This window comes from Microvirga pakistanensis, from assembly GCF_004458765.1.
Lineage (GTDB): Bacteria > Pseudomonadota > Alphaproteobacteria > Rhizobiales > Beijerinckiaceae > Microvirga > Microvirga pakistanensis.
Genome location: NZ_SPJX01000156.1, coordinates 1 through 54,690, shown reverse-complemented (window position 1 = coordinate 54,690; position 54,690 = coordinate 1). Strand labels below are relative to the sequence as shown.

Here is a 54,690-nt window from a genome sequence, read left to right as displayed (position 1 = left end):
TCCCATGCGGGCGTGGCGGAACTGGTAGACGCACTGGATTTAGGTTCCAGCGATGCAAGTCGTGGGGGTTCGACTCCCTCCGCCCGCACCAATCGTCAGGATTGGGTCCGGAGGCTCCTGGCACCTGGTTGACGGCATGATGCCGCATCGGCCGGAGCCTAACATCAATTTTTCGAGCGAATGAAGGCGAATAGAACAATGCAGGTGACGGAAACACTGTCCCAAGGCTTGAAGCGAGAGTTCAAGGTCGTGCTCCCGGCCACCGAGTTGGAGCAGCGCCTGAACAGCGAGCTGGACAACATCAAGGATCGCGTGCGGATCAACGGCTTCCGTCCCGGCAAGGTGCCGGTCGCCCACCTGCGCAAGGTCTACGGCCGTTCCGTGATGTCGGACGTTCTCCAAAATGCCGTCAACGAGGCCAACCGCAAGATCGTCGAGGACAACGGCCTGAAGCTCGCCCACGAGCCGCAGATCCAGTTCCCCGAGGACAAGGACTCCATCGAGAAGGCCATGGACGCCAAAGGTGATCTGGCCTTCACGGTCGCCCTCGAGGTCCTGCCGGAATTCGAGCTCGCCGACCTGTCCGACGTGAGCGTGACGAAGCCGGTGGTCGAGGTTTCCGATACGGAAATCAACGAGTCGCTGGAGCGCATGGCCAAGCAGAACCGCTCCTTCGAGACGAAGGACGGCGCGGCCGCCGAGGGCGACCGGGTGGTCGTCGACTTCGTAGGCCGTATCGACGGCACGGAGTTCGAGGGCGGCAACGGCCAGGACATCCGCGTGGAGCTCGGCTCCAACACCTTCATTCCCGGCTTCGAGGACCAGCTCGTGGGCCTGAAGGCGGGCGACACCAAGCTCGTTAAGGTCAAGTTCCCGGAGAACTACCTCGCCGCTCACCTGGCCGGCAAGGACGCCGAGTTCGATGTGACCGTGAAGGAAGTCGAGGCTCCCGGCGAGCTGAAGATCGACGACGAGATGGCCAAGGGCTTCGGCATGGAGTCCCTGGACAAGCTCAAGGACGCCATCCGCGACGCCATCAAGCGCGACTTCGACACCCAGTCCCGCCGCAAGGTCAAGAAGGAGCTCCTGGACGCCCTCGACGCCAAGTACAGCTTCGAGCTGCCGCCGACCCTGGTCGAGCAGGAATTCGCTGCCGTATGGTCGCAGGTCGAGGCCGACATGAAGTCGAACGGCCGCACCTTCGCCGACGAGGACACCACGGAAGAGCAGGCCAAGGCCGATTACCGCAAGATCGCGGAGCGTCGCGTCCGCCTCGGGTTGGTCCTTGCGCAGATCGGTGAGAAGTCCGATATCAAGATCTCCGACGACGAGGTGACTCAGGCCCTCATCGAGCGGGTCCGTCAGTACCCCGGCCAGGAGCGGCAGGTTTGGGAGTTCTACCAGAAGAACCCGCAGGCTCTCGCTGAAATTCGGGCTCCTCTGTTCGAGGAGAAAGTTGTCGACCAGATCCTCTCGCAGGTGAAGGTGACCGAGGAGGCCGTTTCCAAGGAAGCCCTCTTCAGCGACGATGACGCCGAAGGCGCCGGTTCCGAGCCGAAGGGCAACGGCGGTAAGAAAGCCAGCAAGGGCGAGTAACGCTCCATCTCGAGCGTCTCGCAGCTTGCGTCAATCAGACGGCCGCGCATACCGCGCGGCCGCTTTGGAGCAGTGAGACAATGAGAGATCCGGTAGCGCTCTACAACAATACGCTCGTTCCCATGGTGGTCGAGCAGTCGAACCGCGGTGAGCGCGCCTTCGACATCTATTCGCGCCTCCTCCGCGAGCGGATTATATTCCTCACGGGTCCGGTCGAAGACTATTCGGCGTCGCTCATCGTGGCGCAGCTGCTGTTCCTCGAGGCCGAGAACCCGAAGAAGGAAATCTCCTTCTATATCAACTCGCCGGGCGGCGTCGTGACCTCCGGCCTGTCGATCTACGACACCATGCAGTTCATCCGCTGCCCGGTTTCGACCCTATGCGTCGGCCAGGCCGCCTCGATGGGCTCGCTCCTGCTGACTGCGGGCGAGAAGGGCATGCGCTTCGCGCTCCCGAACGCCCGAATCATGGTTCACCAGCCCTCCGGCGGGTACCAGGGCCAGGTCACGGACATCATGATCCACGCCCGCGAAAGCGAGGCTCTCAAGCGCCGGCTCAATGAAATCTACGTGAGTCACACGGGCCGGAACTACGAGGAAATCGAGCGGGCGCTCGAGCGCGACAACTTCATGACGGCCGAGGCCGCCCGGGAGTTCGGCCTGATCGACCAGGTTATCGAGAAGCGTCCGGAGCCGGTGGCGCCCCCGGTCTAATCCTTAAAACCTGGGGAAAGATTCTCCCCAGGTGCGTCTTTTTAACTTGTTATCCCGTTTCTGTTGATCGCGGACCCGGCCCGTGATTGCATATGGATTCGGGAGGCGAGGCGATTTGACGTGAAAATTCTTAGCGCCGGAACCTTTCATTAGCTCCGGCGCTCATAACTTAAAGGGTGCGGGGCCGGCGCAGGGCCGTCCCGGCACGGATTGGAGATGTGATAATGACCAAGGCTGGCGGCAACGACTCCAAGAGCACGCTGTACTGCTCCTTCTGCGGCAAGAGCCAGCACGAGGTTCGCAAGCTGATCGCTGGCCCGACGGTTTTCATCTGTGATGAATGCGTCGAGCTCTGCATGGACATCATCCGCGAGGAGTCGAAATCGTCCCTCGTGAAGTCCCGGGATGGCGTGCCCACCCCGAAGGAAATCAGCCGCGTTCTGGACGACTACGTGATCGGCCAGGAGCACGCCAAGAAGGTGCTCTCGGTGGCGGTCCACAACCATTACAAGCGTCTGGCCCACGCGACCAAGCACAACGACGTGGAACTGGCGAAGTCCAACATCCTGCTGATCGGCCCGACCGGCTCGGGCAAGACCCTGCTCGCGCAGACTCTCGCCCGCATTCTGGACGTGCCCTTCACCATGGCCGACGCCACGACCCTGACGGAAGCAGGCTATGTGGGCGAGGACGTCGAGAACATCATTCTCAAGCTGCTCCAGGCCTCCGACTACAATGTTGAGCGGGCGCAGCGCGGCATCGTCTATATCGACGAGATCGACAAGATCTCCCGCAAGTCCGACAACCCGTCCATCACCCGCGACGTCTCGGGCGAGGGCGTGCAGCAGGCTCTGCTGAAGATCATGGAGGGCACCGTTGCCTCGGTGCCTCCGCAGGGCGGCCGCAAGCATCCGCAGCAGGAGTTCCTGCAGGTGGACACGACCAACATCCTGTTCATCTGCGGCGGCGCCTTCGCGGGCCTGGAGCGGATCATCGCCGGCCGCGGCAAGGGCACGTCCATCGGCTTCGGCGCGTCGGTGAGTGCGCCGGACGATCGCCGGACGGGCGAGATCTTCCGCGAGGTGGAGCCCGAGGACCTCTTGAAGTTCGGCCTCATCCCCGAGTTCGTCGGCCGTCTGCCGGTTCTGGCGACGCTCGAGGATCTCGATGTGGATGCTCTCAAGACCATTCTGCAGGAGCCGAAGAACGCACTGGTCAAGCAGTACCAGCGCCTCTTTGAGATGGAGAATGTGCAGCTGACCTTCCAGGACGAAGCGCTGACCCTCATCGCCAAGAAGGCGATCGAACGGAAGACCGGCGCCCGCGGCCTGCGCTCCATCATGGAGGGCATCCTGCTCGAAACCATGTACGACCTTCCGGGTCTCGATTCCGTCGAGCAGGTGGTCATCGGTCCCGAGGTCGTGGAGGGCAAGGCGAAACCGCTCTTCATTCACGGCGACCGCGCGGAGCAGACCGCAAGCGCCAGCGCCTGAGGTCCTGCAAGGTTTTTTATGATCGAGGGCGCTGCGGATACGGTTCTTGAAACACTGCATCCGCAACGCCACATACTTTCTTGCGAGGCGGCCGTCCGCTCATTCCCCGAGGGACGACGCCCCGTACCGGATGCAGCCATAAGAAAAGCCTGAGCATTCCGGTATCCCGTCCGAGAACCAGCTTACTCAAGGGGCCCTCCGGACGCAGACATAAGGATGTTGTCTCATGACACAGTCGAAGCCTCGTCAGCCTGTCATTCCGGGCTCGACCGGAACCTATGCGGTTCTGCCTCTGCGTGACATCGTCGTCTTCCCGCACATGATCGTGCCGCTCTTCGTCGGCCGTGAAAAGTCGATCCGCGCGCTCGAGGAGGTGGTCAAGAACGACCGTCACATCCTGCTCGCCACGCAGATCGATGCGACGGACGATGATCCGGCCGCGGATGCGATCTACAAGGTCGGCACCCTGGCCAACGTGCTCCAGCTTCTCAAGCTGCCCGACGGCACCGTGAAGGTGCTGGTCGAGGGGGCGAGCCGTGCCCAGGTGAAGGCCTATACCCGCACCGAAGAATTCTACGAGGCCGAAGCCGAAGTGCTTCCCGATTCCCTTGGAAACCAGATCGAGGCGGAGGCGCTTGCCCGCTCGGTGGTGGCCGAGTTCGAGAACTACGTGAAGCTCAACAAGAAGGTCTCGCCGGAGGTCGTCTCCGCGGTGACCCAGATCGACGAGCCCGCGAAGCTCGCCGACACCATCGCTTCGCACCTCGCGATCAAGATTGCCGACAAGCAGGCGATCCTGGAGACCCCGACCGTCGCGCAGCGCCTCGAGAAGGTGCTCGGCATGATGGAGAGCGAAATCTCCGTCCTGCAGGTCGAGAAGCGGATCCGCACCCGCGTGAAGCGTCAGATGGAGAAGACGCAGCGCGAGTACTATCTCAACGAGCAGATGAAGGCGATCCAGAAGGAGCTCGGCGACGACGAAGGTCGTGACGAGCTGGCCGAGCTCGAGGAGAAGATCGAAAAGACCAAGTTCACGAAGGAAGCCCGCGAGAAGGCGCTGGGCGAGCTGAAGAAGCTCCGCCAGATGTCGCCCATGTCCGCGGAAGCCACCGTCGTGCGCAACTATCTCGACTGGCTGCTCGGCATTCCGTGGGGCCGCCGCTCGAAGATGAAGAAGGACCTGAAGGCCGCCCAGGACATCCTGGATTCGGATCACTACGGTCTGGACAAGGTCAAGGAGCGCATCGTCGAGTACCTGGCCGTGCAGCAGCGCGCCAACAAGCTGACTGGTCCGATCCTCTGCCTCGTCGGCCCTCCCGGCGTCGGCAAGACCTCGCTCGGCAAGTCGATCGCCAAGGCCACGGGCCGCGAGTTCGTGCGCATGTCGCTCGGCGGCGTCCGTGACGAGTCGGAGATCCGGGGTCACCGCCGGACCTATATCGGCTCCATGCCCGGCAAGATCATCCAGTCGATGCGCAAGGCCAAGACGTCCAACCCGCTCATCCTGCTCGACGAGATCGACAAGATGGGCATGGATTTCCGCGGCGATCCGTCCGCGGCTCTCCTGGAGGTCTTGGATCCGGAGCAGAACAGCTCGTTCAACGACCATTACCTGGAGGTCGATTACGATCTCTCCAACGTGATGTTCGTGACGACGGCCAACACGCTCAACATTCCCGGCCCGCTTCTCGACCGTATGGAAGTGATCCGCATCGCGGGTTACACCGAGGAGGAGAAGGCCGAGATCGCCCGCACGCACCTGATCCCGTCGTCCATGCAGAAGCACGGCCTGCAGGAGAAGGAGTGGAAGGTCAGCGACGACGCTCTGCTCATGCTGATCCGCCGCTATACCCGCGAGGCCGGCGTGCGTAACCTCGAGCGCGAGATCAACAATCTCGTCCGCAAGGCCGTGAAGGAGATCCTGATTTCCAAGGTCACCTCCGTCGAGGTCACCGCGGAGAATCTGCCGGACTATCTCGGACCGCCGCGCTACCGCTACGGCGAGGCCGAGACGGAGGATTCGGTCGGCACCGTTACGGGTCTCGCCTGGACCGAGGTGGGGGGCGAGCTGCTCACCATTGAAGGCATCATGATGCCGGGCAAGGGCAAGATGACCGTCACGGGCAACCTGCGTGACGTGATGAAGGAATCGATCTCGGCGGCGGCGTCCTATGTCCGCTCCCGTGCGGTTGCCTTCGGGGTCGAGCCGCCGCTGTTCGACCGTCGCGACATCCACGTGCACGTGCCGGAAGGTGCGACGCCCAAGGATGGTCCCTCCGCCGGCATCGCCATGGCGACCGCGATCGTCTCGGTCGTCAGCGGTGTCCCGGTTCGCCGCGACATCGCCATGACGGGCGAGGTCACGCTGCGGGGCAGGGTGCTTCCCATCGGCGGGTTGAAGGAAAAGCTCCTCGCGGCCCTTCGCGGCGGCATCAAGAAGGTCTTGATCCCCGAGGAGAACGCCAAGGATCTGGTCGACATCCCGGCGAGCGTGAAGAACGGCCTCGAAATCGTGCCGGTCTCCACCATGGATCAGGTGCTCCAGCATGCCCTGGTGCGGATTCCCGAGCCGATCGAATGGGACGAGGCGTCGGTGCTCAAGGGCCCGAAACCAGCCGTCGAAGACGACGGCGCCGGGGTCGTTGCTCACTGAGTGGCTGACGTAGCGTCAGGAAAAAATGGAGCCCCCGGATCGCAAGTCCGGGGGCTTTTTTCGTGCGAAACAGCAGAAAATGGCCGATTTGCGGCTTTTTAGGGCTTGCTTAAGGATTAGCTTTGCGCCACACGAGTCCTCCCTGAGGCGGTGATACTACATAACTTGAGATCGCCGCGATCATTGGAGGATATGATATGAACAAAGGCGAGCTCGTTGCTGCCGTCGCCGACAAGGTCGGTCTTTCTCGTGGCCAGGCTGGTGAGGCGATCGACGCCGCCATCGAGGCGATCACCGGGGCTCTGAAGAAGGGCGACGAAGTGAAGATCGTCGGCTTCGGCACCTTCGTGGTCACGAACCGCGCTGCCGGTGAAGCCCGCAATCCCCGCACCGGCGAGAAGGTGAAGGTTCCGGCGTCCAAGACCCCGAAGTTCCGTGCCGGCGCAGGCCTGAAGGAGGCCGTCAACGGCAAGTAGGCGTTTTTACAGCAGCTTTTGCTTCCGATGAGGGCCAACACGCTTGCGTTGTTGGCCTTCTGTTTTTATGTGAGGCGGATCGGGGCTGGAAACATCCGCAGCTTCTGATATGACGCATGCTCCTTCGTGACGGATTCCCGAACGGAAGCGACAAGGGCGGTTAGCTCAGCTGGTAGAGCATCGGTTTTACACACCGCAGGTCGGGGGTTCGATCCCCTCACCGCCCACCATTCCCTTGGTTCTCGGCTTCGTCCTCCGCCAGCCTCTCGAGAACCTTCTCGGGCGCGACATGCTTTTCGAGTTCATCGAGGCTGGGGTCGTGCGCTTCGTCCACGCCGACGCGTGCGGCGATGGCCCGGGTGAGCGACAAAAGTCGTGTGATCTCGTGCTCAGACAGCAGATTGGTTTGAAGGTCGAGCTCCGCTCTGCGATCGGCTGCCGCAGCGGCGCGGTTCTGGCTGATGAGCACGAAGGTTGACAGGAAGATCGCCTCGACCGAGGCGATCGTCGCAAGGATCACGAAGGTCGGGTCGAAAGGGGAGATTCCCGGGATCAGCCCGGCATTGACGAGCGTCCAGCCGCCGACCAGCACCAGGTGGAGATAGACGAACAGCATGTTGCCGCTGAAGCGGGTGATGGCCTCGGCGATGCGGTCCTGGAGCCCGGCCCGGCTTTCTTCCTGCTGGCGCGTTTCCCGCAGAACATTGATGTTGCGGTCCAGGACAGAGGTGAAATCGCCAGGCCTGTTGGCATCGGTACTTGGGCTATCGCGTCTTCCGTCGACATTGGTCTCGCGCTTCCGCTGCGCCACGACAGGTTCCTTCTACTCACCTCGCCTGGACAAGAACGACTGGCGAGCGGAAGAGTTCAGGAGGGGCGCCGTCCGATCTTCTCGCCGCAATGGGATGAGGTGGAACGCCGCACCCGTGCAACAAGCACTGGAGGCGGTAGTTTAGGTCGCATTCCTCCCGAGACCGCTCCTGTGCCTCGCCCGCTCCACTCGTGTGGAGCGGGCCTTTTCTTGACCGGACCGCGTGTCAGCGCAGGGTCTGCTGGATGCGCTCCAGCAGCGCGATATGCTCGCGGATCTGCGTGCGCGCCATCCGGGCGACGTTCATATGCTCGCGGTTCTGCGGATTGGACTGCAGATATTCCTCCTGCGCCTGCAACAGATTGCGGTGGCCCTGCATCTGGCCGTCCAGATAGGCCTTGTCGAAAGCCGGGCCCGCCTGCTGGCTCTGCAGGGTCTGCAGCATGTCGCGGCCGCTGGCGTCCATCTGCATGTCGCCCTGCATGGCGCCGGAAGACCCCGTCGCGGCCGTGGCTGCGGGATCCATCATCGAGCGCAGGACCTCGGCCAGGGTGGTCTGTTCCTGCACTTCGAAATTCGCGAAGCGCTTGAGGTCCTCGTTGCGAGCCTTGTTCAGGGCGATGCGGCTCGTTTCCAGAGCCACCATGCCGAGCTGCATGGTCTGCTGCATGTGGTGCATCTCGGCTTGGCCCATGGGGCTGCCCGTGCGGGACATGCCCGAGGATCCGGCCGAGCCGCCGGTCTGCGCCAGGGCAGGGATGGTCACGAGGGTGGCGGCAAGGCCGCCGAGGAGGAGGGCACGTCGGTCCATCAGATTTCTCCGTCGAAGCTCACGGCCTGGCCGCGACGCGCCGGGAGAGGCGCTCGACTCTGGGCTGCCGCTGTTGTCGCGAACGCCGTCGATCTCGGTTGGTTTCACCTTGGCGGGAGGACGTGAGCGACCGGCTGGTCGGCCCATCCCTCCCTGAGATGTGCATTTCGGCCGCGATTCGCGGCGAAAGTGCATTTCAGGGGTTGCGAAGCGGTGCTTCCGAAGCTAATTGACACAGGCCGTTCAAGGCGTCGGAGCGTAGCGCAGCCCGGTTAGCGCACTAGTCTGGGGGACTAGGGGTCGTGGGTTCAAATCCCGCCGCTCCGACCATTGAATTCCTTGAACTCTTTCACATCCTTGCCGATCTCTCAGCCTTCGGTTTGCAGAATCCGATGCTCCGCTCTCAGGAGGGCGCATCGTCGGGCAGAGGTAGAGGGCCGCTTCGGCGACCCCTAGGGCCACGTGAGTGACAACCGGGTCCACTTTCTCGGATCGATCCGATGCTTTCGCCTTAGAAAAGAGCATCGTTCGGGCGGCCCTCTGGGTCCGCACGATGCGCTAGTGCAACCCTGCTCGAAAGTACAGCTATCTTTGGTGGAAGAATTGAGTTCCGCATCGGTCTCAAGGGGTATGCAACAACTCGCCCCTGGTCGCGTTGAACAGGCACTTCCAGCCTGCACTGATAGAAGACGACCTCGTGGCGGAGATGAATACGCACAGGATCGCAAGTCCTGGCACCCTGGTTCAAGTCCAGGCGAGGTCTCCACTTCTTTTTTCTTTGTTCGGCGGGCATATTTCCAGAGGATTTATCGCGACTGTAGCCGCTCCATGGTCGCTTCGGTGTGGTCGGCAGAGTTCAAGCCACGAATGCCGATCACGCTGCGGTCAATGGTCTTCCCGTCCACATCCTTCCGGCTGTTGAAGAAGGCATTCTTCTGCTCTCGAGGGGCTTCGGCTGTCTTGTGGCACGGTGTGAGAGGCTCGATCCACCAGGTTTACTGCGCGTTTGTTATCGCCTTGCGCGCGAGTTCCCGGTTCGCGAGGGAGCGCGGACTCTCCTCCAGCGCCAGTGCCCTGTCGAAGTCGGCAAGGGCCTCCTGGTGCCGACCGGTCTGTATGTAGACCTATCTGCGATTGTTGTACGCGTCCGCGAACTTTGGATTGAGGCTCATCATGCCGGGGGCTTCTCTCATGCCGCCGTGGAGGTTGCCGCCATGGACGTTGCCGCCGTGGAATCCCGCTCGATGAGACGGCAGGCGAGTTCCGTTCGGCGCACGAGCCTCTCACCTTGCGTGGAGAGTTCAATCACCATGTCCACGGCCGTCTCGCCCAACTCGCGGGCCGGAATGTGCATGGTGGTCAAGCGCGGCGTGAGAAGGTCCGAGATCGGCAGATTGTCGATGCCCATCACCGATATCTTCTCCGGACAGGCAATCTGGCGAGCCTTCAAGGCCGAGATCGCTCCCAAGGCGAGGCTGTCGGCAGCGCAGAGGAGCGCGCTCACATGGAGCGTTCCGTTGTCGAGGCGCTCGCCGATGGCCCGCTCGGCGCATTCGGGCGTCCAATCCTCGACGCTGATCACGTTCTCATCCGGGCAGGGCAATCCGTGCTCGGAAAGGGCGTCGCGCCAGCCTTCGAGGCGGCGTCGGATCGTCGGGCGACCGGGCCGCATGACGAAGCCGATGCGCTCGTGCCCCAGGTCGATCAGATAATCGCATGCCATGCGCGTCGCAGACCGGTTGCAGGGACTCACGCTCGAGATGCGCATGAGCGGATCGTCGCTGTTGATCAGGACCGAGGGTTTTCCGCTCTCCTGGATGCGGCGCATCACCTGCATGTCGTCGACCGTCAGCAGGAGAACGCCGAGAATGCCGGAATTGTCCAGAACGTCCGTCAGGGGAGACTGACTTTCGTCCGGGTCGGGAAGAGGCACCAGGGACACCTCGATCTCCCGTGACGCGGCGGCTGCCTTCAAGCCCTCCAGCACATGCCACGTGAATTGCGTGCGGCCGTAATCCGTCATGGCCGCCTTGCTGGCGAAAACCGCGATCCGCGCACCCTGCACCATGTTGGGCAGCGGATAATGCGCGCTCCTGGCCGCCGCGAAGATCCGCTGGCGCAGATCGTCCCGAACGCCCTTCTGGCCTGCCAGAGCACGGGACACCGTGCTGATCGAAACATCGCAGGCCAAGGCGATATCGCGCAGGCGGCTGCGCCCAAGGGACTTGGAGGAGACAGGCTTCTTGAGCGTCGTTGGCATGGGAGCATAGTGCAAAAAATTTTCATATTGCGCAATCTGGGCGCTTACTGAAAAATCCTCCCAACAAAAGCACCAATGCCCGGGAGGCAACGCATATGAGGGAGGGAGGGCGCCTCAGGCGCCAGCTCGATCGTCTCGTCGCAGGCATGGTGGCCTTGCGCCACGACGGTACGTTCGACGAGCCGAATCTTGACGGCACGCCCGGCGATTACATCAGCTTCGACGGCTGGGAATGGCCCCAGGGCGTCGGTCTGTATGGCTTGGTCCGGTACTGGGAGTTCACCGGAAACAGCGAGCATCGCCGCCTGATCGAGGCTTGGTACGAGCGTCAGCTCGGAAAGGGCCGGCCCGGTCTCAACGTCAATACGACGGCTCCCATGCTGGGTCTCTCCATGCTCTGGGACAGGACCCGGGAGGAGCGCTGGCACGCCCCGCTCGAGCACTGGGCGAAGTGCGTGATGACCGAGCTTCCCCGGACGGAGGAGGGCGGCTTCCAACACATCGTGTCCGACGGCCTCAATCCGGGAGAGCTGTGGGACGACACCCTCTTCATGGTGTGCCTCTTCCTGGCGAATTACGGTCGCGCCGCAGGCCGCGACGATCTCGTCCAGGAAGCCGTTCGCCAGTTCCTGCTGCACGCGCATTATCTCGCCGATACGGAAACCGGCCTGTGGTTCCACGGCTGGACCTTCGAAGGGCGGCACAACTTCGCGCGGGCCCGCTGGGCGCGGGGCAATGCCTGGATCACGGCAGGGCTGCTCGATTTCATCGAGCTCGGCGGCATCACGGGCGGCGTGAGGGACTACCTTCTCGGCTGCCTGCGCACGCAGGCGAAATCCTTGCTGCGGCATCAGGACCGCAGCGGCGCCTGGCATACGCTCATCGACGATCCCTCGTCCTATCTCGAGGCCTCCGCGACGGCGGGCTTCGGCTATGGGCTCCTGAAGGGCGCGCGTCTCGGCATCTTGGGAGAGGATGCGCGGCAGGCGGGACTTCGCGCCCTCGACTACGTGCTCGACAACATCGACGGGAACGGCACGCTGCAGAATGTTTCCTATGGCACCCGCATGGGGCGCGACCTGAAATTCTACCACGACATCCCCATCCAGCCGACGGCCTACGGCCAGGCCCTGGCCATCCTGCTCCTCGCGGAGGCCGTCCGTCACACGAGCGACGCTCGACAGGAGACCGCCGCATGATCGAGGTTCGCTACGGAGCGGGGCCTGAAGCCATCGGCGGCATGTCCACCGAAGACCTGCGCTCAGCCTTTCTGATCGACAGGCTGTTCCCGAAGGACGATGTCCGCCTGGTCTACACCCATACCGACCGCATGATCCTTGGCGGGGCCACGCCGCTGGACAGGAACGTCACCCTCGGCGAAGGAGCCCCCATCGGCACGCCGCACCTTCTGTCCTATCGCGAGATGGGCATCGCCAATCTCGGCGGGCGAGGCCGCATCGCGGTGGACGGCAAGAGTTTCGATCTCGACAACCGCGACATTCTCTATGTGGGACGCGGCGCGGAACGCCTGACCCTGTCGAGCGCGGATCCTGCCTACCCCGCGCGCTTCTACATGACCTCCGTGCCATCGCAGGTGGACTATCCGCACCGGCTGATCACGAGGTCCGAGGCGAAGCCGCTGGAACTCGGCGAGGAGAGGCGTTCGAACAAGCGTTCGCTGCGCATGTACATTCATCCGGAAGTCGCGCCCTCGGCGCTTCTTCTCATGGGGATCACCGACCTCGATCACGGCAGCGTCTGGAACACCATGCCGCCCCATCTGCATGAGCGCCGTATGGAGGCGTATGTCTATTTCGACATGGCGCCGGAGGATCGCGTCATTCACCTGATGGGCCGTCCCGATGAGACGCGCCACCTCGTGGTGGCGGACGGCGATGCGATCCTTTCGCCCGCATGGTCGATCCATATGGGCGCCGGCACGGGCCCTTACGCTTTCGTATGGAGCATGACCGGCGAGAACCAGGAATACACGGACGTGAATCCCGTTCCCGTGAGCACGTTGCGGTAAGAAAGCGATGGCGGACGCGATGGACCTGACGCATTCCCTTAAAGCCGGCCAGGCGGTCGGACACTGGCAGCTCGGCGACGTGTACGAGGAGCGCTACGACGTTCCCGACCGCACCATGGAAGGGAAGATGGATGCCTTCTTCTTCCTGACCAAGGATCGCAACTTCATCCCGCATCAATATGCCTGCCGCACGGACTTCATCGAGCAGTACCGCGGCAAGACTCCGAAGCCCGTGACGGGCTTCGAACCCACCCGCGTCTGGTTGCCCTTCGGCTCTCCGCGCGTGGACCTGTCGGGATTCTGGTTCCGGGCGACCCGCGTGGAGTGCTGGGCGCGCACGACCCTCGACAGCGAGCGCGACCAGGTGGCGCGCTTCGGCTTTGCCACCTGCGGCGGCGCTTTCCTGGAGGTCAACGGCCGTCGGGTCGCGGAGCTCACCCGCTATCAGCGCAACTTCGAGGAGCGCGCCGAGATCGAGGTGCCGCTGAAGGCGGGCAGGAACGAGCTTCGGGTCTGGTTCGCCGATCTCTGCGAGCGCGATGCCCGCTATTATTTCAGCCTCGAGCTGATCGAGGGCGTGGGATTGTCGGTTGCCATGCCGTGCTCCATCGAAGGCGCGCGGGCGGCGGCGGTGGAGAGCATGTTGGAGGGCATGCGCTTCGAGAAGCCGTCCTATGGCGGCGGCGAAGTGGCGATCGTGTTCGACAGTCCGGCGACCGGCTCGCTCGACGTGCATGTGGAGGTGCGCGGCGACTTCATGTCGACGGAGGACACGCTGGAGTTCCACAGGAAGCTCCCGGCCGGCGCGGCCCGCGTCGCCCTCGCCGATACGGGCGAGTTGCCCGCCGATTTCCGGCATTTCGCCATCACCCTGCGCGACGGCGACTTCGTCGCCACCCGGGTGCTTGGCGTCGAGATCTGCCATCTCGACAGGCAGCCTCCCGCTTCCGCCAACATCGCGGTGCGGGCGCAGGCCGTTCTCGACCATGTGGCCGAGCGCGGCGAGCGCGACATGGTGGCGGTTCTGGCGCGGCTTGCGCTCGACCGGGGCGGACCGGAAACGGATCGCATCATCGAATCCTGCCTGCCGATTATCGGCGATTGCCACGATTGCGCCGATTTCCTGCTCGTGCCGCTGCTCTGGTCGCGCATCTCGTGGCCCGAGCGGATTTCGCCGGAGACACGGGCGCGCATGGACGATGTGATCCTGCGCTTCCGCTACTGGATGGACGAACCCGGCAACGATGTGATGTGGTACTTCAGCGAGAACCACGCGCTCCTGTTCCACACGGCCTGCCATCTTGCCGGAACGCTCTTCCCGGACGCGACCTTCAGGCGCTCCGGCCGCAAGGGCCGCGAGCAGGCCGAGATCGGACGCGGGCGGCTGCTCGAATGGCTGACGCATTTCGAGGCCTGCGAGATGGCCGAGTGGAACTCGGCGCCGTACTTCCCCATCGACCTCAAAGGCCTGTGCGCCCTCTATGCGCTCTCGCCCGATGCGAGCATCCGCGAGCGCTCCGGCGCCGCCATCCGCCGCCTGCTCGAGATCATGGCCCTGTCGAGCCATCACGGCATGATGACGGCATCCCAAGGACGCAGCTACGAGCACACCCTTCGCCCCGGACGAACGCTCGAATTGTCGGGAATGTCCTATCTCGCCTACGGCACGGGATCGCTCGGCCGTCGCTTCCATGCGCTGCCCCAGCTCGCCCTGTGCGTCGCCGAACATGGGCTCGCCATCGACCCGAGCCTTGCGGCCATCGCCGACTACAGGGGCGCGGGCGCCTATGAGTGGCGCTACAAGCAGGGTGAGAACGGCATCGCCTCGCTCTATCACTACAAGTCGAAGGATCATGCCTTGGGCAGCATCGCCGCCTATCGCTGGGGCGAGTGGGGCTATCAGGAGACCGTCCTGCATCTGCGCCTCGGGGAACGGCCGGAATCGCAGATCTGGATCAACCACCCGGGCGAGGTGATCCACAGCGGCTATGGCCGCCCGTCCTATTGGGGCGGCTGCGGAACCGTGCCGCGCGTGCACCAGTACCGCTCCCTTGCGATCATGGACTTCAAGGCTCATGCCGCCCAGCCCGACTTCACCCATGCGTGGCTGCCGGAGGCGGAGATGGACGAGGTGATCCACGAGGGCAACCGCATTCTCGTGCGCGCCGGGAACGGTCTTTGCCTGCTTGTGGCGAGCGGATCGTTCGAAAAGGTCACGAAAGGGCCGACGGCCGGATGCGAGGTCCGCCTGCCGGGCCATAGCGGACGCTGGATCGTACGCCTGTCCGATATCGCCACCGAAGGCAGCCTGACGGCTTTCGGAAAACGCTTTGCGGGCCTCTCGGCCGAGGAGCGCCCGGACGGCACCATCGTGGTGCAGGATCCCGATTTCGGAACCGTCGCCTGCGGCTCCGATGCGGTGGTGCGCACGAGCACCGAAACCATCGATCCGAAGAACTGGACCTTGTCGGGAGAATTGACGGCCTACCCGGAAGGAGCGCGCGTGACGCTGCCTTCCCAACACGAAAGACAAGAGCAACTCAAGATTGCCTGAACCCAACATTCATCATGGGAGGAAAGTGATGAAGGGACTTAGAAGACTAGCTTGCGGGGCGTTGGGTCTCGCGCTCAGCGCATCCGTCGCTCATGCGGCGACCGAAGTGCGCATCATGTGGTACTCGGACGGCAACGAGGGCGAAGTCCTGCAGGATCTCATCAAGCGTTTCGAGAGCCAGAACCCGGACATCAAGGTCGTGGTCGACAACGTCGCCTTCGGCGTGGTCAAGGATCAGCTGCCGGTCCAGCTCGAGGCCGGTCGGGGCCCCGACATCGTGCGCGTGGTGGAGCTGAAGTCGCAGGCCAGGCACTGGCTCGACCTGCGCCCGCACCTCAAGGATCCCGCATCCCTCGAAAAGAATTTCAGCAACACGCTCGACTGGATGCGCGAGGACGGCAGCAACGCGCTGCCCGGCTTCATGACCCAGCTCACCATCACCGGCCCGCTCGTGAACACGACCCTGTTCGAGCAGGCGGGTGTGCCGGTTCCCGGCGCGAAGGCGACCTGGGACGAATGGGCGGCTGCTGCCAAGAAGGTGGCGGACAGCCAGAAGATTCCGATCGCACTCGCCTTCGACCGTTCCGGCCACCGCTTCATGGGGCCTGCGATCTCGATGGGCGCCAAGGTGATGGGCCCGGACGGCAAGCCCGCCGTGGTGGACGAGGGGTTCAAGGCCATGGCCCAGCGCATCGCCGACTGGCACAAGAACGGCATCATGCCGCGCGAGATCTGGGGCGGCGTTGCCGGAACTACCTACAAGGGCGCGAACGAGGAGTTCGTGAACGGCCAGGTCGCCGTGTACTTCTCGGGCTCCTGGCAGGTCGCGCAGTTCTCGCAGAAGATCAAGGACAACTTCGACTGGTCGGCCGGCCCCGAGCCTTGCGGTCCCGCCGCCTGCACCGGCATGCCGGGCGGCGCCGGCCTTGTGGCGGTCAAGTACACCAAGAGCCCGAAGGAAGTGGCCCGCGTGGTGGAGTATCTCGCGAGCGAGCCGGTGGTGCGCGAGTTCTCCGAGCGGACCCTGTTCCTGCCGGCGCATCAGGGCGTTGCGGCCAAGGGAGTCGACTTCAAGTCGAGCGATCCGAACGTGAAGAAGTCTCTCGATGTCTTCCTCAACGCGACCCGCACGGCCGATCCGCTCGCCTTGAAGATGCAGAGCTACAAGTGGTCCGGCACGATCTACGCCGCCGTCATCAGCCGCCTCGGACAGGTGGTGGCCGGCGAGGCGCAGCTTGCGGATGCCTATGCGCGGATCGAGGAGGACATCAAGCAGAAGGTCGCCGAGGCCTCCCGCTGAGCCAAGGGCACGTGCGATGAGCACCATCACCGAAGTGCCGGGAGGGCAGGCGTCCAGCCTCTCCTCCATGCTGGCCCTGCCGTTCCGCTTTCTCATGGGCGTGCTCAACGCGCCCATGGGCGCCGTGCAGCGCCGGTTCGGCATCGCCGGAATGGGAGCCGTGTTCCTGGCCCCGAACATGCTGATCTTCAGCGTGTTCGTGCTCATCCCCGTCGCCATCAACTTGGCCTATTCCCTCACGGGCGGCACGGCGATCTTCTTCGACGACCGTCATTTCGTCGGTCTCGAACAATACCAGACGCTGCTCATGTGCGGCGACTACGCCGCGCCGTCGACCTGCCTTCAGGATGCCTTCTGGCAGAGCGTGCACAACACGGCCTTCTTCGTGCTCGTCCAGGTGACGATGCTGGTGCTCGTCTCCCTGGGCACCGCGCTCGTCCTCAACCGCGAGATGCGCGCCCGGGGGTTCTGGCGCGGCGTGTTCTTCTTTCCCGTTCTGCTCTCGCCGGTCGTGGTCGGCCTGATCTGGAAATGGATCCTGCAACGCGACGGGTTGCTCAATGCGATCCTGCTCGATTTCGGGTTCGAACGGATTCTATGGCTCGCCGAGCGCAACTGGGCGATGTTCTGGGCGATCTTCGTCTCGGTCTGGGCACATCTCGGCTTCTATGCGCTCATCCTGCTCGCCGGCCTCCAGGCGATTCCACGCGATCTCTACGAGGCCGCAATGATGGATGGAACGGGCCGCATGCGCGTCTTCTGGCGCATCACCCTGCCGCTGCTGTGGCCCAATCTGCTCGTCGTCATCATCCTTGCCCTCATCAAGGCCGTGCAGATCTTCGACGAGGCCTTCGTGCTGACCGGCGGCGGCCCCGGGACCAGCACCATGTTCATCACCCAGTACATCTACGAGACGGGCTTCGCCCATGTCCTGCGCAATCTGGGACTCGCATCCGCGGCCTCGATCCTCATGGGGATCGTTCTCGTCGGCCTCACGGCCCTGCAGCTCGTGGTGTCGAACAGGCGCGCCAGAAAGGAGGCGGCATGAGCGCTCTCTCCACCTTTCTCCTGCGCCGACGCGGCGGCGCCAGCTGGCACTGGACGGATGTGCTGGCCTATATCTGGCTCGGCGTCGGCCTTGTTCTGATGTTCGGCCCGGTTCTGTGGCTGGTGGTGTCGTCCTTCAAGACGCCCGCCAATCTCGCAGAGTTTCCGCCTACCTTCATGCCGCTCGATGCTCAGGTGGCGCGGGTTCAGGGCTACGAGCAGCCGCTGCCGTTGTTCCGCGTGACGCTCGAGGACGGGAACGAGAGGGTGCTCGCCCAGGTGCGGCGGGTCGGGATCATGGCCCAGATGGTGGATCCGGAGAATCCGGGCGCCGTCATCCGCGTGCCCATCGACAAGCGCGTGCCTGTGCGCCAGGTGAAGTTCGCGACCGAGAACTATGCCGAGCCGCTGCAGCAATTCGACTTCCTGCGCTATTTCCAGAATTCCATCTTCGTCACCGTCATGGCAACCCTCATCACGCTCGTGGTGAACTCCATGGCGGCCTTTGCGCTCTCGAAATACGAGTTCAAGGGAAGAACGGCGGTTCTCGGCATCATCCTCGCAACCCTGATGGTGCCTTTGTCCGTCATCGTCGTGCCGCTTTACCTGGTGGTGAACTCGCTCAATCTCTTCGACACGCTTTGGGGCGTGATCCTGCCGACGGTCGCGACGCCGACGGGAGTGTTCCTGCTGCGGCAATACATGCTCACGATCCCGGACGAGCTCCTCGACGCCGCGCGGATGGACAAGGCCTCCGAATGGCAGATCTACTGGCGCATCATCCTACCGCTGGCGGCGCCCGCCCTGGCCGTGCTCGCCATCTTCTCCGTCATGTGGCGCTGGAACGATTTTCTCTGGCCCCTGATCGTCCTCTCGCGCAAGGAGCATTACACCCTGCAGGTGGGACTCAATGCCTTCTCGGGCGAGCTGAACGTGCAGTGGCACTACGTGCTTTCCATGACCGTGCTGTCCATCGTGCCGGTCGCCCTGATCTTCCTGTTCCTCCAGCGCTACATCACCGCCGGTATCGCGAACACCGGCCTGAAATGATGCGGATTCTACCCGGAAGGACCATGCCGTGAGTCATCTCGTTCTTCGTCAAGTCACCAAGGAATACGGATCCGTCCGCGTCCTGCACGGCATCGACCTCGAAGTCCGGGACGGCGAGTTCGTGGTCTTCGTCGGCCCGTCCGGGTGCGGAAAGTCGACATTGCTGCGCATCATCGCAGGCCTCGAACGCGCCAGTTCGGGCGAGATCCGGCTCGACGACCGCCTCGTCAACGATGTCTCCGCCGCCGACCGCGGCCTTGCGATGGTATTCCAGTCCTATGCGCTCTATCCGCATATGAGCGTGCGCCAGAACCTCGCGTTCGGCCTCGAGAACAGCCGCATGCCGCGGGCCGAGATCGATCAGCGCGTCATGGAGGCGGCCAGAATGCTGCTCATCGAGCCCCTTTTGAACCGCAAGCCGCGCCAGCTCTCGGGCGGCCAGCGCCAGCGCGTCGCCATCGGCCGCGCCATCGTGCGACGCCCCGGCATCTTCCTTCTCGACGAGCCCCTCTCCAATCTGGACGCGGAGCTGCGCGTGGTGATGCGCGCGGAGCTCGCCGCCCTGCACAAGCGGCTCAACGCCACGATGATCTATGTGACGCACGACCAGACGGAGGCCATGACCCTCGCGGGCCGGATCGTCGTCCTGCGGGACGGGCGAATCGAGCAGGTCGGCACGCCGCTGGAGCTTTACAACAATCCCGCCAACCGCTTCGTGGCCGGGTTCATCGGTTCGCCGCGCATGAACTTCATCGAGGCCGAAACGGTACCGGTCGAGGACGGCGTGGGCGTGCAGGTCAACGGAAAGCCGCAGAAGCTGCCGCATCTCGATCTCGCACCTGGTTCCAGGATCGTTCTCGGCATCCGGCCTCATGCCGCGACCGTCATGGACGCGGATCGGGCGACGATCCCGCTCGAGCTCACGCTCGTCGAGCAGCTTGGAGCGGAAACGATCCTGCACGGCAAGACGGATCGCGGCGAGATCTTCACGGTATCCGCGCCGGGACAGCGGCGCTTCGCCATGGGCGAGCGGATCGGCGTCTCGCTCCCTCCCGAAACCCTTCACGTCTTCGATGCTCAAGGACTGGCTCTGCCGCGTGGCTGACACCCGATCGGCCGAATGCTGGGGCTCCACACCCGGTCGATAGGCCGTGACATCACCACACGACGGGGCTAAAGAGACCCGAAAGCGGCCTCAAGCCGCCTTGTCCTGTGACGATGCGAAGCCGCGATGACCTCTCAAGCCCTCGATATCCTCTTCACCTGGATCCGCACCGAAAGCCCGACCCATGACGTGGCTGGCGTGAACCTGATGATGGATCTCGTCGTCGAGCAGATGAAGGGCGCGCCGGTCGCGATCGAGCGCATCAAGGGGGAGCAGGGCCTGGGCGATGCGCTGATCCTGCGCGCCGGCCCCCGGACCGACGAGCCCGCGATCCTGATCCTGTCGCACCTCGACACGGTGCACCCGGTCGGGACGATCCAGAAGGATCTGCCGCTGCGGATCGAGGGCGACCGGCTCTACGGGCCCGGCGTCTACGACATGAAGGCGAGCGCCTGGTACTGCCTGGAGGCCTTCAAGGAGGTCGCCCGCAAGGGAACGGCCGCCCGTCCGCTGGTCTATCTCGTCACCCCCGACGAGGAGATCGGCTCGCCGATGACGCGCCCGCTCATCGAGAGCCTCGCCCGCCGTTCGGCCTATGTCCTGGTGACGGAGCCGGGGCGCGACGGCGGCAAGGTGGTCACCTCGCGCAAGGGCGTCGGGCGGTTCGACGTGCATGTGGAGGGCCGTCCCGCCCATGCGGGTTCGCGCCATGCGGAAGGCCGCAACGCCATCTACGAGGCCGCGCGGCAGATCCTCGCCATCGAGGCCATGACCGATTACGCCCGCGGCGTCACCACCACGGTCGGGATGGTGTCCGGCGGCACGGCCGTGAATACGATTCCGCAGCATTGCAGCTTCCCGGTGGACCTGCGGGTCGAAACCGTGGCGGACGGGGAGGCGCTGACGCGGGCGATCCTCGGGCTCGAGCCCCACAACCCGGATTTCAAGGTCACGGTCACCGGCGGCATGAACCGTCCGCCCTACGAATGCACCGAGGGAACGGCGCGGCTGTTCGACCATGCGAAGTCGCTGGCGGCCGAGATCGGCTTCGACCTCGTCTCGGCCCCCCGCGTCGGCGGCGGGTCCGACGGCAACTTCACGGCGGCCCTGGGCGTGCCGACCCTCGACGGCATCGGCATCGACGGCGACGGGGCGCACACGCTGCATGAATACGGCGTGATCTCCTCCATCGCCCCGCGCCAGGAACTCGTGAAGCGCCTGCTGGAGACGCTGCGTTGATCGCGATCAGCGATCTGCGCGAGAGGCCCGGCTTTGCGGACGCGGTCGCGGACCGGGTCTGGCGAGCTTTCTGGAAGGACGATGGACATCCGCCGGAAGAACTGGCCGGTCCCGTGCGGCAGAATCTGGGAGCAGGTCCCATTCCCACCGCCTTCGTGGCTCATGACGGCGAGCGGTTCGTCGGTACGGTGTCGCTGATCGCCTGCGACGAGGAGCGAAGACCTCTCTACACGCCCTGGATCGCGGCCCTGTGGGTCGAGCCGGAGGACCGGCGGCGGGGCATCGGGGCCGCCCTGGTCGATCGTGCGGCGGACTTTGCCTTCGGCACCGGCGCGACCCGGCTCTATCTGCTCTCCCGCGAGCGGCGCCGGGCTTATTACGAAAGCCTGGGATGGTTGGTGCTCGAGAGGGATGTTCCAGAGCCGGGGCTTCATGTCCTGATCAGGGATGGGCAGCGGGAGACGTCCCGATGAGCGCGCCGTCCGTTCCGAACTACAGGCCCAATGTGGGCATCGCTCTCTTCAACGCCCGCGGGCAGGTGCTGGTCGCCCGGCGTCTCTGGAGCTCGGGGCCTGAAATCATCGTACCGGGGCACGAGTGGCAGATGCCGCAGGGCGGCATCGATGCGGGCGAGGACCCTCGGACGGCGGTTTTCCGGGAGCTGCGGGAGGAGACAAGCGTCACGAGCGCCGTTTATCTGGGCGAGACCCAGGACTGGCTCGCTTACGATTTTCCCCCCTATGACGGCCCGCCGCACCATCTCTCGCCTTTCAGGGGGCAGCGGCAGAAATGGTTCGCCCTGCGCTTCACGGGCGAGGAGCGCGAGATCGACGTGACGCTCACGCACGGCGGCGCCGTGCCGGAATTCTCCGAATGGCGCTGGCAGGCGCTGGCCGATGTGCCGGCCCTCGTCGTACCGTTCAAGCGGGCGGTCTACGAGCGCGTGGCCGAGGTCTTCGCACCGTTCGCCGTGCCGGCGGAGCCGGTGGCCCGAAGCGCCTGAGGCCAGCCGGAGCGCTTCAGTCGCCGGGCTCCTCGTTCGGAAGGGCGAGTTCCGGATGCTTCCTGATCAGCTCGTCCCGATCCTTGGCCAGGTTGTCCCAGGTACGTGCCATCTCCAGGAGCTGCTCGCGCTGCGGTCCCTCGGGAACCTGCTTGGCGAGGATGCGGCATTCTTCGGCGTGTTTGCGGTATTCGGATGCTTTCTTCATGGGGTCTTCTCGATATAGGGCCCAGGCTTACAACGCTCCAGGGCGCAGCAAGGCGACGATGCCGTCGATGATGAATTGCACGGCGAGTCCCGCGAGGATCACGCCGAGCAGGCGGGTCAGCACCACGTTCCCGGTCACGCCGAGCCAGCGGGAGACGCGCTCGGCCGCGGAGAACACGATGAGGCAGCTCACGATGCCTAAGGCGATCAGGAGGATCAGCGACGAGAGATAGACGAGGTTCCCGTCGGCCCGCCCAGCCAGGAGGATGACGGCCGTGATCGCGCCGGGCCCGGCCATGAGCGGGATGGCGAGGGGGAAGGCCGCGATGTTGCGGATATGGTCCTCCGTGATGGCGATGTCGGCGGTGTGCTGTTTGCGCTCGTTGCGGCGCTCGAACACCATCTCGAAGGCGATCCAGAACAGCAGCAGCCCGCCCGAGATGCGGAACGCCGGGATTCCGACGCCCAGAAGGCGCAGGAGCACTTCGCCGCCGAGGCCGAAGAAGGCAAGAATGCAGAAGGCGATCAGGCTCGCCCGCGTGGCGACGCGGCGGCGCTCCGCGGCCGTCATTCCCCGGGTCAGCGACATAAAGATCGGCGCCAGGGCGACGGGGTCGAGGGTGACCAGCAGGGTCACGAGGGCGGCGGAGATGTAGTCGAAGAGCATCGGCTGGACCTTCAGAACAGCTTTGCTTTATGGGGTTCCCCAGCGCTTTTGGCGAGGGGGGACGAACGATGTTCACGATTTTGGACCGGATCAGCTGGCCCGGGCACCCGGACAAGGCCAACGAGGATGTCTGCGGAGCCTGCGGGGATTGGGCCTGGGTGATCGATACCTCGATCTTTCCCGGCACCGCCCCGGTCATGCACCCGAAGAGCGATGCGGCCTGGCTCGCTGCCTTCGCGAACGAGCGCCTCTCGAACCTCGCGCCCCATGCCGAGTGCGGCGCCGCCCTGGTCCGGCACGTGATGGAGGAGGTCCGCACCACCTACCGGGCCGTCGCGCCCCAGGAGCGGCACGAGGATTTCGTGTCCTGGCCCCTCGGCGCGATGACCCTCGTGAGGCGAAAAGGGAGCGTTCTCGAAACCTGGACCTTCGGGGACACCACGGCTTTCGTGCGCCAGCCCGACGGGGCTGTCCTGACCCTGGGCGAGGCTCCCGGTCTCCGGGATTTCGAATCAGCCAAGGCGGCCGAACTGATGCGGGCTGCGGGCTCCCGGCCTGACGACATCCTCGCCGAGCCGATTTTCCTCGCCTGGCTCGGGGAGCGTCGCGAGCGGCAGCGCAGGAGCGGCGTTCCGGCGGCTCTCCTGAGCCTCAACCCGGATGCCGCCGGCCGCCTGCGGCACGAGAGCGTGGCCTGCGAGGACGGCACCACGATCCTGCTCGCCAGCGACGGCTTCTCGGCCCTGGTCGACCTCTATCGTGCGTTCGACGCCAAGGGCCTGATGGAGGCCGCCGTCGCGTCCGGGCTGGAGCCCCTGGCCGCCACGGCGAGGGAGATCGAGACGACGATCGACCCGGACGGGCGGCTTTATCCCCGGTTCAAGCTCAGCGACGACACGACGGCTCTTCTGCTGAGGGCTTGAGGCGGCCCGATCCTCCGGAAAGCCTGCAACCTTGCGCGAAGCCCGCTCGCCCCCATTCGAGGCTTGGCCGGGCCGCGTCCTCTTGCATCTGGAAAACCCCTCTTAAACCTTGAAAATGGTGCAGAAAACCGCCATCTAAGGATCTGAATTTCAATGGATTCGCGAGGCTGCCTAGCGCGTCGTGCGGAAATGTGGACCCGGTTTTCCGCAACAGGCGATGCGCTGCTCGGAAGAGGGCATCGGATGGGTCCCAGAAGTGGTTTCCACTTCTGGGTTCGATGCTCTGGCAGCTTGCCGAAGCGGCATGCCAGCCGCCTCTCGCGATGGGGCAGACCGTATTAAGAAAGACCAACCTTGACCGATCCGAACGATATCCGCTCCGGCGGCCCCGGCGGGGACCAGCCGGCCAGCGACATCAAGCTGATTTCCATCGTCGACGAGATGAAGCGGTCGTATCTCGATTACGCCATGAGCGTGATCGTGAGCCGCGCTCTTCCCGACGCGCGCGACGGCCTCAAGCCGGTGCACCGGCGCATCCTCTACTCGATGCACGAGAACGGCTACACGCCGGACAAGAAATACGTGAAGTCCGCCCGCATCGTCGGCGACGTGATGGGTCAGTACCACCCGCATGGCGACAGCGCGATCTACGACGCCTTGGTGCGCATGGCGCAGGACTTCTCGCTGCGCCTCATGCTCGTGGACGGGCAAGGCAATTTCGGCTCCGTGGACGGCGATCCGCCGGCGGCGATGCGCTACACCGAGTCCCGCCTCGCCAAGGCGGCGATGCCGCTGCTCGACGACATCGACAAGGACACGGTCGACTTCACCCCCAACTACGACGAGTCCAAGGACGAGCCGACCGTCCTGCCGGCCCGCTACCCGAACCTGCTCGTCAACGGCGCCGGCGGCATCGCGGTGGGCATGGCCACCAACATGCCCCCCCATAACCTGGGCGAGGTCATCGACGGCTGCCTGGCCTATATCGACAATCCCCATATCTCCGCCGAGGAGCTGATCGAGATCATCCCCGGTCCGGACTTCCCGACCGGCGCGTTGATCCTCGGCCGTTCGGGCGCGCGCTCGGCCTACACGACGGGCCGCGGCTCCATCATCATGCGGGCCAAGTCCGAGATCGAGGAGGTCCGCAAGGACCGCGAGGCGATCATCTTCACCGAGATCCCGTATCAGGTGAACAAGGCCTCGCTGATCGAGAAGATCGCCGAGCTCGTGCGCGAGAAGAAGATCGAGGGCATCGCCGACCTGCGCGACGAATCCGACCGCGACGGCATGCGCATCGTCGTCGAGATCAAGCGCGACGCCATGGCGGACGTGGTGCTCAACCAGCTCTACCGCTACACCCCGCTGCAGACGAGCTTCGGCGCCAACATGGTGGCGCTCAACGGCGGCCGTCCCGAGCAGATGACGCTCAAGGACCTGATCCGCGCCTTCGTCGACTTCCGCGAGGAAGTGGTGTCGCGCCGCACCAAGTTCCTGCTCAACAAGGCCCGCGAGCGCGCCCACGTGCTGTGCGGCCTGGCGATCGCGGTCGCGAACATCGACGAGGTGATCCGCCTCATCCGCACGGCGCCCGATCCGAACGCCGCCCGCGAGGCCCTCATGGGCCGCGACTGGCCGGCCCACGACATCGCGCCGCTCATCGCGCTCGTGGACGATCCGCGCCACACGATCAACGAGGACGGCACCTATCGCCTGTCCGAGACCCAGGCCCGCGCGATCCTCGACCTGCGCCTGCAGCGCCTCACCGCCCTGGGCCGTGACGAGATCGGCGACGAGCTCTCCAAGCTCGCGGCCGAGATCTCCGATTATCTCGAGATCCTGCGCTCGCGCGCCCGCATCATGGGCATCATCAAGGACGAGCTGACCGAGATCCGCAACGCCTATGCCACGCCGCGCAAGACGCAGATCGTGGACTGGGATTCCGATCTCGACGACGAGGATCTGATCGCCCGCGAGGACATGGTGGTGACGGTCTCCCACGCCGGCTACATCAAGCGCGTGCCGCTCTCCGCCTACCGGGCGCAGCGCCGCGGCGGCAAGGGCCGCTCCGGCATGGTGACGAGGGACGAGGATTTCGTCACCCGCCTCTTCGTCGCGAACACCCACACGCCGGTGATCTTCTTCTCGTCCGAGGGCCAAGCCTACAAAGAGAAGGTGTGGCGCCTGCCGCTCGCGGCTCCGAACGCCAAGGGCAAGGCGCTGGTGAACATGCTGCCGCTCAGCCAGGGCGAGCGCATCACCACCATCATGCCGCTGCCGGAGGACGAGGCGTCCTGGGACAAGCTGGACGTGATGTTCGCCACCTCGCGCGGCACGGTCCGTCGCAACAAGCTGTCGGACTTCGTGCAGGTCAATCGCGGCGGCAAGATCGCCATGAAGCTGGACGAGGGCGAGCACATCGTCGACGTCCAGATCTGCTCGGAGCACGACGACGTGCTGCTCACCACGGCCAAGGGCCAGTGCATCCGCTTCCCCGTGACGGATGTGCGCGTGTTCAAGGGCCGCGACTCCATGGGCGTGCGCGGCATCAACTTGGGCCAGGGCGACAGGATCATCTCCATGGCGATCCTGCGCCACGTGGACGCGACCGGCGAGGAGCGCGCCGCCTATCTCAAGATGCGCCGCGCCGTCATGGGCGAACAGGCGAACGGCGATGCCGACACCAATGGGGCGGAGGATGCGGAGGAGGCCGAGAACGGCAACTTCAGCCTCTCGCAGGAGCGCTACGCGGAGATGAGCGCGCGGGAGCAGTGCATCCTGACGGTCTCCGAGAAGGGCTACGGCAAGCGCACCCTGTCCTACGAGTACCGCATCACCGGTCGCGGCGGCAAAGGCATCACGGCCATGGCGGTCAACAGCCGCAACGGCCAGCTCGTGGCCTCGTTCCCGGTGGAGAACGCCGACCAGATCATGCTCGTCACCGATGGCGGCCAGCTGATCCGCGTGCCGGTGGACGGCATCCGCGTCGTCGGCCGCAATTCGCAGGGCGTCACGATCTTCTCCACGCGCGACAAGGAGAAGGTGGTCTCGGTGGAACACATCGAGGGTGAGGATGCCGAGGAAGGTGAGGGCGTCGACGACTCCGGAGCCGAGGGCGGCGAGGCTGCGGAGGGGTAAGTCGCCTCCCGTTTTAACGATCAAACCCGCCGGCCCCGGTCGGCGGGTTTTTTATTGTCGTTGACGCTGATGTTTCAGCCCAGGCTTGCAAGTGCCGGGCTGAGAACCACCACGGCCGCAATGGCGACGACGAGGAGGCGGACGATCATCGGGAGGCTCCTGAAATCTTGACCTTACGTTAACTGGACTATTTCACGCCCCCGTCCGGCCTGCCGTGTGCCAACGCACGCGCAGCTTGCCCGGCAGCTCCAATCCGGCTACGCCTAAGGCGCATGACACGCACCGCCCTCTATACCGGCAGCTTCGACCCGGTCACCAACGGCCATCTGGACGTTCTGCGCCAGGCCTGCCGCGTGGCCGACAGGATCGTCGTGGCCATCGGGGTTCACTCCTCGAAGGCACCCATCTTCGCCGCAGAGGAGAGGGCCGAGATGCTGCGGGCGGTCTGCGGGCCCGTGCTCCAGGCGAGCGGCGTGGAGCTGGAGGTCGCCACCTTCGGCGACCTCGCCGTGGATGCCGCCCGGCGCCATGGGGCGAGCCTCATCGTCCGTGGCCTGCGGGACGGCACGGATTTCGACTACGAAATCCAGATGGCGTCCATGAACGCCGCCATGGCACCCGACATTCAGACGATCTTCTTTGCGGCCTCGCCCCCCGTCCGCCCGATTACCGCCACGCTTGTCCGGCAGATCGCCGCCATGGGGGGCGATGTCGCGGCCTTCGTGCCTGGTCTTGTCGCGGAGCGCCTCAAGGCCAAATTCACGCGGCCATAAGAATTTTCGTTGCTCAAAGGAGAACCCAACCCATGAAGCGTTTGCTCGCAGCCGGTGCGCTCGTGCTGGCCGGCCTCGTCCCGGCCTCGGCCCAGCAGGCGGCCGACCCGCAGAACACCGTCTTCCTCGACACGAAGGATGGCCGCATCACGATCCGCCTGCGCCCGGACCTCGCTCCCAAGCATGTGGAGCAGATCAAGGCGCTCACCAAGCAGGGCTTCTACAACGGAATCGTGTTCCACCGGGTGATCGAAGGCTTCATGGCCCAGACCGGCGATCCCACCGGCACCGGCACGGGCAAGTCGAGCCTGCCCGACATCCCGGCGGAATTCACCAACACCCAGTACAAGCGCGGCTCCGTCGGCATGGCCCGGTCGCAGAACCCGAACTCCGCCAATTCGCAGTTCTTCATCTGCTATGAGGGCTGCGGTCCGCTGACGGGCCAGTACACGCTCTTCGGCGAGGTGGTGTCCGGAATGGACGTGGCCGACAAGATCAAGAAGGGGAATGCCGCCGCCAACGGCATGGTCTCGAACCCCGACAAGATCGTGAAGATGCAGCTCGCCGCCGACGCGAAGTAATGGGGCGGACTTGGGCAGCCGGAGCGCGAACGGCGACCGCCGCGCTCCTCCTTGCGACGGCTTCCGTGTCCGTGGCGGCCGCGCAGGAGGATGGCCCCCTCGGTTGGCGGGACGAGTGGTACGAACCCTATGAGCCGCCGCCCAGCCTGCCCGAGGGCATCCAGGGCGTCGTGAGGCCGGATCCGAACGCGGCCGCGCCGCAGCGCATCAATACGCTGCGGGAGGTGTTCCAAGCCCTTCAGGCCTGCTGGCGCCCCCCAGGCGGGAGCGGCTATTCCGGCCAGGAGATCACGTTGCGCCTCAGTTTCAAGCGTGACGGCGCGGTCTTGGGGAAGCCGCGGATCACCTACTACAAACCGGGAACTGAGGGAGAGCAGCGGGAGCCTTTCACGCGTTCCGTCCGTGAGGCTTTCGAGCGCTGCACGCCCTTTCCCTTCACCGAAAGCTTTGGAGCGGCCATCGCAGGCCGCATCTTTGCCTTCCGTTTTGTCGATGCCCGACCTATGTGAACGGGCAGGATTAGACCTTTGCCCAACAACCCGCTTCAGGAGAGACCGATGGCAGATCCGGAAAACACCCTCATCATGGAAACCACCAAGGGCCGCGTGGTCATCGAAATGCGCCCGGATCTCGCCCCCGGTCACGTGGAGCGCATCAAGACCCTGGCTCGCAAGGGCTTCTATGACGGCATCGCCTTTCATCGCGTGATCGAGGGCTTCATGGCCCAGACCGGCTGCCCGCACGGCACCGGCACCGGCGGCTCCGACCTGCCGGACCTGAAGGCCGAGTTCAACGCCGAGCCGCATGTGCGCGGCACCTGCTCCATGGCGCGCACCAACCAGCCGCATTCCGCCAACTCCCAGTTCTTCATCTGCTTCGACGACGCCCGCTTCCTCGACAAGCAGTACACCGTCTGGGGCAAGGTCACGGAGGGCATGGAGAACGTGGACAAGATCAAGCGCGGCGAACCCGTCCGCGATCCCGATCGAATCGTCTCCATGAAGGTTGCCGCCGACGCGGCTTAAAGCCCTTCGGCTTTTCAATCGTCATGCCCGGGCCCGTCCCGGGCATCCACGTCTTCAATTCCCGAAAGGCGTGGATGGCCGGACCGGGTTTGGCCATGACGTTCTGAGATATCTTCATGCGCGTCGACCTCTTCGATTTCGATCTCCCCGAGCAGAACATCGCCCTCCGTCCCATGGAGCCGCGGGATTCCGCGCGCATGCTGATCGTCAAACCGGAGAGCGGATTCGAAGACCGGATCGTTCGCGATCTGCCGGACCTACTGCAGCCTGGCGACGTGCTGGTGCTCAATAACACCAAGGTCATTCCCTCGCGGCTCTATGGCCTGCGCGTGCGCGAGGACACCGCCGCGCGGGTCGAGATCATGCTGCACAAGCGGGAAGGGGCCGATCGCTGGCGCGCCTTCGCGCGTCCGGCCAAGAAGCTGAACGTGGGCGACCGCATTCGCTTCGGCGAGGATTCTGAAAGCACGGCCTGCGAACTCGTGCGCCTCGATGCGGAGGTGGTCGAGAAAGGCGAGGGCGGCGACGTCGCTCTTCGATTCTCGTTTTCCGGCCCCTTCCTCGACGAGGCCATCGCCCGGCTCGGTGAGTTGCCGCTCCCGCCCTACATCGCGGGAAAGCGCGCCACCGACGAGAAGGACAGAACCGATTACCAGACCGTCTATGCCAAGGACGAGGGCGCGGTTGCGGCTCCGACGGCGGGCCTGCACTTCACCGAGGAGCTGTTCCGCCGCCTCGACGAGCGTGGCATCGCCCGCCATTTCGTGACGCTGCATGTGGGCGCGGGCACCTTCCTGCCCGTGAAGGCGGATGACACGGACGAGCACCGCATGCATGCGGAATGGGGCACGATCACCGAGGATACGGCCAGGGCGCTTAACGAAGCGCGGGCGCGGGGAGGGCGGATCGTGGCGGTGGGGACCACTTCGCTGCGGCTGCTCGAGAGCGCCGCCCGCGAGGACGGCACCATCGCGCCGTTCTCCGGAGATACGGCGATTTTCATCACCCCCGGCTACCGCTTCAAGGCGGTGGACGTGCTGATGACCAATTTTCACCTGCCGCGCTCGACCCTGTTCATGCTGGTGTCGGCCTTCTCCGGACTGGATTGCATGCGCGCGGCCTATGCCCACGCCATCGAGACGGGCTATCGTTTCTATTCCTACGGCGATGCGAGTTTGCTCTTCCGGCGTTGACGCTCCATTTCAGCTCTTCGTGCCCGCGCGGGCCTGGGCCGATCCCATGAGGACCGAATGACCACCGAAACCTTCACCTTCTCCGTCAACAAGACCGACGGCGCGGCACGCACCGGCGAGATCCGGATGCCGCGCGGTGTGATCCGCACGCCGGCCTTCATGCCCGTGGGCACGGCCGCCACCGTGAAGGCCATGTACCCCGATCAGGTGAAGGCCCTCGGCGCGGACGTGGTGCTCGGCAACACCTACCACCTCATGCTCCGCCCCGGCGCGGAGCGTGTGGCGCGTCTCGGCGGGCTGCACCAGTTCATGAACTGGCCCTATCCGATCCTCACCGATTCCGGGGGGTTCCAGGTCATGTCGCTGTCGGCGCTGCGCAAGGTTGACGAGACCGGCGTGACCTTCCAGTCCCATATCGACGGCTCGAAGCATTTCATGTCGCCCGAGCGCTCCATCGAGATTCAGGGGCTTCTCGGATCGGACATCCAGATGCAGCTCGACGAATGCGTGCGCCTGCCGTGCTCGGACGAGGAGGCGGAGCGCGCCATGCGCCTGTCCCTCCGCTGGGCCGAGCGCTGCCGCGTCGCCTTCGGCGAACAACCGGGGAGGGCCATGTTCGGCATCGTCCAGGGTGGCGCGGTGGAGCGGCTGCGCATCGAAAGCGCACGGGAACTTGCCGCCATGGACCTGAAAGGCTACGCCATCGGTGGCCTGGCCGTGGGCGAGCCGCAGGAAGTGATGCTCCGCATGATCGAGACGGTCGAGCCGCACATGCCCCGGGAGAAACCACGGTATCTCATGGGCGTGGGCACGCCCGACGACATTGTCGAGGCGGTCCGCCGCGGGGTCGACATGTTCGACTGCGTCATGCCGACCCGCGCCGGACGTCACGGCCAGGTCTTCACCAAGCATGGCCGCATGAACCTGCGCAACGCGCGCTTCGCCGAGGATACGCTTCCGCTCGACGAGAGCTCGAAATGCACGGCCTCGAACACCTATAGCCGAGCCTATCTCCACCATCTCGTCCGCTCGAACGAGATCCTCGGCATGATGCTGCTGACCTGGAACAATCTGGCCTATTACCAGGAGCTGATGGCCGGCCTGCGCAAGGCCATCGCGGAAGGCCGGCTCGAGGATCATATCGGCGAGATCAAGGAAGGCTGGGCCAAAGGCGAGCGGGACAGCAAGGCCGAAATCGGGCAGCACGCCGACAACATTGCGGTACCGGCGGAAGGCTGAGAGGAGCGCCGGTCGTCGATCTCGTGGAAAACCGGCCTTTTCGGGGGGCGACTTGAGGTTTTCGGCCTCAAACCGGGGCTTTTCGATTGACCCATCCCCAAAGAGCCCCTATTTCGGGCTCACCTCTGGGAGCGCGTAGCTCAGCCGGTAGAGCATCTGACTTTTAATCAGAGGGTCCTGGGTTCGAGTCCCAGCGCGCTCACCACTTCAAACCCTTAACCGGCAAGGGTTTTATAAATTTCAGGTAACTCCGGGCGTTGTCTGGAGTTTCTTTAGGGTAACGTAGAGGGTAACAGCAGACGAACTTCGCGCAGCTCGCGCCGGCCTGACTCAGTTTAGGTCAGGCAGCCGAACGTCCGCATTCCGGTAATAGGCTGACCTTTATACGGCCACGCTTTAAGGCTGAGTTTGACCGATGCTGTTGAAAAACTCCTAGGGCTACTTCGTCGGCCTATTGCTAGCGTCAGTGTGCCAGATCAGTCCCGTCATCTTGTATGCTGACCACGCACAAAGCGGCGGTTGCGGACTTTTTCAACAGCATCGACCCGGTGTAAAGCTTCATCATAGGTGCAAGGCGTTCCATAGCTGAGGTCGAATTTGACCAAGTTCCAGACAAGCAAGGTGGGGCGATACGCAGCCGCGCACCCGGCAACGCATCGCCCCGTCTATCAGGCCGCCTGTGACGTGTCGGTCCTCGTGACCAGATCTCTCAGCCCGCGTTCTTCATCATTCATCTCTGGCGAGCGGATCGCCCCAAAACAGGCGGCTGCAGCCGCCGTCAGTGCCGGCGCATCCTCAAGGCTGTCCGGTCCTTGCAGGCGAAAGGACACCGGCGAGAGGGGCCCAAACAGCAGCGTCCGCTCCAGATCCGGCCAGCGGCCGAGGTCCGGCTCCACGCCGGCATTGCGGGCAAAGAGCAGCGCCAGAACCTGCATCGGAATGCTCTGAGGGCCGCCGCATTGAGCGCGGCTCCGGGCCAGGCCGGCCGCCAGGGCTTCGCGGCTTGGTGCCGGGATGACACCTGCCCAGGTGTAGGCGATCCAGCGCCCCTGGAGTTCGAGCACCGGAAAGAGCGGCCCGACCTGATCGTACAGGCCTACAAAGGCAAGTCCTTCGAGGTCCGGATGGAAGGTATGGTCGCACAGCTCGATATGGGTGGGGTCGAGCCCGAGCGTTGCCGCCACCTCTGGCGCAAGGAAGGGCAACGACAGGCGGTAGCCGGTGCCGAACAGGATCGCGTCGAACTCGCCCTGGCTTCTATCAGCAAAGCCGACAGAGCGTTCATTGATCGCCTCAATCCAGGGACGGACCGCAATGCGGCCCTCAGCCACGAGCGGGAGGAAGTTCTGCGACTGCGTGATCCCGGCTGCGAAGATGTTCTCGTCGGGCGTCATCGCGCCGAACTGATCGGGCGACCCGGCCACACGCAGGACCGTCGCTTTCAGGCCGGCTGCAACATCGTCAGGCGGCAGAATTTCGCCTGCGAGCCCCGCCGCTCGTGTGAACATGACGTGGTCCGTCGGCACCCCGGCCAACAGCTTGGGCAGGACATAGCGCTGCCGCCGGTAGCAGACGGTCACGCTGCGGGCGCCGGACAGGGCTATGTCGGAGGCGATTTCCAGCGCACTAATCGAGCAGCCAGCGACCAGCACATCCTTGCAGCGGTAAGCTCGGCTACCATCGTACTGGCTGGTGTGGGTCACCCCAAGCGCCCCAGTAAAGCCGTTGAGCCCCGGCACCGTAGAAACCTCGGGCGCGACATAGCGGCCGGATGCCACCACCACACGGGCGAAGCGCTCGGTCCGGACCTCTGCGCCCCGGCGCCAATGGAGGAGCCATCCACCACCGTCGGCTTGTTCAAGCTGCTCGACCCGAGTCTGGCAGCGGATACGCGGTGCAAGCCCGAAGTGCTCGGCATAACGCTCCAGATAGGCGTGCATGTCTTCCCGGCTGGGGTAGACGGGTGTGCCCTCCGGATGGTCGAGATCCGAAAAGCGCGTCATGACGCGGCTGGTGTTCGTGCGCATGCCGCGCCAGGTGCCGCTCATGGGCGAGGCGGCGTTCCACTGGCCGCCGGGGCGGTCCGCTGCCTCGAATAGAACGGGCTCGAAGCCATGGCTCGCCAGCCAGCGCGCGGTTGCCAGACCGGCGGGTCCAGCGCCGATGATGGCAACAGCGTTGGGAGGCATTTTTTGGAAGGCGAGATCAGTCATCGTGAGCTCCTTTCATGAGAGCCCATGGAATAGGCCGATCTGCGATCCGCGTTTCCTAAATGCTTCCTAAGCGCCCGGTGCCGGTTTCCTAAAAGATCGCTAAGCCGCTATGCTCCACCAGTCGGAGACTTTGACGCGTGCTCATCAACCAAGACCTCGCAGCCTTCATGGCCAGCCCGGTGATGATCATTCTGGGCACCCGCGATGGTGCGCTCGTACCCGAGATCGCGCGCGCCGTTGGAGCCGTCGTCCACAGGGAGGAAGGCTGTGTCGATCTGGCGGTCTCGGAGTGGCAATGGTCAAAGACAGTGGCGAATGGGCGAGCCAATGGCCAGCTTGCCGTCACCTTTGCCCGGCCTTCGGACTATGTGTCCTACCAGGTGAAGGGGCACGCCACAGTGGCCTCGGCCACAGCCGAACACGTCGCTCTAGCACGGCGCTATATCGAAAGCATGGCGTCAACTCTGGGTGAGCTCGGTCTGGAGCGGCGGGTCGTGGCACCCTGGCTCGTTGAGCGGGACTTGGTCACCTTGTGCTTGTCGGTGCAGGAGATCTTCGTGCAGACACCAGGCGCCAAGGCAGGCCAACTTATCGAGCAGTTCCCATGACGATCCGGCTTCGCGACCTCGCCGCCTGCTTCGAGGGCGTAATTCCCTCCATCATCGCCACCGCAGCACCCGATGGCATGCCGAACATCTCCTACCTGTCGCATGTCGTGCTGGTTGATGACGAGCGGGTGGCCTTATCGAACCAGTTCCTCTCCAAGACGGCCACGAACGTGCGGGCCAATCCCGCCGCTGCCGTGCTGCTCGTCGATCCTCGGGATGGCGGGCAATACCGGCTGGACGTGATGTTCGAGCAGACCCTGGACAGCGGCGAACTCTTTGAGGAGATGGCCATCCAGCTCAGGGCGACCAGCACCCAGGTGGGCATGGGCGAGGTGATGCGGCTGCGTGGTGTCGACATCTATCGGGTGAGGGGGGGGCAGGCTGTCCCGTCGCCCACGCCAAGTCAGGAGGTTTCCTCTCGGGAAGCGGGGCTTCAGCTCATGGCGGCTGCTGCAGTCGCCCGCAGGGTTTCTGAGGCGAGTGATGTTGGCACCATTGTCGATGCTGTTCTGGATGGGCTCCGCGAGGCGTTCAGCTTCAGGCATGCCATGCTGTTGCTGAAGGAATCGGCTGGCGAGCGGCTCGTCACCGTTGGCAGTCGCGGGTACGAACGGAGCGGCATCGGCTCGGAGGTGCTGGTGGGCGAGGGCATCATCGGGACGGCTGCCTCGGAACGGCGTCCTGTGCGGGTCAGCGACATGAGCCGGATCCGGCGCTTCAGCTCTGCGGTTCATGCCTCGTCGGACGAAGAGAACCGCACGCGAACTATTGCCCTGCCAGGGATGCCGGATGCCATGAGCCAGGTCGCGCTGCCGATGATCGCGCATGGCGTCTTGCGTGGTGTGTTGTTCCTGGAGAGTTCCCAGCGGCTTGCCTTCACCAGGGAGGACGAAGCGGCACTCGCGGTCGTCGCGCTGCAAGCGGCGGCAGCCCTCGCGCTTGCCGAGGCCGAAATCCTGGAAGGACCGTCGAGTGTCCCAGTCGTCGCAGATCAGTCTGTCCTGACCGGGCGGGGCTTCCGCGTTGTCCACTATGCGTATGATGACAGCATCTTCATCGACAATGAGTACCTGATCAAAGGGGTGCCTGGGCGGCTCTTGATGCACCTGCTTCGTATCCATCAGCGGGAAGGGCGCACGGAGTTCACCAACCGCGAGATCCGGCTCTCGGAGGACCTGCGCCTGCCGGACATCAAGGACAATCTCGAAACACGACTGCTCCTTCTCCGACGTCGGCTTGAGGAGAAGGCTGCCCCTGTCCAGTTGCTACGAACGAGCCGCGGCAGGATCCGGTTGGAGGTAGCCGGACGGGCAGTCTTGGAAGAGGCCACCAGCTAAACTGGAAGGTGATGGCAAGCCGATTCGTTAGAACCGGGTGGGCTTGAGATCCATTTATTCAGCCCCGCAACAGCACCGCTTATGAAGTGTGCAACGTGATCCGTCCGGTATTGACCAGCTGAAACTTGGGGAAGCTGCAAGCGTTTTTCGCACGAACCTTCATCTTACGGAGGAACGAATGAAGCTGAAAAGTGTGGATCGGACCATCCTGGTGCAAAGCTCGAATGTAGATCTTGGCGATGTACTCCCACAGTACGCCAGAACGAGCATCCTGCAGGTGGCGGGGAAATACTTCGGCCGATTGAACACCGCGACCGTACACTTCTCCAGGGAGGGCCTCATGTACCGCTGCACGGTCAACATGCAGATGGGCGCCCTGAAGATGAGGAGTGGTGAGGCACAGGACAAAGACTGCTATACCGCGTTCAGAACCGCTCTCGAAAAGGTGGCGAAACAGCTTCGACGCGCCAAGCGCGCGTTGCGTGAGGACAAGGCCGAGCGTGTCGACAAGGACATCATCCTGCGTGAGCCAGTACGGCTCCGCCGCAAAGCCGCTCGTAAGTCTCCCGAGATTCAAGCCGTGGTCGACCTCAATGATTACCGGGCGCCAAGGGGGGTTGAGCGCGTAAGGCCCAATCTCGTTGCTGCAGAGTGAGCCGGCCAGGCATGGCCTCATTCGCGCGGATCACATGGCTCCAGCGGAGGAGGTGCATGCCGCCTCCTCTCGGTTTTCAGCTTGGGCACCCCGCACCAACCGCTCTCTGTTGGGGCACCGGAACGGGGCCCTTCGGACCATTCACAAACGAACTGAACCGGATTGGCTAAGGAGGTTTAGCGGAGCACGATGAACGGCGGGTTCTCGCAATATCTTGAAAAGGTCGCGCGACAGCTCCCTGAGGAAGCGGGCAAGCTGATCAAAGGCGACCTGAACCTGGCACTGCTCGACTGGTACACAGATGGCGTCCCGGCCGAGGAAGCCGCCGCGCGGATCAGGCGGTCGGCGGGCTGGGCGTGACCGGGTTTGAGTAGTTCGTCCACGGCAGGCTGTGGTATCGTTTCTTCGGTTCAAATCAGACGGGAGATCGACAGCATTCTCGGAGGCTAAGATGCAGCGCACCTTTGTCCCTGATGAGGCTTTGACGTCAACCCACTCAATCCTGCTCGATCAAGCCAGCCGGCACTCTGAACGGTCGACTAGTGGGGCAGAATCCCTAGGAACTTCCCAAATTCGGTATAACCTGTTCCGGAACTGGCACGAGCCGGAGCTCTACTGTGCCGTGCCGGAGGATCGGCCTGCGCCTGCTTTTCTCCAGTCCGCCCGGTGGCAGGTTGCCGGTCAGATGGACGAGAGCGGTACAACGCCCCTGGGCTTCGACCGGGAGGCGGCCAAGATCGCAATCCGCCTCAACGGGTTTTATCTGTTCGTGGCATTCAGTCCGCTTCGGAAGTTGCGCTCGGATGGCCTGCTGGCCGCTCTTGAAAACCGGAAAAGCCACTCTCTACATCAACCAAGCCAAGGCTTTTGACGAGCTTGGCGGATCGGGCGCCGGTGGTGTCCGGCGCTCTTGTGGTTACGTTGCTCCAGGGAGGATGTAGCTATGAGAACAGCATTTGATTTCTCTCCTCTGTATCGCTCCACGGTCGGCTTCGACCGGCTGTTCGACCTGATCGATCAGACAGCCCGCCTGGAACAGGCCCCTGGCTGGCCGCCTTACAACGTCGAGAAGATAGGCGACGACCAGTACCGCATCACGATGGCGGTGGCCGGGTTCTCACCTGACGAGATCGAGATCACCCAGAAAGAGAACGTGCTGCTTGTGGCAGGCCACAAGCATCCGGAGCAGGAGAACGGACAGTTCCTGCATCGCGGCATCGCCACGCGCGCCTTCAAGCAGAGCTTCAGCCTGGCTGATTACGTGAAGGTGCGGGAGGCGAAGCTCGAGAACGGCTTGCTGATGATCGCTCTGGTGCGTGAAGTGCCGGAGGAGATGAAGCCCCGTCGCATCGAGATTGCGACCGGGGGCGGCCCCAAGCCCATTATGCGCGATAAGGCAGCCTAAAAGGTTGATCAGGGGTGAGGTCGACGCTGGTGAACGATTGGCGCCGGCCTCATCCGCTTGGCGCGAGCTGAACAGATGAGAAGGATGACGCCATGAACATGCGCGATCTCATTCCCTGGGGTCGCCAGCAGCAGCCCGGACGCGACCAAGCATTAGTCGCATGATAGCTGGGTTCAGGCGGGCTTGACGGCTGCCTGAGCCCAACCCTTTGCTCAATGGAGGAAGGAAACCATGGACCAAGTGACCGTTCACCTGCGCACCACTCAGGATCCGCCAGCATCGTCCCCTACATTGAAAGCCCGCAGGGGCGAGGGAGCATCTGAGGGAAAGCCCTCTCCAATCCAGGACCCATTCGGCCTTGTGGCGCATCCAGTCTTGGACCCCAGTGCGAAACGGGCGATCCTCGCCTCGTGGGCTTCGGATGCTTGTGCGGTGGAGAGCCTGCCGAACGGGCGCAAGCTGCCGGAGACCGGTGCTCTCGTGCCGCTGGACGACATCCTCGACGCCCTGCGGGCGCTCGATAGCGACGCGCTCCACTAAGAGGAGGAGGGTGTCATGGCGACGCTCAACCCTCACGGCTGGCCGCGCCTGCCGGACTGGCTTGATCCGCATGAGCACCGCCGCAGCCCGGGGGAGATCAACCAAGAGGCGCTCGGGCGCTGCTGCATTGCAGTGGCATTCTGTCTGTGCTTTGCTGCCCTCGCACCTCCGGACGTGATGCCGTTCGCGTTCGCCGGTCTGCTGTTCCTGGCCGGGATTGCGTCTATTAGCCTTGCTGTAGTGCGGGGTGACCGACCGCTGGCATCGCACCTGACCGCCTGGGACGAGGCGGCGCTTTTGTTCACCGGAAGCCTCGGGCTACGCCTCTGGCTCGGGCCCTTCCCAGTCAATTGAGGTCCTCAAGCTGATCATCGATCAACTTGCATTTGGAGGAGTGCAATGGAGCAGCAGACGATTGGGACCGGACAAAACCGATTTCCGCTGCCTTTTCTAACCAGGGAGCAGTCTTGGCTCACGAGAGGAGGGCAGGGCGGCTCCGGGAATCCAACTGGCGTCTTGCATCGGCCGACCCGCGAGCGGGCGGCAGGTGCAAACCCTGCAGGAATTGTGCGGTGGGCATCGCGGCTGCGCGACTGCTCCAGCCGTCACGATGCTCCCCTCCTGCCGGATCTCGACCGGGCCTTCGTCAACCCGGCGTCCGTCTTCGACACGCCTCATGCCATTGTGCGCCATCCGCTTCTGACGATTGACTGCAAGCGGGAGATCTTGCAGCGCTGGGTTTGGGACGAGTATCTCCTCGACTTGGCCGATGCCGAGGGCATGCCGGAAGGTGCGCCCTCGCGGCTGGACGAGGTCAAGGCGGCCTTGAGGCTGGTCAACCAGGAGCGCAGCCCCGACCCGGCAGCGCCCGCAGCTTTCATCGTTCCTTACCGCTGGGATGAGATCGCTCTTGCGGCTTAGGGCAGGAGGACCTTGGATAGGAATGGTCTGTCCCCTTTGACGGGCTCCAAAGCTCAAGTGAGTTTGGGCGGCACTCTATGGACTTTGAGGCGATCCAGACCAGCATTGTTGCGTTCGTGCGGCAGAACCAATCATGGGCGCCGTACATTGTCGCCGGGCTGGCGTTCGGCGAGTCGGTCACCTTCCTGTCGCTCTTCGTGCTAGCCACCGTGATCCTGATCGCGATCAGCACCCTCATTGGGGTAGCCGACCTGGAGTTCTGGCCGCTCTGGCTTGGTGCGGTCATTTGGGCAGCCACAGGCGACGTGGTGTCTTATGCGCTCGGTCGGCGCTATAAGACGTCCATCTACAGGGTGTGGCCGCTCTCGACCCACCCGCAGCTCGTGGATAAGGGTGAGCGCTTCTTCTGCCGCCATGGCCTCTGGGGCGTGTTCATCGGCCGCTTCTTCGGTCCAGGGCGTGCAGTGGTGCCTCTGGTCGCGGGCGCCTTCGGAATGCAGCTGCCGCTGTTCATGATGGTGAACCTAGCCTCGGCCTTCCTCTGGGCGTTCGCGCTTCTCGCTCCGGGAGCGGGGCTGTCGGAGTATCTGGGGTGATGACCTAACATCCCGCCGCAGTGAATCGAGAGTTCCTAGAGCGCACGATCGGCACTCAGAATGGCAGCAACGCTGGCTATAATCTCACGGCCTGTGGTAGCGGTTCCGGTCACCTCGCCTAATTCGGATACACTGACGGTCGAGATGATGCCGCTCCCCGGTAAGTAGACATGGCCAAACGCCTCGCTACCCTCTATCAGCTCCCGGCCATTGATGAGCTCAATCGGCTCGCAGAGCGGTCTTATCTGCTCCTACTTCCTGGCAGGCCGGCAAGGATGCGGTTATTCGGTGTCGATGCCCGCATGGCGAGCTATTCCGCTGCGAATCCGATGCACGTGGAACCGGCAGGCCTGACCAGCTGAGCGAGTTCTGCCTCGTCCAGGGTTTCCTTTTCCAGGAGGCGCCGCGCCGTCCTTTCCAGCGCGTCGCGGCGCTCTTCGAGAAGCCTGACCGCCCGCTCCATGGCGGCCTGAACAATGGTCCGCACTTCTGTGTCAACAGCAGCCGCCGTTTCGTCGGCATAGTCGCGCTCCTGCGGCGGCAGCAGGTCTTGCCCGGCCAGGAACGTGCGCCGATCCCTCTCCAGCGCCACATGACCGAGCCGCTCCGACATGCCGTACTTCGTGACCATGCTGCGGGCGATATCGGTCACACGGGCCAGGTCGTCGGCGGCGCCGGTGGACAGGTGACCGAACACGATCAGCTCCGCAGCCCGGCCACCGAGCAGCACCGCCATCTTGTTCTCCAGCTCCTCGCGGGTCATCAGGAAACGATCCTCGGTCGGCCGCTGGATCGTGTAGCCCAGCGCCCCGACACCGCGAGGAATGATCGAGACCTTGTGCACCGGATCGACGCCGGGCAGCGCCATGGCGACGAGCGCGTGCCCCATCTCGTGGTAGGCCACAACCTCGCGCTCCTTCGGGTTCAGCAGCCGGTTGCGCTTTTCAAGGCCGGCGACGATGCGCTCGACAGCATTGTTGAAGTCGGCCATCGTCACCGCATCGGCCCCGCGGCGGGTGGCAAGCAGGGCCGCCTCGTTGACGAGGTTGGCCAGATCCGCGCCCGTGAAGCCGGGCGTGAACGCCGCCACCTTCTCGGCGTCAACGTCGGGCGCCAGCTTCGCCTTGCGCATGTGCACCTGCAGGATCTGGACGCGGCCCTTCTTGTCCGGTCGGTCCACCAGTACCTGGCGGTCGAAGCGCCCGGCGCGCAGCAGGGCGGGATCCAGGATCTCGGGCCGGTTGGTGGCTGCGAGGAGAACTAGGCCCGTGCGGGAGTCAAAACCATCGAGTTCGACGAGGAGCTGGTTGAGTGTCTGCTCCTTCTCGTCGTGCCCACCCGCATAGGGTACGACGCCGCGGGCACGGCCAAGGGCATCGAGCTCGTCGATGAAGATGATGGCAGGCGCCTTCTCGCGGGCTTGGCTAAAGAGGTCGCGCACCCGGGCGGCGCCCACGCCGACGAACATCTCGACGAACTCGGAGCCGGAGATGGAGAAGAACGGCACCTTAGCCTCCCCCGCCACCGCTTTGGCGAGCAAGGTCTTGCCTGTACCTGGAGGGCCAACCAAGAGCACGCCTTTCGGCATGCGCCCGCCGAGCCGGCCGTATTCGTGCGGGTTCCTGAGGAACTCCACAATCTCGCGCAACTCGTCTTTGGCCTCGTCAACACCGGCCACATCCTCGAAGCGCACACCCGTATCAGCCTCGACATAAATCTTGGCCTTGCTCTTCCCGATCTGCATCAGCCCACCGCCGAGACCAGCCCCGTCGGCAAAGCGCTTGGCCAGATAGGTCCACAACCCGAAAAAGACGAGGACGGGCAGAACCCACGAAAGGATTTCGCGCAACAGCGTGCTCTCGATCTGTCCCGTGTAGATGACGCCGTACTGCTCTAGTTCCTGAGCGAAGTCCGGATCGACACGGGTGGTGGCGAACCTGGTCTGGCCACTTGGAAGCGGCTCCTTCAGCCTGCCTTGGATGAAGCGGTCAGAGATGCCGATCTCGGCCACCTTGCCGCCTCGTAGAAGCTCCTGAAACTGGCTGTACGGGATCGGCGCAATCTGTTGCGCCGCGCCAAGGAAATACTGAATAACGAGAACACCGAAGAATGCGGCGACCCAGTACCAGGTGTTGAAGCGGGTCTGCTTCGTCATTGTTGCACCTCCCGTCGTAATCCTCCGTTTTCAATTTCCTGCAGTCACCGCAGACAGCGATGAGAAGGGGCCCGCAGCACGCGGGTCCCTCCCGATGCTCAGGTTAGTGGCAAACTGTTCTGCGATGGACCTGCCAACCCCAGCCCGGCACCCATTCACGCCAGCTGTCGGTCACGCAGGTTCGCCCCACAGGAGGACCGGCGTAGACTGGATAAGGGGCTGCGACATACGCCGGTCCCGGCACGGCATAGTGCGGGCGTGCACCGGCCGCGAGCGCGCTTCCAAGAGCGAACCCGGTCAGGGCGCCGACGGCTGCGGCAGGACCGGGATGCCAGCCCGCATGATGGTGCCAGGGGCCATGGCGCCAATGCGCTGAAGCGGCAGTGGGCATCGCGACTGTCGAGATGAGGGACAGAGCGACGAAGGCAGCTTTGATGAGACGCTTCATCATCAATCCTCCATTGCGCGTGTCAAATGCGAGCACGAACGGACCAGGTCGGAGAGGCCGGAGAGCCAGAACGCTCTCCGAGCCGTGCACCCTATCGTGCCAGGTTCTCCGGCTTGTTGTGGATCATCCACAGTTCAAGGGCGGCGAGTGCCGCAATCGCGAGGCCTGCGCCCAGGTGGCACGCCATCGCGGCTGTCACACCCGAGAAGCCCAGCACCCACGGGGCGACGGCGGCCCACAGGCCCAGGGCGAGGCTGGCCCAGCCTTCCCACTCGCGCGGCTCGATGAGCCCCGTCAGAGCAATCATGATCGCGAGAACGCCGATCAGGCCGGCGCTCCACATCGCCGTCTGCTCGCCCGAGAAGCCGAACAACCAAGGCGAGGCGACAAGGAAAGCGCCGCCCAGCGCTGTGATGATGTTGATCGCAGTGAGTTCACTCCAGTGTTTCAGGCTCTTCATCGTTGACCTCCTTCGTTGAAGCTAGCGTCAGTGATAAGTCACCTGTGCAGGTGCACCTCCATCAGACGATCCAGTGGTATCGGCGATGGGGGAGTTCGGGGCAGGCACCCCGGAGGGTCGCCTGCGGAAGTCGAGGGAGTCGGATCCGCCTACCGTGAAGCGTTCGATCAGTTCCTGGCGCAGCACGTCAGGATCGATCCGCCGCGCCGCGATCTCGCGTAGAGCGAGCACCGTGGGCTTTTCGTCGCCGGGGCCGACTTGGGGCTCGGCCCCGTTCCAGAGGTCGTGCGCCCGCAGGGCGGCGAGAAGGGCCAGTTCGAACCGGTTCGGCACGACCTGTTCGCAGTCTCTCGTGGTAATGCGAGCCATTGGATCCTCCTATGCTGCAGACCTGCCTTGTGGCGGGGTGTTCAGGGATAGGAGGACCTGGGTCCGTTCGAGCTGATCCAGCGTCATCAGCGCGGATTTGACTTCGTCGTACCGGGACGGCTGGCTAGACGCCGGGGACTCGTTGGCCTCCACCTCCAGCAGCCATTCGTCCCACGCCCAGCGACGGAGGATCTCACGCTTGTCGTCGATCGAAAGGCTCGGGTCGTGGACCACCTCCGACGGCGCGGCGAAGACGCTGGCCGGATCCACGAGAGCCCGGTCCAGGTCGGGCCGGCGTCCGACGGACGCGACGCCATACTGGGCATCCATCCAGGCCAGCGCGGCGGCCGTCATGTAGAGGTCTTCCGCCTCGCGCCGTTGCGCCTCCTTGCGACGGCGCTCGCGCTCGGAGCGGGTGGCGGCTAGGGGTTCGCCCTCGACGCGGTACGCCAGACCTTCGCGCTCGGCATACGCAATCGCCTCCTCTTTCGAGCTGAATCTGAGTTCGACCTGCGTCAGGGTATCGTCGTCGGCCGTCCAGCCCATGAGCGGCTCAATGGTCTGGGGCAGGCGCCGCTCGAAGCGCAGGATCCATTGGCCCGTTCCAGCCCTGCCGGATGTCGTGACCGGCTGCGCGCGGCGGAAGATCAGCGCCTGCGCATCCTGCGGCCAGGGCTGACCCGGGATCACGCAGGAAACCGGCGGCTGATTGTGACCAGTTCCGACGGGACGTTCGTTCATGGCACCCTCCATCATGTCTGCCTAATGCGGAAGGGACCGCCGAGCCCGCTTTCGGTTCCCGCGAATAGCCTGGACTGCGCTGAGGTATTCCCCGGCGGCCGGTGGATCGAACAGCGCGAGCGCCTCGATGACAGCATCGATGCGGGACTTCACCTGCAGCTCGGGCATGACCCGGCCGGCGACCTGCTCGATCACGAGCTCGTCACGCGCCCAGGACAGCAGGATGGTCCGCTTCTCCTCGTCGCTGAACCAGGGATGGTCCACGACCTCCTGCGGGCTGGCAAAGATGTTCACCGGATCAACCAGCGCCTCCACGAATGAACGCTCGGAGGCGCCTGGCGACTTGACCTGAGAGATGGGAGCGGGGTTGGTATCGGGTTTGGTCTCAACTGTTTCCATGATCATCCTCCCTCAACGAGCGAAGGATGGCGCGGGGCAGCCGCACAGGCCTGCCCCGCGCCGCGTCAGGTGGTTAGTGCTTGGCTCCTTTGGCTTTCCCGTTGACCGGGATGCGCTTGGCCTTCTCCTGCGCCTTGGCGGATTTGGGCAGGGTGACGGTGAGCACGCCGTTGTTGAACGACGCCTCGACCGTGTCGTCCTCGACCGCGAAGGGCAGGGGGATCACACGCTCGAAGCGGCCGTAGTAGCGCTCGCTGAAGCGGCGCTCCTTGTCCTCGGTCTCGGCCTTCTTTTCGCCGCGGATGGTCAGGACATCCTCGTCGACGAGGACCTCGATGTCCTTCTCATCCATGCCCGGCAGTTCGGCCGAAATGCGAACGTCCTTGTCGGTCTCAACCGCCTCTATGTTCGGCCAGCCCGGCATGCGCCCGAGAAGCGAGGGCATTCCGGGCTCAAACCGGTTGAACATGTCATCGAACAGACGGTTCATCTCGCGGTGGAGAGTCATGAAGGGGCTTATCTCTTCACCACGCAAGGTGCTGGGGACCATCGAGCGTTCACTGCGGCCCCAGGGAATGAGATCACGCATGTTCATCATCTCCTCCTGTTGTCAGTTTGCTGCGGGCAGGCGCGAACATCTGGAGCCGGGCTGTTCACCCGGCACCATCGCGCTCGAAACAAGCGCGTCTGCCTACGCGGCTTTGCTCTTCTTTTGCGGTTCGTGCTCGATCTGCTGAGGCTGGTTGTCCTGAGCGAGCGCTTTCGTGCCGATACCGGAGGCAATTTCGATCCGGCGCGGCTTGAGCTCCTCGGGAACCTCGCGCTTCAGCTCGATCGTCAGCAGGCCGTTCTCGAGGGCAGCCCCCGTGACCTTCACGTGGTCAGCCAGATTGAAGGTCTGCTTGAAGGCGCGGGTGGCGATGCCGCGGTGGAGAACCTGCACGCCCTCGGGCTCAGGATGCTTCTGGCCATTCACGAACAACGTGTTTTCCTGCTGAACAAGCTCGATCTCGTCGGGCGAGAAGCCGGCGACCGCCATGGTGATGCGATACTGGTCATCGCCCGCCTTCTCGATGTTGTAGGGCGGCCAGTTGGTCATCGGCTCAACCCGGCTGACCTGATCGAGCATATCGATCAGTCGATCAAAGCCGACCGTCGAGCGGAAAAGGGGAGAGAGATCGAAAGTTGTTCTCATAGCTACATCCTCCATTGAGCAACGTAACCATAAGAGCGCCGGACACCCGCCGGCGCCCGAGGTGCCAAGCTTTTGAAAAGCCTCGGCAATCATCGAGGTAGGAACGCCCCTCCGGCTTGTCAAGAGCCGCCACGACGACCGTGGCGCAAATTGACAGCCGTCGTTTCCGGAGCCGATCGGGTGGGTCTTGATGATGGGCGCGCTGATCCCACATCGAAGCCGGTTCCCGTCACACAGGAGATCGCACATGACCGAGAGGCTGACGCGAGACGAGGTGATGGCGCTCACCGGGCGCTCGGACGACCGGGTGGTGACCGACATCCTCACCATGGGAGCAAGCCGGGCCGAACTGGCCGAGGCTCGGGCGTGGCTTGAGAACGACGAAGCCATGCTGAACGCGGGCAGGCCCATCCCCGCAGGGCGCATCGCACGCTTGGTCGAGATGCTTCAAGCTGATGACGAGGACATGCCCGTAGTTCCAAGGCTCTGAGGATCGGTTTTCGATCAGCAAGAAGGTTTCTGCCATGACGACCGGATACTTCTTCGTCAAGCTGCGCGGCGCCGACGATGTCTCCGGGCTTATTCTTCCGGATATCGGCGACCGCAACGCCCTGCTCCGCAAAGGAGCCGAGCTTCTCTCCCATCTCCACGCGGCGCCGGTGCGCCCGGACGAGATCGAACTCGTGCCGTATTTCCCGCCGCAAACGGAGACGGCTCTGGTCCGCCAACCCCATCAGCAGATTGGGCTGGTGTGAATGCAATCTGCAGGCCGGGTGCCGTTGGGCTCCCAGCCTGCAGGAACTGTCATAAGGCGCCGAAACGCGTTTCTGCACACAGCGACAATCGTCTGCATTGGGTTCTCCGGAACCAACCGAGGGGGATCTTTGTTGCTTTTACGTAGGCTTCCGGATTGGTGCGAGGTCCGCTCGGGTGGCACTGGTCCCCCAGGACGTTTTCCTTAGCAGATCTGTACCGGGGTCTACGTGGCACGAACCGGGCTCTCCCGATTGAGTGCCCGAAGCCCAGAGTGCAACGCTCTGGGCTTTGTTATGAGCACTGTCGGCAGGTGCGCGCGAACCCTATCCCAGGGCAGCGACGCCATGAGATCAAGATCCCGGCTGGCGGGGCTTCTGCGGTGCCAGAGCGGATTGCCGCTCGCGCTTCCAACCGACCGCCTGCTCCCCCGTTTCCTCTTGGACGACGCAGCCTCGCGCGTCGACGATTGCACGCCAGACTGCTCCGCCGCAACGGGCCGTCAGCCGGTGCAATCCTGCATCGTCACCGTGGCCCGCCTCGACCAGACTGGTCACGAGACCCAGCTTCATGCGCCGGCGCAGTTCGTCGGCGGATAGATAAAGCTTCGTGGCGAGCTCATCGGGATCCAGCACGTAGTCGCCGCAAATGTCACGCTCGATGCGCATCGAACAACCTCCTCTCGAGCCCTCCACCAAACAGGCTGACATCGGGAGATCGCTTCCGTCTCGTCCGCACGCGTGAGCGACGGGAAGATGTCCAGGTTTGATCCTGGACATCGATCGTGCCACCTCGCGCCCGCTTAGAAGTCCATGCCGCCCATCCCGCCGGCCGGCATGGCGGGAGCGGCCTCCTTCTTCGGCAGCTCGGCGACCATAGCTTCGGTGGTGACGAGCAGGCCAGCCACGGAGGCAGCATCCTGCAGAGCGGTGCGGACGACCTTCGCCGGATCGACGATACCGGCCTGGAGCAAATCGACGAACTCCTCCGCCTGGGCATCAAACCCGAAGGTCTCGGATTGGGCGTTGTCGGTGACCTTGCCGACCACGATGGAGCCCTCGACACCGGCGTTCTCGGCGATCTGACGGATCGGGGCCTCAAGGGCGCGCAGCACGATGTTGATGCCAGCCTTCACGTCCGGGTTGTCACTGGTGAGCTTGGCGACCGCAGCCTTGGCGCGCAGCAGTGCCGTGCCGCCGCCGGGAACGATGCCTTCTTCCACCGCAGCGCGGGTGGCGTGCATGGCGTCGTCGACGCGGTCCTTCTTCTCCTTCACCTCGACCTCGGTCGCGCCGCCGACGCGGATCACCGCGACGCCGCCCGCGAGCTTGGCGAGGCGCTCCTGGAGCTTCTCGCGGTCGTAGTCCGAGGTGGTCTCCTCAATCTGCGCCTTGATCTGGCCGACACGAGCCTCGATGTCCTGCTTCTTGCCGGCGCCGTCGATGATCGTGGTGTTCTCTTTCTCGACGCGGACGCGCTTGGCGCGGCCGAGCATGTCGAGAGTGACATTCTCGAGCTTGATGCCAAGATCTTCGGAGATCACTTGACCGGCGGTGACGACGGCGATGTCCTCGAGCATGGCCTTGCGGCGGTCGCCGAAGCCAGGCGCCTTGACGGCGGCAACCTTCAGGCCGCCCCGCAGCTTGTTGACCACCAGGGTAGCGAGAGCCTCGCCTTCGATGTCTTCCGCCACAATCAGCAGCGGCTTGCCGGTCTGCACCACGGCCTCAAGGATCGGCAGCATGGATTGCAGGTTCGAGAGCTTCTTCTCGTGGATGAGGATGTAGGGATCCTCCAGCTCCGCGATCATCTTCTCGGCATTGGTGACGAAGTACGGCGAGAGGTAGCCGCGGTCGAACTGCATGCCCTCGACCACGTCGAGCTCGGTCTCGGCGGTCTTTGCTTCCTCGACGGTGATCACGCCCTCGTTGCCGACCCGTTGCATCGCCTCCGCCAGCATGCGGCCAATCTCGGCATCGCCATTGGCCGAGATCGTGCCGATCTGGGCGATTTCGTCCGAGGACTGGATCTTCTTGGCGCGGGACTGAATGTCTCCGATAGCCTCAGCGACGGCCAGATCGATGCCGCGCTTGAGGTCCATCGGGTTCATGCCGGCGGCAACCGCCTTGGCGCCCTCACGCACGATGGCCTGGGCGAGAACGGTCGCGGTGGTGGTGCCGTCACCCGCCACAGTGCTGGTTTTGCTCGCCACTTCGCGCACCATCTGGGCGCCCATGTTCTCGAACTTGTCGGAAAGTTCGATTTCCTTGGCGACGGTGACGCCGTCCTTGGTGATGCGCGGAGCGCCGAAGGACTTCTCGATCACCACGTTGCGGCCCTTGGGACCTAGCGTGACCTTCACCGCATCGGCGAGGATGTCGACGCCGCGCAACATCTTCTCGCGCGCTTCAGATGAGAATTTGACCTCTTTCGCTGCCATTGGACACACCTCCTGATCAGATGAGATGGCACTGACGTGGGGTCTGGGGACGACTTGCTACTCCAGGATGCCCATGATGTCGGACTCCTTCATGATGAGGAGATCCTCGCCGCCAACACGCACCTCGGTGCCGGACCACTTGCCGAACAGCACGCGGTCGCCGGCCTTCACGTCGAGGGGCTGGACCTTGCCGCTCTCATCGCGGGCGCCCGGGCCGACGGCGATGACCTCGCCCTGCTGCGGCTTCTCCTTGGCAGTGTCGGGGATGATGATGCCACCGGCCGTGCGCTCCTCCGGCTCAATCCGGCGGACGACGATCCGGTCGTGCAAGGGACGGAACTTCATGGAACGACCCTCCTGTCGTGCGCTTCACGCTGAACTGCTAAGCTTGGCACTCTTGATGCACAAGTGCCAGATTGTTATCGACGTAGTAAAGCTCCTGTTGCGGACAAGGGGCCGCAACGGCTCAAATCGAGAAAAAATCTGGCCCGACAATCGCGCGTGGTGAAGCCCCGTCTCCAACGACAGCCAAGGCCCTCCACCCGGCGGTCGGAAGCTCGTCTAGGGTACGGGCCCTTAGTGTCTGCTCGCCTCTGCGATCCAGCGGCGAAGGGCAGTCGGATCCATCATGCCGGCCTGCCGTGATACCACCTGTCCGTTCCTGAACACGAACAGTGCAGGAATTCCTTGGATCCCGAGCTCTGATGCGAGACCGGGGTCCGCGTCGACGTTGACCTTGACGAAGCGGGCGGCGGGCTCGAACTCCCGAGCGGCTTGCTCGAAGACGGGCGCCATGGCGCGGCAGGGCCCGCACCACGGCGCCCAGAAGTCCACCATGACGGGAATGTCGTTGCGGGCGACGTGGCGCTTGAACCGCTCGCCGCCGAGTTCGATCGGCTTGCCGGGAAAGAGGCTCGCACCGCACTGGCCGCACTTGGCCATCTGACCTGGCTTCGCGCGGGGGAGCCGATTGGTCCTGTCACAGGCAGGACAGACGATGTGGAACGTGTCGGACATCGTGCAATCTCCAGCTGATGTTCACGCACCCGGCAATGTAGGTGCGGCCTTGGCATGGTGCAGGCACCTCGCCGGCGATGGCGCCTCGCCTGCGCCGCAAGTCGCTCGGCCCTTCCAGGAGCGCACAGGAAGCCTCCTAGGGAGACGCAGGCCCGAACAGGTCCGCCTCCCTAAGGCCGTCAAGGACGAACTGCACCGCGACGGCCGCCAACAACACCCCTGAAACGCGCGCGACGACGTTGGTGCCCGTCACGCCGAGCAGGCGTCCGAGCGGATCCACAAGGATGAGCGCCAGATAGGTGGCTCCAAGGCACGCCGCCAGCATGGCCAGGACTGTAGCCTGCGCTAGCTCCGTCCCGGCCTGCCCCATCAGGAGGACAATGGCGGTCATGCTGCCCGGTCCGGCGATCAGCGGGATGGCGAGCGGGAACACGGCGATGTCGCCGGGCCGTTGGGCTTCATGTTCCTCGCTCGCCGTGATCGACGACAGTCCGGTCGGATGCGCGAACACGAGATCAATGGCGAGAAGCAGGAGCAGAACCCCGCCGGCGATGCGGAAGGCGGCCAGGGAGACGTGCAGGAAGTCGAGCAGCCGGTTTCCTAAGAGCGCGAAGAGCAGCAGCACCAGCCCGGCGACCACGACCGCCTGCCATGCCAGCCGCCGCCGCTCGGGACGGTGGATGCCAGCGGTGAGCACTCCAAACACGGCAGCCGTCTCGACGGGGCCGATCGTAACGAACAGGAGCACGAACGCGGATACGGCGGTCTCCAGCATCGGTCGAACGGGGCACCTGTCACGCGGCTTGCGTGCCGCTCTCGGACGTCCGCGCCGGCTCGCCTTCCAGGGCGGCCGCCAGTGCATCGTCGACCCGCTCCAGCCACACGAACTCGAGCCGCGAGCGCGCTTCCTCTGGGATGTCCTCGAAATCCCGGCGGTTGCGGGCCGGCAGCATCACGCGGGTGAGGCCCGCCCGTGCGGCCGCCGTGACCTTCTCCTTGATCCCGCCTACGGGCAGCACGAGCCCTCTCAGGCTGATCTCGCCCGTCATGGCCGTGTCACTTCGAACCGTCCGGTCGGAAAGGAGCGAGACGAGAGCCGTGAACATCGCCACGCCGGCGCTCGGACCGTCCTTCGGTGTGGCTCCGGCCGGAACGTGGACGTGAATGTCGTTCTTCTCGAACATCTCAGGGGCGATGCCGAGCGCGCCGGCCTTGGCTTTGACCAAGCTCAAGGCCGCCTGGGCGCTCTCGCGCATGACATCGCCGAGCTGCCCGGTGAGGATCAGCCCGCCCTTGCCCGGCGCCCGGCTGGCCTCGATGAACAGGATGTCGCCGCCCACGGGCGTCCAGGCCAGGCCGGTGGCCACGCCCGGCACGCTGGTGCGCATGGCCACCTCGTCTTCGAACCGCGCCGGACCTAGGATCGCCGCAAGATCGTCGGCATCGATGGCCACATGCTCCGTGCTGCCCTCGGCAATCCGCACGGCGGCGTGCCGCAGCGCCCGGCCGATCTCGCGCTCCAGGTTCCGGACGCCGGCTTCGCGGGTGTAATCCCGGATGATCCGGCGCAGGGCCTCGTCGCTGATCTCGGCCTGCTCGGGCTTGAGCCCGTTCGCCTCCAGCTGGCGCCGGACCAGATAGCGCTGGGCGATCTGCAGCTTCTCGTCCTCGGTGTAGCCGGCGAGCGTGATGATCTCCATCCGGTCGCGTAATGGGCCGGGGATGGTGTCGAGCATGTTGGCGGTGGCGATGAACACCACGCGGGAGAGGTCGAAGGGAACGCCCAGGTAGTTGTCGCGGAACGTGGCGTTCTGCTCCGGATCGAGCACCTCCAGCATGGCGGCCGAGGGGTCGCCCTGGATGCCGCGGCCCATCTTGTCGATCTCGTCGAGCATCATCACGCAGTCGCGGGCGCCGGCTTTCTTGATCGCCTGGATGATGTTGCCGGGCAGGGCACCCACATAGGTCCGCCGGTGGCCGCGGATCTCGGCCTCGTCGTGCACGCCGCCGAGGCTGACCCGCACGAAGGGACGCCCCATGGCGCGGGCGATCGACTGTCCGAGCGAGGTCTTGCCGACGCCGGGCGGGCCGGCAAAGCACAGGATCGGGGCCTTGCCGTTCGGCGCGAGCTTGCGCACGGCAAGGTACTCGATGATGCGCTGCTTGATCTTTTCCAGCCCGAAGTGGTCCTCGTCCAAGATGCGGCGGGCCTGTGCGATATCGATGGGCTTCTCCTCGGGCAGATCCCAGGGCAGCTCGACGAGCCAGTCGAGGTAGGTCCGGATCATCGCCGCCTCGGTGGCTCCCTCGGGCATGCGCTCATAGCGGCGAAGTTCCTTACGGGCCTGCTCCTCGACCTCCGGCGGCATGTTGGCCTTGGCGATCTTCTCCGTGAGCTCCTGGACCTCCTGAGCGCGCCCGTCGCCTTCACCGAGCTGGCGCTGGATCGCCGCCATCTGCTCGCGCAGAACCGCCTCGCGCTGGCGCTCGTCCAAGGCAGCCTTGGTCTGTCGGCCGATCTCGTGCGTCAGGCGCAGGACCTCGATCCGCTGGGCCAGCAGGCGGGACACCTTGTCCATCCGGGGCAGGAGGTCGAGCGTCTCCAGGATCTCCTGCTTCTCCTCGGGCTTGATGTCCATGTAGGTCGCCGCAAGGTCGGCGAGCTGAGCCGGCGAAGTCGCCCCCTGCACGGCCGCGACCAGCTCCTGCGGAGCCTGCGGGAGGAGCTGCAGGGCCTCGATCGCCTGGCTCTGCAGATGAAGGAAGCGGGCTTCGATCTCGGGACCCTGGGCTTCGGGCTCCGGCAGGTGGAGCACACGCGCTGCTAGGAACGGCTTGTCGTTCACGAAGTCCAGGATGCGGATCCGCTGGACGCCCTGGCAGATGATATGGTGCGTTCCGTCCGGAGCCGTCATGTAGCGGACGATGTTGGCGAGCGTCCCAACGCCATGCATGTCGGCGGGGCCGGGTTCCGCGATATGGGCGTCGCGCTGCATCAGGATGCCAATGGGGCGCTCCTCCCGCACAGCCTGCTGGGCGGCGGCGATCGAAGCCGGCCGCCCGATCACGATCGGCGCGATCATGCCCGGAAACAGCACGGTATTGCGCACCGGTACGATGATGGTCGCGTCCGGCGGCAGCGGAACCGGGGTGAACTCCTCCTGAGACTCCGGTGAATGGTTGTTCGGCTGGTTTGGACCGTTGGCGAGTCCGAACAGGATCATGGCGCAACCCCTAGATTTCCTTCTCGAGGCTGAAAACGAGACAGCCGTTGCGCGCGAAGCGCCGTACAGCGCTGTAGCGCCCGGGTGGCAGCGGAATGCGTCGTTCGAATTGGCCTTGCGGCAGTTCGAGGCGGTGGATCCGGGCGGTACGCAGTTCCGGCGGCAGGACGCGCCGCCCAGCCACCCGCAAGGCTCCTTCCTGGATGCCAGCCTCGACCTGGTCGGGCTCAACACCTGGCAGGGCGATCAGGATGAGGACCTCCCGCTCGGTTTCGATCATATCGAGAGGAGGCTCCCACGCCGGCGCCCGGGCCTGCGGGCGTTGGAGCTGGAATAGCTGCCGGTGCATCCGCTCGGCCCGCGCCAGGGCGTCGATTGCTTCCGAGAGCATCCAGTTTGCCGGATCACGCATCATGCGCCTCCACCGAACGGCTAGGTGTTGGTAAGCCTGACTGTTTTCAAGACATGCCGCAGACATCCCGGTCTGCGGGTGGCCTCTTACAATGCGCACAAGTCCCTGTTGTTTCTTGATCGGTCACGTCGCCTGACCACATCAAGCGCAGCGGCGTATGCCGGAAGCGGCTTTCCTTCCACTGGCCGGCGCAGTCGGACCCACAACCCCAAGGCGGCCCATGCCCGCGCGTCAAAGGCCGTGACCTTCGGCGGCGCCGACTCAATGAGAGGAGACGACCATGCCTGTCAACGATCCTGAACGTGAGATCCGCGATGCGGTTGAGGAAGCGAGCCTTGAATCGTTCCCGGCCAGCGATCCTCCAGCTTGGGTGCCGGTGCGCACCGGTCCGGTCGATATCGCAAGCCTCCTCCGCGGCAACACCGAGGTCAGTGCCGTATGGAACGAAGCGCTTGAGGAGGCGGCGCGGATCACGGACCAAGCCGGGGCGCCAGAGCTGTCCGGGCAGATCCGGGACATGAAGCGCCTGGAGGCGGGGAGCGCCTGACGCTTCTGGCGCCATCGGAGCGGAGGTTGGTGCCGGCAGAGCCCTTGTAGCCCGCTCGACCAAGTCGCCGGCGCTTCAAAGGGTCGAACTGGTCTTGCAAAAAATCAGCGCCAAGACCAGATCGTGGGCGCTGGCGGCTCCTTCGAGCGCCAGCGTCCTTCGTTGGCCCGATCGGCAAAAGGACATCTTCCTCGGTTCAAGCGCGCCTCTAAGAGGGCGTAAGGTCTGATGGAGGTACAGATGAATTTCGAGAAATATACCGAGCGCGCCCGGGGTTTCGTCCAGGCCGCGCAAAATCTGGCCATGCGGGAAGGACACCCGCAGCTCTCCCCCGGCCATGTCCTCAAGGTTCTGCTGGATGATCCTGAA

The 54,690-nt window shown here is 64.3% G+C and carries 58 protein-coding genes and 4 tRNA genes; 41 read left to right on the top strand and 21 right to left on the bottom strand.

The window, feature by feature from the left end:
- Nucleotides 1-6 precede the first annotated feature (6 nt).
- From E4K09_RS04990 to E4K09_RS04960, 7 genes are all read left to right on the top strand, one after another.
- Nucleotides 7-91 (top strand) — tRNA-Leu (locus E4K09_RS04990).
- A gap of 107 nt (nt 92-198) precedes the next feature.
- On the top strand, nt 199-1,596 hold the full coding sequence (gene tig / locus E4K09_RS04985; protein WP_134495629.1) for a trigger factor: 1,398 nt from the start codon (nt 199-201) through the stop codon (nt 1,594-1,596).
- Between the two features lie 80 nt (nt 1,597-1,676).
- Nucleotides 1,677-2,309, top strand: coding sequence for an ATP-dependent Clp protease proteolytic subunit (locus E4K09_RS04980; RefSeq protein ID WP_134495627.1), 633 nt, complete (start codon nt 1,677-1,679; stop codon nt 2,307-2,309).
- Nucleotides 2,310-2,533: 224 nt separating this feature from the next.
- Nucleotides 2,534-3,802: an ATP-dependent Clp protease ATP-binding subunit ClpX gene (gene clpX / locus E4K09_RS04975; protein ID WP_134495625.1), complete on the top strand. Its 1,269-nt coding sequence runs from the start codon at nt 2,534-2,536 to the stop codon at nt 3,800-3,802.
- Between the two features lie 226 nt (nt 3,803-4,028).
- A complete protein-coding gene (lon, locus tag E4K09_RS04970) occupies nt 4,029-6,455 on the top strand; it encodes an endopeptidase La (protein WP_134495623.1) in 2,427 nt (808 codons plus the stop codon).
- 197 nt (nt 6,456-6,652) lie between these two features.
- A complete protein-coding gene (locus tag E4K09_RS04965) occupies nt 6,653-6,931 on the top strand; it encodes an HU family DNA-binding protein (RefSeq protein WP_134495621.1) in 279 nt (92 codons plus the stop codon).
- 154 nt (nt 6,932-7,085) lie between these two features.
- Nucleotides 7,086-7,161: transfer RNA gene (locus E4K09_RS04960), tRNA-Val, on the top strand.
- Here the strand turns inward: E4K09_RS04960 and E4K09_RS04955 are convergent.
- A complete protein-coding gene (locus E4K09_RS04955; protein WP_134495619.1) occupies nt 7,149-7,742 on the bottom strand; it encodes a DUF1003 domain-containing protein in 594 nt (197 codons plus the stop codon). The two genes, E4K09_RS04960 and E4K09_RS04955, sit on opposite strands and share 13 nt — an antisense overlap.
- 226 nt (nt 7,743-7,968) lie before the next feature.
- On the bottom strand, nt 7,969-8,553 hold the full coding sequence (locus E4K09_RS04950; protein WP_166802161.1) for a DUF4142 domain-containing protein: 585 nt from the start codon (nt 8,551-8,553) through the stop codon (nt 7,969-7,971).
- Nucleotides 8,554-8,805: 252 nt separating this feature from the next.
- Here E4K09_RS04950 and E4K09_RS04945 point away from each other — a divergent pair.
- Nucleotides 8,806-8,883: transfer RNA gene (locus E4K09_RS04945), tRNA-Pro, on the top strand.
- Between the two features lie 859 nt (nt 8,884-9,742).
- On the opposite strand, the gene E4K09_RS04940 is transcribed toward E4K09_RS04945, so the two are convergent.
- Nucleotides 9,743-10,813, bottom strand: coding sequence for a LacI family DNA-binding transcriptional regulator (locus E4K09_RS04940; RefSeq protein WP_134495615.1), 1,071 nt, complete (start codon nt 10,811-10,813; stop codon nt 9,743-9,745).
- 95 nt (nt 10,814-10,908) lie between these two features.
- On the opposite strand from E4K09_RS04940, the gene bglB reads away from it, so the two are divergent.
- From bglB to E4K09_RS04890, 10 genes are all read left to right on the top strand, one after another.
- Nucleotides 10,909-12,012 carry a beta-galactosidase BglB gene (gene bglB / locus E4K09_RS04935; protein ID WP_134495613.1) on the top strand — a complete coding sequence of 368 codons (1,104 nt, stop codon included), beginning with the start codon at nt 10,909-10,911 and terminating at the stop codon, nt 12,010-12,012.
- Nucleotides 12,009-12,842 carry a 5-dehydro-4-deoxy-D-glucuronate isomerase gene (gene kduI / locus E4K09_RS04930; RefSeq protein WP_134495611.1) on the top strand — a complete coding sequence of 278 codons (834 nt, stop codon included), beginning with the start codon at nt 12,009-12,011 and terminating at the stop codon, nt 12,840-12,842. Before bglB ends, kduI begins: the two co-directional genes overlap by 4 nt.
- Nucleotides 12,843-12,849: 7 nt before the next feature.
- Nucleotides 12,850-15,396, top strand: a complete 2,547-nt coding sequence (locus E4K09_RS04925) for a hypothetical protein (RefSeq protein WP_134495609.1) — start codon at nt 12,850-12,852, stop codon at nt 15,394-15,396.
- A gap of 28 nt (nt 15,397-15,424) precedes the next feature.
- On the top strand, nt 15,425-16,696 hold the full coding sequence (locus E4K09_RS04920) for an ABC transporter substrate-binding protein (protein ID WP_134495607.1): 1,272 nt from the start codon (nt 15,425-15,427) through the stop codon (nt 16,694-16,696).
- A 16-nt stretch (nt 16,697-16,712) separates the two neighbouring features.
- Nucleotides 16,713-17,744, top strand: coding sequence for a carbohydrate ABC transporter permease (locus E4K09_RS04915; RefSeq protein ID WP_134495606.1), 1,032 nt, complete (start codon nt 16,713-16,715; stop codon nt 17,742-17,744).
- Entirely contained in the window at nt 17,741-18,793 is a 1,053-nt protein-coding gene (locus E4K09_RS04910; RefSeq protein ID WP_134495605.1) for a carbohydrate ABC transporter permease, read from the top strand. The genes E4K09_RS04915 and E4K09_RS04910 overlap by 4 nt, the downstream gene beginning before the upstream one ends.
- Nucleotides 18,794-18,821: 28 nt before the next feature.
- Entirely contained in the window at nt 18,822-19,898 is a 1,077-nt protein-coding gene (locus E4K09_RS04905) for an ABC transporter ATP-binding protein (RefSeq protein ID WP_134495603.1), read from the top strand.
- A gap of 126 nt (nt 19,899-20,024) precedes the next feature.
- Nucleotides 20,025-21,137: a M20 family metallopeptidase gene (locus E4K09_RS04900; protein ID WP_134495601.1), complete on the top strand. Its 1,113-nt coding sequence runs from the start codon at nt 20,025-20,027 to the stop codon at nt 21,135-21,137.
- On the top strand, nt 21,134-21,610 hold the full coding sequence (locus tag E4K09_RS04895) for a GNAT family N-acetyltransferase (protein ID WP_134495599.1): 477 nt from the start codon (nt 21,134-21,136) through the stop codon (nt 21,608-21,610). The genes E4K09_RS04900 and E4K09_RS04895 overlap by 4 nt, the downstream gene beginning before the upstream one ends.
- Nucleotides 21,607-22,140 carry an RNA pyrophosphohydrolase gene (locus E4K09_RS04890; RefSeq protein ID WP_134495597.1) on the top strand — a complete coding sequence of 178 codons (534 nt, stop codon included), beginning with the start codon at nt 21,607-21,609 and terminating at the stop codon, nt 22,138-22,140. The genes E4K09_RS04895 and E4K09_RS04890 overlap by 4 nt, the downstream gene beginning before the upstream one ends.
- 16 nt (nt 22,141-22,156) lie before the next feature.
- On the opposite strand, the gene E4K09_RS04885 is transcribed toward E4K09_RS04890, so the two are convergent.
- Together E4K09_RS04885 and E4K09_RS04880 are read right to left on the bottom strand one after the other, a co-directional pair.
- Complete coding sequence (locus E4K09_RS04885; protein ID WP_134495595.1) at nt 22,157-22,348, bottom strand: hypothetical protein; 192 nt, start codon at nt 22,346-22,348, stop codon at nt 22,157-22,159.
- Nucleotides 22,349-22,375: 27 nt separating this feature from the next.
- A complete protein-coding gene (locus E4K09_RS04880; protein WP_134495593.1) occupies nt 22,376-23,014 on the bottom strand; it encodes a MarC family protein in 639 nt (212 codons plus the stop codon).
- Nucleotides 23,015-23,082: 68 nt separating this feature from the next.
- On the opposite strand from E4K09_RS04880, the gene E4K09_RS04875 reads away from it, so the two are divergent.
- From E4K09_RS04875 to E4K09_RS04835, 9 genes are all read left to right on the top strand, one after another.
- Nucleotides 23,083-23,937, top strand: coding sequence for a protein phosphatase 2C domain-containing protein (locus E4K09_RS04875; RefSeq protein WP_166802160.1), 855 nt, complete (start codon nt 23,083-23,085; stop codon nt 23,935-23,937).
- A 441-nt stretch (nt 23,938-24,378) separates the two neighbouring features.
- Nucleotides 24,379-27,075, top strand: coding sequence for a DNA gyrase subunit A (gene gyrA, locus E4K09_RS04870; RefSeq protein ID WP_244610379.1), 2,697 nt, complete (start codon nt 24,379-24,381; stop codon nt 27,073-27,075).
- Between the two features lie 272 nt (nt 27,076-27,347).
- Nucleotides 27,348-27,848, top strand: a complete 501-nt coding sequence (coaD, locus tag E4K09_RS04865) for a pantetheine-phosphate adenylyltransferase (protein ID WP_134495589.1) — start codon at nt 27,348-27,350, stop codon at nt 27,846-27,848.
- Between the two features lie 32 nt (nt 27,849-27,880).
- Nucleotides 27,881-28,429: a peptidylprolyl isomerase gene (locus E4K09_RS04860; protein WP_134495587.1), complete on the top strand. Its 549-nt coding sequence runs from the start codon at nt 27,881-27,883 to the stop codon at nt 28,427-28,429.
- Entirely contained in the window at nt 28,429-28,938 is a 510-nt protein-coding gene (locus E4K09_RS04855; RefSeq protein WP_134495585.1) for a hypothetical protein, read from the top strand. The genes E4K09_RS04860 and E4K09_RS04855 overlap by 1 nt, the downstream gene beginning before the upstream one ends.
- Before the next feature lie 48 nt (nt 28,939-28,986).
- Nucleotides 28,987-29,454 carry a peptidylprolyl isomerase gene (locus tag E4K09_RS04850; protein WP_134495583.1) on the top strand — a complete coding sequence of 156 codons (468 nt, stop codon included), beginning with the start codon at nt 28,987-28,989 and terminating at the stop codon, nt 29,452-29,454.
- Between the two features lie 116 nt (nt 29,455-29,570).
- On the top strand, nt 29,571-30,647 hold the full coding sequence (gene queA / locus E4K09_RS04845) for a tRNA preQ1(34) S-adenosylmethionine ribosyltransferase-isomerase QueA (RefSeq protein ID WP_134495581.1): 1,077 nt from the start codon (nt 29,571-29,573) through the stop codon (nt 30,645-30,647).
- Between the two features lie 57 nt (nt 30,648-30,704).
- Entirely contained in the window at nt 30,705-31,886 is a 1,182-nt protein-coding gene (gene tgt / locus E4K09_RS04840; RefSeq protein ID WP_134495579.1) for a tRNA guanosine(34) transglycosylase Tgt, read from the top strand.
- 129 nt (nt 31,887-32,015) lie between these two features.
- Nucleotides 32,016-32,091 (top strand) — tRNA-Lys (locus tag E4K09_RS04835).
- A 463-nt stretch (nt 32,092-32,554) separates the two neighbouring features.
- On the opposite strand, the gene E4K09_RS04830 is transcribed toward E4K09_RS04835, so the two are convergent.
- Entirely contained in the window at nt 32,555-34,099 is a 1,545-nt protein-coding gene (locus tag E4K09_RS04830; RefSeq protein WP_134495577.1) for a flavin-containing monooxygenase, read from the bottom strand.
- Nucleotides 34,100-34,236: 137 nt separating this feature from the next.
- Here E4K09_RS04830 and E4K09_RS04825 point away from each other — a divergent pair, with 137 nt between their 5' ends.
- From E4K09_RS04825 to E4K09_RS04785, 10 genes are all read left to right on the top strand, one after another.
- On the top strand, nt 34,237-34,707 hold the full coding sequence (locus E4K09_RS04825; RefSeq protein ID WP_244610365.1) for a pyridoxamine 5'-phosphate oxidase family protein: 471 nt from the start codon (nt 34,237-34,239) through the stop codon (nt 34,705-34,707).
- Nucleotides 34,704-36,044, top strand: a complete 1,341-nt coding sequence (locus E4K09_RS04820) for a GAF domain-containing protein (protein WP_134495575.1) — start codon at nt 34,704-34,706, stop codon at nt 36,042-36,044. The genes E4K09_RS04825 and E4K09_RS04820 overlap by 4 nt, the downstream gene beginning before the upstream one ends.
- Before the next feature lie 178 nt (nt 36,045-36,222).
- Nucleotides 36,223-36,699, top strand: a complete 477-nt coding sequence (hpf, locus tag E4K09_RS04815; protein WP_134495573.1) for a ribosome hibernation-promoting factor, HPF/YfiA family — start codon at nt 36,223-36,225, stop codon at nt 36,697-36,699.
- A 189-nt stretch (nt 36,700-36,888) separates the two neighbouring features.
- Entirely contained in the window at nt 36,889-37,059 is a 171-nt protein-coding gene (locus E4K09_RS28825) for a hypothetical protein (protein WP_166802159.1), read from the top strand.
- Between the two features lie 91 nt (nt 37,060-37,150).
- Complete coding sequence (locus E4K09_RS04810) at nt 37,151-37,570, top strand: hypothetical protein (RefSeq protein WP_342211333.1); 420 nt, start codon at nt 37,151-37,153, stop codon at nt 37,568-37,570.
- 72 nt (nt 37,571-37,642) lie between these two features.
- Nucleotides 37,643-38,104 (top strand): Hsp20 family protein, encoded by a 462-nt coding sequence (locus E4K09_RS04805; RefSeq protein WP_134495571.1) that lies wholly within the window; start codon nt 37,643-37,645, stop codon nt 38,102-38,104.
- Between the two features lie 231 nt (nt 38,105-38,335).
- Nucleotides 38,336-38,644, top strand: a complete 309-nt coding sequence (locus E4K09_RS04800) for a hypothetical protein (protein WP_204985686.1) — start codon at nt 38,336-38,338, stop codon at nt 38,642-38,644.
- 15 nt (nt 38,645-38,659) lie between these two features.
- Nucleotides 38,660-38,998: a hypothetical protein gene (locus E4K09_RS04795; RefSeq protein ID WP_134495569.1), complete on the top strand. Its 339-nt coding sequence runs from the start codon at nt 38,660-38,662 to the stop codon at nt 38,996-38,998.
- A 213-nt stretch (nt 38,999-39,211) separates the two neighbouring features.
- Nucleotides 39,212-39,565, top strand: a complete 354-nt coding sequence (locus E4K09_RS04790) for a hypothetical protein (protein ID WP_134495567.1) — start codon at nt 39,212-39,214, stop codon at nt 39,563-39,565.
- A gap of 77 nt (nt 39,566-39,642) precedes the next feature.
- Nucleotides 39,643-40,161, top strand: a complete 519-nt coding sequence (locus E4K09_RS04785) for a DedA family protein (RefSeq protein ID WP_134495565.1) — start codon at nt 39,643-39,645, stop codon at nt 40,159-40,161.
- Between the two features lie 310 nt (nt 40,162-40,471).
- On the opposite strand, the gene ftsH is transcribed toward E4K09_RS04785, so the two are convergent.
- The 8 genes from ftsH to E4K09_RS04745 all read right to left on the bottom strand — a co-directional run bounded on the left by ftsH (nt 40,472) and on the right by E4K09_RS04745 (nt 45,928).
- Nucleotides 40,472-42,316 (bottom strand): ATP-dependent zinc metalloprotease FtsH, encoded by a 1,845-nt coding sequence (ftsH, locus tag E4K09_RS04780; RefSeq protein ID WP_134495563.1) that lies wholly within the window; start codon nt 42,314-42,316, stop codon nt 40,472-40,474.
- A gap of 103 nt (nt 42,317-42,419) precedes the next feature.
- Nucleotides 42,420-42,764, bottom strand: coding sequence for a mechanosensitive ion channel protein MscS (locus tag E4K09_RS04775; protein WP_166802158.1), 345 nt, complete (start codon nt 42,762-42,764; stop codon nt 42,420-42,422).
- Between the two features lie 91 nt (nt 42,765-42,855).
- Nucleotides 42,856-43,224: an SPW repeat protein gene (locus tag E4K09_RS04770; protein ID WP_134495559.1), complete on the bottom strand. Its 369-nt coding sequence runs from the start codon at nt 43,222-43,224 to the stop codon at nt 42,856-42,858.
- Nucleotides 43,225-43,251: 27 nt separating this feature from the next.
- Complete coding sequence (gene rpoZ / locus E4K09_RS04765) at nt 43,252-43,593, bottom strand: DNA-directed RNA polymerase subunit omega (RefSeq protein WP_134495557.1); 342 nt, start codon at nt 43,591-43,593, stop codon at nt 43,252-43,254.
- A gap of 9 nt (nt 43,594-43,602) precedes the next feature.
- Complete coding sequence (locus tag E4K09_RS04760; RefSeq protein WP_166802157.1) at nt 43,603-44,334, bottom strand: NADH dehydrogenase ubiquinone Fe-S protein 4; 732 nt, start codon at nt 44,332-44,334, stop codon at nt 43,603-43,605.
- 21 nt (nt 44,335-44,355) lie between these two features.
- On the bottom strand, nt 44,356-44,733 hold the full coding sequence (locus E4K09_RS04755) for a hypothetical protein (RefSeq protein WP_134495554.1): 378 nt from the start codon (nt 44,731-44,733) through the stop codon (nt 44,356-44,358).
- A 73-nt stretch (nt 44,734-44,806) separates the two neighbouring features.
- Nucleotides 44,807-45,328: an Hsp20/alpha crystallin family protein gene (locus E4K09_RS04750; protein WP_134495552.1), complete on the bottom strand. Its 522-nt coding sequence runs from the start codon at nt 45,326-45,328 to the stop codon at nt 44,807-44,809.
- 96 nt (nt 45,329-45,424) lie between these two features.
- Entirely contained in the window at nt 45,425-45,928 is a 504-nt protein-coding gene (locus E4K09_RS04745; RefSeq protein ID WP_134495816.1) for an Hsp20 family protein, read from the bottom strand.
- Nucleotides 45,929-46,175: 247 nt separating this feature from the next.
- Between E4K09_RS04745 and E4K09_RS04740 the strand changes: the two genes are divergently transcribed.
- Complete coding sequence (locus E4K09_RS04740; protein WP_134495550.1) at nt 46,176-46,418, top strand: hypothetical protein; 243 nt, start codon at nt 46,176-46,178, stop codon at nt 46,416-46,418.
- Nucleotides 46,419-46,452: 34 nt separating this feature from the next.
- The gene (locus tag E4K09_RS04735; RefSeq protein ID WP_134495548.1) at nt 46,453-46,683 is read left to right on the top strand and encodes a hypothetical protein; all 231 of its coding nucleotides are present in this window, start codon (nt 46,453-46,455) and stop codon (nt 46,681-46,683) included.
- Between the two features lie 351 nt (nt 46,684-47,034).
- Here the strand turns inward: E4K09_RS04735 and E4K09_RS04730 are convergent, their stop codons facing one another.
- From E4K09_RS04730 to E4K09_RS04700, 7 genes are all read right to left on the bottom strand, one after another.
- Nucleotides 47,035-47,349, bottom strand: coding sequence for a DUF6522 family protein (locus E4K09_RS04730; protein ID WP_193557250.1), 315 nt, complete (start codon nt 47,347-47,349; stop codon nt 47,035-47,037).
- A gap of 134 nt (nt 47,350-47,483) precedes the next feature.
- Nucleotides 47,484-49,121, bottom strand: a complete 1,638-nt coding sequence (groL, locus tag E4K09_RS04725; RefSeq protein ID WP_134495547.1) for a chaperonin GroEL — start codon at nt 49,119-49,121, stop codon at nt 47,484-47,486.
- Between the two features lie 57 nt (nt 49,122-49,178).
- Entirely contained in the window at nt 49,179-49,466 is a 288-nt protein-coding gene (locus E4K09_RS04720) for a co-chaperone GroES (protein ID WP_134495545.1), read from the bottom strand.
- 231 nt (nt 49,467-49,697) lie between these two features.
- Nucleotides 49,698-50,138 (bottom strand): thioredoxin TrxC, encoded by a 441-nt coding sequence (gene trxC, locus E4K09_RS04715; protein WP_134495543.1) that lies wholly within the window; start codon nt 50,136-50,138, stop codon nt 49,698-49,700.
- Nucleotides 50,139-50,274: 136 nt separating this feature from the next.
- Nucleotides 50,275-50,913, bottom strand: coding sequence for a MarC family protein (locus E4K09_RS04710; RefSeq protein ID WP_134495541.1), 639 nt, complete (start codon nt 50,911-50,913; stop codon nt 50,275-50,277).
- A 19-nt stretch (nt 50,914-50,932) separates the two neighbouring features.
- A complete protein-coding gene (gene lon, locus E4K09_RS04705) occupies nt 50,933-53,362 on the bottom strand; it encodes an endopeptidase La (RefSeq protein ID WP_134495539.1) in 2,430 nt (809 codons plus the stop codon).
- A gap of 10 nt (nt 53,363-53,372) precedes the next feature.
- Nucleotides 53,373-53,774, bottom strand: a complete 402-nt coding sequence (locus E4K09_RS04700; protein WP_244610364.1) for an Hsp20/alpha crystallin family protein — start codon at nt 53,772-53,774, stop codon at nt 53,373-53,375.
- 280 nt (nt 53,775-54,054) lie between these two features.
- Between E4K09_RS04700 and E4K09_RS04695 the strand changes: the two genes are divergently transcribed.
- Both E4K09_RS04695 and E4K09_RS30980 read left to right on the top strand, forming a co-directional pair.
- Entirely contained in the window at nt 54,055-54,321 is a 267-nt protein-coding gene (locus E4K09_RS04695; protein WP_134495537.1) for a hypothetical protein, read from the top strand.
- Nucleotides 54,322-54,561: 240 nt separating this feature from the next.
- A partial coding sequence (locus E4K09_RS30980; RefSeq protein ID WP_134500125.1) for a Clp protease N-terminal domain-containing protein occupies nt 54,562-54,690 on the top strand: 129 nt, incomplete at its 3' end.

Excerpts from the sequence above, each read along its gene's own strand:
- queA (WP_134495581.1), top strand. The coding sequence starts at position 29,571 with ATGCGCGTCGACCTCTTCGATTTCGATCTCCCCGAGCAGAACATCGCC.
- E4K09_RS04915 (WP_134495606.1), top strand. The coding sequence starts at position 16,713 with ATGAGCACCATCACCGAAGTGCCGGGAGGGCAGGCGTCCAGCCTCTCC.
- E4K09_RS04920 (WP_134495607.1), top strand. The coding sequence starts at position 15,425 with ATGAAGGGACTTAGAAGACTAGCTTGCGGGGCGTTGGGTCTCGCGCTC.
- rpoZ (WP_134495557.1), bottom strand. The coding sequence starts at position 43,593 with ATGGCTCGCATTACCACGAGAGACTGCGAACAGGTCGTGCCGAACCGG.
- E4K09_RS04910 (WP_134495605.1), top strand. The coding sequence starts at position 17,741 with ATGAGCGCTCTCTCCACCTTTCTCCTGCGCCGACGCGGCGGCGCCAGC.
- E4K09_RS04880 (WP_134495593.1), bottom strand. The coding sequence starts at position 23,014 with ATGCTCTTCGACTACATCTCCGCCGCCCTCGTGACCCTGCTGGTCACC.
- hpf (WP_134495573.1), top strand. The coding sequence starts at position 36,223 with ATGAAGCTGAAAAGTGTGGATCGGACCATCCTGGTGCAAAGCTCGAAT.
- coaD (WP_134495589.1), top strand. The coding sequence starts at position 27,348 with ATGACACGCACCGCCCTCTATACCGGCAGCTTCGACCCGGTCACCAAC.
- E4K09_RS04950 (WP_166802161.1), bottom strand. The coding sequence starts at position 8,553 with ATGGACCGACGTGCCCTCCTCCTCGGCGGCCTTGCCGCCACCCTCGTG.
- kduI (WP_134495611.1), top strand. The coding sequence starts at position 12,009 with ATGATCGAGGTTCGCTACGGAGCGGGGCCTGAAGCCATCGGCGGCATG.
- E4K09_RS04785 (WP_134495565.1), top strand. The coding sequence starts at position 39,643 with ATGGACTTTGAGGCGATCCAGACCAGCATTGTTGCGTTCGTGCGGCAG.
- E4K09_RS04805 (WP_134495571.1), top strand. The coding sequence starts at position 37,643 with ATGAGAACAGCATTTGATTTCTCTCCTCTGTATCGCTCCACGGTCGGC.
- clpX (WP_134495625.1), top strand. The coding sequence starts at position 2,534 with ATGACCAAGGCTGGCGGCAACGACTCCAAGAGCACGCTGTACTGCTCC.
- E4K09_RS04775 (WP_166802158.1), bottom strand. The coding sequence starts at position 42,764 with ATGAAGCGTCTCATCAAAGCTGCCTTCGTCGCTCTGTCCCTCATCTCG.
- E4K09_RS04820 (WP_134495575.1), top strand. The coding sequence starts at position 34,704 with ATGACGATCCGGCTTCGCGACCTCGCCGCCTGCTTCGAGGGCGTAATT.
- E4K09_RS04860 (WP_134495587.1), top strand. The coding sequence starts at position 27,881 with ATGAAGCGTTTGCTCGCAGCCGGTGCGCTCGTGCTGGCCGGCCTCGTC.
- E4K09_RS04760 (WP_166802157.1), bottom strand. The coding sequence starts at position 44,334 with ATGAACGAACGTCCCGTCGGAACTGGTCACAATCAGCCGCCGGTTTCC.
- E4K09_RS04875 (WP_166802160.1), top strand. The coding sequence starts at position 23,083 with ATGTTCACGATTTTGGACCGGATCAGCTGGCCCGGGCACCCGGACAAG.
- E4K09_RS04965 (WP_134495621.1), top strand. The coding sequence starts at position 6,653 with ATGAACAAAGGCGAGCTCGTTGCTGCCGTCGCCGACAAGGTCGGTCTT.
- E4K09_RS04940 (WP_134495615.1), bottom strand. The coding sequence starts at position 10,813 with ATGCCAACGACGCTCAAGAAGCCTGTCTCCTCCAAGTCCCTTGGGCGC.
- E4K09_RS04735 (WP_134495548.1), top strand. The coding sequence starts at position 46,453 with ATGACGACCGGATACTTCTTCGTCAAGCTGCGCGGCGCCGACGATGTC.
- lon (WP_134495623.1), top strand. The coding sequence starts at position 4,029 with ATGACACAGTCGAAGCCTCGTCAGCCTGTCATTCCGGGCTCGACCGGA.
- E4K09_RS04980 (WP_134495627.1), top strand. The coding sequence starts at position 1,677 with ATGAGAGATCCGGTAGCGCTCTACAACAATACGCTCGTTCCCATGGTG.
- E4K09_RS04750 (WP_134495552.1), bottom strand. The coding sequence starts at position 45,328 with ATGAACATGCGTGATCTCATTCCCTGGGGCCGCAGTGAACGCTCGATG.
- E4K09_RS04695 (WP_134495537.1), top strand. The coding sequence starts at position 54,055 with ATGCCTGTCAACGATCCTGAACGTGAGATCCGCGATGCGGTTGAGGAA.
- E4K09_RS04710 (WP_134495541.1), bottom strand. The coding sequence starts at position 50,913 with ATGCTGGAGACCGCCGTATCCGCGTTCGTGCTCCTGTTCGTTACGATC.
- E4K09_RS04730 (WP_193557250.1), bottom strand. The coding sequence starts at position 47,349 with ATGCGCATCGAGCGTGACATTTGCGGCGACTACGTGCTGGATCCCGAT.
- E4K09_RS04850 (WP_134495583.1), top strand. The coding sequence starts at position 28,987 with ATGGCAGATCCGGAAAACACCCTCATCATGGAAACCACCAAGGGCCGC.
- E4K09_RS04925 (WP_134495609.1), top strand. The coding sequence starts at position 12,850 with ATGGCGGACGCGATGGACCTGACGCATTCCCTTAAAGCCGGCCAGGCG.
- E4K09_RS04745 (WP_134495816.1), bottom strand. The coding sequence starts at position 45,928 with ATGAGAACAACTTTCGATCTCTCTCCCCTTTTCCGCTCGACGGTCGGC.
- E4K09_RS04740 (WP_134495550.1), top strand. The coding sequence starts at position 46,176 with ATGACCGAGAGGCTGACGCGAGACGAGGTGATGGCGCTCACCGGGCGC.
- E4K09_RS04810 (WP_342211333.1), top strand. The coding sequence starts at position 37,151 with ATGCAGCGCACCTTTGTCCCTGATGAGGCTTTGACGTCAACCCACTCA.
- lon (WP_134495539.1), bottom strand. The coding sequence starts at position 53,362 with ATGATCCTGTTCGGACTCGCCAACGGTCCAAACCAGCCGAACAACCAT.
- trxC (WP_134495543.1), bottom strand. The coding sequence starts at position 50,138 with ATGTCCGACACGTTCCACATCGTCTGTCCTGCCTGTGACAGGACCAAT.
- E4K09_RS04700 (WP_244610364.1), bottom strand. The coding sequence starts at position 53,774 with ATGCGTGATCCGGCAAACTGGATGCTCTCGGAAGCAATCGACGCCCTG.
- E4K09_RS04720 (WP_134495545.1), bottom strand. The coding sequence starts at position 49,466 with ATGAAGTTCCGTCCCTTGCACGACCGGATCGTCGTCCGCCGGATTGAG.
- E4K09_RS04770 (WP_134495559.1), bottom strand. The coding sequence starts at position 43,224 with ATGAAGAGCCTGAAACACTGGAGTGAACTCACTGCGATCAACATCATC.
- E4K09_RS04885 (WP_134495595.1), bottom strand. The coding sequence starts at position 22,348 with ATGAAGAAAGCATCCGAATACCGCAAACACGCCGAAGAATGCCGCATC.
- E4K09_RS04890 (WP_134495597.1), top strand. The coding sequence starts at position 21,607 with ATGAGCGCGCCGTCCGTTCCGAACTACAGGCCCAATGTGGGCATCGCT.
- groL (WP_134495547.1), bottom strand. The coding sequence starts at position 49,121 with ATGGCAGCGAAAGAGGTCAAATTCTCATCTGAAGCGCGCGAGAAGATG.
- E4K09_RS04755 (WP_134495554.1), bottom strand. The coding sequence starts at position 44,733 with ATGGAAACAGTTGAGACCAAACCCGATACCAACCCCGCTCCCATCTCT.
- E4K09_RS04830 (WP_134495577.1), bottom strand. The coding sequence starts at position 34,099 with ATGACTGATCTCGCCTTCCAAAAAATGCCTCCCAACGCTGTTGCCATC.
- tig (WP_134495629.1), top strand. The coding sequence starts at position 199 with ATGCAGGTGACGGAAACACTGTCCCAAGGCTTGAAGCGAGAGTTCAAG.
- ftsH (WP_134495563.1), bottom strand. The coding sequence starts at position 42,316 with ATGACGAAGCAGACCCGCTTCAACACCTGGTACTGGGTCGCCGCATTC.
- bglB (WP_134495613.1), top strand. The coding sequence starts at position 10,909 with ATGAGGGAGGGAGGGCGCCTCAGGCGCCAGCTCGATCGTCTCGTCGCA.
- gyrA (WP_244610379.1), top strand. The coding sequence starts at position 24,379 with ATGAAGCGGTCGTATCTCGATTACGCCATGAGCGTGATCGTGAGCCGC.
- E4K09_RS04855 (WP_134495585.1), top strand. The coding sequence starts at position 28,429 with ATGGGGCGGACTTGGGCAGCCGGAGCGCGAACGGCGACCGCCGCGCTC.
- tgt (WP_134495579.1), top strand. The coding sequence starts at position 30,705 with ATGACCACCGAAACCTTCACCTTCTCCGTCAACAAGACCGACGGCGCG.
- E4K09_RS04900 (WP_134495601.1), top strand. The coding sequence starts at position 20,025 with ATGACCTCTCAAGCCCTCGATATCCTCTTCACCTGGATCCGCACCGAA.
- E4K09_RS04795 (WP_134495569.1), top strand. The coding sequence starts at position 38,660 with ATGGCGACGCTCAACCCTCACGGCTGGCCGCGCCTGCCGGACTGGCTT.
- E4K09_RS04800 (WP_204985686.1), top strand. The coding sequence starts at position 38,336 with ATGGACCAAGTGACCGTTCACCTGCGCACCACTCAGGATCCGCCAGCA.
- E4K09_RS28825 (WP_166802159.1), top strand. The coding sequence starts at position 36,889 with ATGAACGGCGGGTTCTCGCAATATCTTGAAAAGGTCGCGCGACAGCTC.